At 35.4% G+C, this 55,010-nt stretch carries 50 protein-coding genes and 1 rRNA gene; 40 read left to right on the top strand and 11 right to left on the bottom strand.

Going from position 1 to position 55,010, the window contains the following annotated elements; all coding sequences use genetic code 11:
• The 3 genes from A9G35_RS03650 to syd form a co-directional block, all read right to left on the bottom strand.
• On the bottom strand, positions 1-504 hold a 504-nt coding region (locus tag A9G35_RS03650; protein ID WP_255305938.1), incomplete at its 3' end, for a lyase family protein.
• Between the two features lie 163 nt (positions 505-667).
• Entirely contained in the window at positions 668-1,843 is a 1,176-nt protein-coding gene (locus tag A9G35_RS03645) for an amino acid aminotransferase (RefSeq protein ID WP_065635719.1), read from the bottom strand.
• Between the two features lie 130 nt (positions 1,844-1,973).
• Entirely contained in the window at positions 1,974-2,507 is a 534-nt protein-coding gene (syd, locus tag A9G35_RS03640) for a SecY-interacting protein (protein WP_065635718.1), read from the bottom strand.
• 688 nt (positions 2,508-3,195) lie between these two features.
• On the opposite strand from syd, the gene A9G35_RS13390 reads away from it, so the two are divergent.
• The 7 genes from A9G35_RS13390 to metA all read left to right on the top strand — a co-directional run bounded on the left by A9G35_RS13390 (position 3,196) and on the right by metA (position 11,396).
• Positions 3,196-3,357 (top strand): hypothetical protein, encoded by a 162-nt coding sequence (locus tag A9G35_RS13390; RefSeq protein ID WP_176701378.1) that lies wholly within the window; start codon positions 3,196-3,198, stop codon positions 3,355-3,357.
• A gap of 530 nt (positions 3,358-3,887) precedes the next feature.
• Positions 3,888-6,578: a ribonuclease E gene (rne, locus tag A9G35_RS03635; RefSeq protein WP_065635717.1), complete on the top strand. Its 2,691-nt coding sequence runs from the start codon at positions 3,888-3,890 to the stop codon at positions 6,576-6,578.
• Positions 6,579-6,755: 177 nt separating this feature from the next.
• On the top strand, positions 6,756-7,592 hold the full coding sequence (locus tag A9G35_RS03630) for an ABC transporter permease subunit (RefSeq protein WP_065635716.1): 837 nt from the start codon (positions 6,756-6,758) through the stop codon (positions 7,590-7,592).
• Positions 7,585-8,445 carry an ABC transporter permease subunit gene (locus tag A9G35_RS03625; protein ID WP_065635715.1) on the top strand — a complete coding sequence of 287 codons (861 nt, stop codon included), beginning with the start codon at positions 7,585-7,587 and terminating at the stop codon, positions 8,443-8,445. Before A9G35_RS03630 ends, A9G35_RS03625 begins: the two co-directional genes overlap by 8 nt.
• Positions 8,446-8,447: 2 nt before the next feature.
• Positions 8,448-9,437: a peptide ABC transporter ATP-binding protein gene (locus tag A9G35_RS03620; RefSeq protein ID WP_065635714.1), complete on the top strand. Its 990-nt coding sequence runs from the start codon at positions 8,448-8,450 to the stop codon at positions 9,435-9,437.
• Positions 9,438-9,459: 22 nt separating this feature from the next.
• A complete protein-coding gene (locus A9G35_RS03615) occupies positions 9,460-10,272 on the top strand; it encodes a peptide ABC transporter ATP-binding protein (protein ID WP_065635713.1) in 813 nt (270 codons plus the stop codon).
• A 191-nt stretch (positions 10,273-10,463) separates the two neighbouring features.
• On the top strand, positions 10,464-11,396 hold the full coding sequence (gene metA / locus A9G35_RS03610; RefSeq protein ID WP_065635712.1) for a homoserine O-acetyltransferase MetA: 933 nt from the start codon (positions 10,464-10,466) through the stop codon (positions 11,394-11,396).
• A 92-nt stretch (positions 11,397-11,488) separates the two neighbouring features.
• Here metA and dtd read toward each other — a convergent pair whose 3' ends face one another.
• The 4 genes from dtd to rpsT form a co-directional block, all read right to left on the bottom strand.
• Positions 11,489-11,923 (bottom strand): D-aminoacyl-tRNA deacylase, encoded by a 435-nt coding sequence (gene dtd, locus A9G35_RS03605; RefSeq protein WP_065635711.1) that lies wholly within the window; start codon positions 11,921-11,923, stop codon positions 11,489-11,491.
• A gap of 7 nt (positions 11,924-11,930) precedes the next feature.
• Positions 11,931-12,773, bottom strand: a complete 843-nt coding sequence (locus tag A9G35_RS03600) for a virulence factor BrkB family protein (RefSeq protein WP_065635720.1) — start codon at positions 12,771-12,773, stop codon at positions 11,931-11,933.
• 10 nt (positions 12,774-12,783) lie between these two features.
• A complete protein-coding gene (locus A9G35_RS03595) occupies positions 12,784-13,410 on the bottom strand; it encodes an SPOR domain-containing protein (protein WP_065635710.1) in 627 nt (208 codons plus the stop codon).
• Positions 13,411-13,540: 130 nt separating this feature from the next.
• Positions 13,541-13,804, bottom strand: a complete 264-nt coding sequence (gene rpsT / locus A9G35_RS03590; protein WP_065635709.1) for a 30S ribosomal protein S20 — start codon at positions 13,802-13,804, stop codon at positions 13,541-13,543.
• Between the two features lie 225 nt (positions 13,805-14,029).
• On the opposite strand from rpsT, the gene pgk reads away from it, so the two are divergent.
• The 31 genes from pgk (at position 14,030) to A9G35_RS03435 (ending at position 50,313) form a co-directional block, all read left to right on the top strand.
• Complete coding sequence (gene pgk / locus A9G35_RS03585; RefSeq protein WP_065635708.1) at positions 14,030-15,193, top strand: phosphoglycerate kinase; 1,164 nt, start codon at positions 14,030-14,032, stop codon at positions 15,191-15,193.
• A gap of 73 nt (positions 15,194-15,266) precedes the next feature.
• A complete protein-coding gene (fbaA, locus tag A9G35_RS03580) occupies positions 15,267-16,346 on the top strand; it encodes a class II fructose-bisphosphate aldolase (RefSeq protein ID WP_065635707.1) in 1,080 nt (359 codons plus the stop codon).
• A gap of 186 nt (positions 16,347-16,532) precedes the next feature.
• Positions 16,533-16,961, top strand: coding sequence for a 50S ribosomal protein L11 (rplK, locus tag A9G35_RS03575; RefSeq protein WP_034884321.1), 429 nt, complete (start codon positions 16,533-16,535; stop codon positions 16,959-16,961).
• Between the two features lie 3 nt (positions 16,962-16,964).
• Positions 16,965-17,666, top strand: a complete 702-nt coding sequence (gene rplA, locus A9G35_RS03570; RefSeq protein ID WP_065635706.1) for a 50S ribosomal protein L1 — start codon at positions 16,965-16,967, stop codon at positions 17,664-17,666.
• Positions 17,667-17,897: 231 nt separating this feature from the next.
• Positions 17,898-18,395, top strand: coding sequence for a 50S ribosomal protein L10 (gene rplJ / locus A9G35_RS03565; protein ID WP_065635705.1), 498 nt, complete (start codon positions 17,898-17,900; stop codon positions 18,393-18,395).
• Positions 18,396-18,453: 58 nt separating this feature from the next.
• On the top strand, positions 18,454-18,822 hold the full coding sequence (gene rplL / locus A9G35_RS03560; protein ID WP_065635704.1) for a 50S ribosomal protein L7/L12: 369 nt from the start codon (positions 18,454-18,456) through the stop codon (positions 18,820-18,822).
• 247 nt (positions 18,823-19,069) lie between these two features.
• Positions 19,070-23,098: a DNA-directed RNA polymerase subunit beta gene (gene rpoB, locus A9G35_RS03555; RefSeq protein WP_065635703.1), complete on the top strand. Its 4,029-nt coding sequence runs from the start codon at positions 19,070-19,072 to the stop codon at positions 23,096-23,098.
• A 90-nt stretch (positions 23,099-23,188) separates the two neighbouring features.
• Positions 23,189-27,406 (top strand): DNA-directed RNA polymerase subunit beta', encoded by a 4,218-nt coding sequence (gene rpoC / locus A9G35_RS03550; protein WP_065635702.1) that lies wholly within the window; start codon positions 23,189-23,191, stop codon positions 27,404-27,406.
• A gap of 799 nt (positions 27,407-28,205) precedes the next feature.
• Positions 28,206-28,796, top strand: coding sequence for a LemA family protein (locus A9G35_RS03545; RefSeq protein WP_442903166.1), 591 nt, complete (start codon positions 28,206-28,208; stop codon positions 28,794-28,796).
• Positions 28,797-28,837: 41 nt separating this feature from the next.
• Positions 28,838-29,674, top strand: a complete 837-nt coding sequence (locus A9G35_RS03540; RefSeq protein ID WP_065635700.1) for a TPM domain-containing protein — start codon at positions 28,838-28,840, stop codon at positions 29,672-29,674.
• Positions 29,675-29,780: 106 nt separating this feature from the next.
• Complete coding sequence (locus tag A9G35_RS03535) at positions 29,781-30,692, top strand: TPM domain-containing protein (protein ID WP_065635699.1); 912 nt, start codon at positions 29,781-29,783, stop codon at positions 30,690-30,692.
• Between the two features lie 407 nt (positions 30,693-31,099).
• The gene (locus A9G35_RS03530; RefSeq protein WP_081300104.1) at positions 31,100-31,408 is read left to right on the top strand and encodes a PRD domain-containing protein; all 309 of its coding nucleotides are present in this window, start codon (positions 31,100-31,102) and stop codon (positions 31,406-31,408) included.
• Positions 31,409-31,454: 46 nt separating this feature from the next.
• Entirely contained in the window at positions 31,455-31,823 is a 369-nt protein-coding gene (locus A9G35_RS03525; protein WP_065635697.1) for an SFCGS family glycine-rich protein, read from the top strand.
• A 13-nt stretch (positions 31,824-31,836) separates the two neighbouring features.
• Positions 31,837-32,133, top strand: coding sequence for a DUF4312 family protein (locus A9G35_RS03520; protein ID WP_065635696.1), 297 nt, complete (start codon positions 31,837-31,839; stop codon positions 32,131-32,133).
• Between the two features lie 20 nt (positions 32,134-32,153).
• Positions 32,154-32,906, top strand: a complete 753-nt coding sequence (locus tag A9G35_RS03515; RefSeq protein ID WP_065635695.1) for a DUF4311 domain-containing protein — start codon at positions 32,154-32,156, stop codon at positions 32,904-32,906.
• A gap of 29 nt (positions 32,907-32,935) precedes the next feature.
• Complete coding sequence (locus A9G35_RS03510) at positions 32,936-33,574, top strand: DUF4310 family protein (protein WP_065561395.1); 639 nt, start codon at positions 32,936-32,938, stop codon at positions 33,572-33,574.
• Positions 33,575-33,632: 58 nt separating this feature from the next.
• On the top strand, positions 33,633-34,787 hold the full coding sequence (locus tag A9G35_RS03505; protein WP_065635694.1) for an amidohydrolase/deacetylase family metallohydrolase: 1,155 nt from the start codon (positions 33,633-33,635) through the stop codon (positions 34,785-34,787).
• Positions 34,765-35,904: a DgaE family pyridoxal phosphate-dependent ammonia lyase gene (locus A9G35_RS03500; RefSeq protein ID WP_065635693.1), complete on the top strand. Its 1,140-nt coding sequence runs from the start codon at positions 34,765-34,767 to the stop codon at positions 35,902-35,904. Before A9G35_RS03505 ends, A9G35_RS03500 begins: the two co-directional genes overlap by 23 nt.
• The gene (dagF, locus tag A9G35_RS03495) at positions 35,904-36,644 is read left to right on the top strand and encodes a 2-dehydro-3-deoxy-phosphogluconate aldolase (RefSeq protein WP_034910444.1); all 741 of its coding nucleotides are present in this window, start codon (positions 35,904-35,906) and stop codon (positions 36,642-36,644) included. Before A9G35_RS03500 ends, dagF begins: the two co-directional genes overlap by 1 nt.
• A complete protein-coding gene (locus A9G35_RS03490; RefSeq protein WP_141673757.1) occupies positions 36,645-38,567 on the top strand; it encodes a BglG family transcription antiterminator in 1,923 nt (640 codons plus the stop codon).
• 241 nt (positions 38,568-38,808) lie between these two features.
• A complete protein-coding gene (gene yceD / locus A9G35_RS03485) occupies positions 38,809-39,318 on the top strand; it encodes a 23S rRNA accumulation protein YceD (RefSeq protein ID WP_065561382.1) in 510 nt (169 codons plus the stop codon).
• Positions 39,319-39,322: 4 nt separating this feature from the next.
• Positions 39,323-39,490: a 50S ribosomal protein L32 gene (gene rpmF, locus A9G35_RS03480; protein WP_065635691.1), complete on the top strand. Its 168-nt coding sequence runs from the start codon at positions 39,323-39,325 to the stop codon at positions 39,488-39,490.
• A 33-nt stretch (positions 39,491-39,523) separates the two neighbouring features.
• Complete coding sequence (gene plsX / locus A9G35_RS03475) at positions 39,524-40,570, top strand: phosphate acyltransferase PlsX (RefSeq protein ID WP_081298000.1); 1,047 nt, start codon at positions 39,524-39,526, stop codon at positions 40,568-40,570.
• Between the two features lie 4 nt (positions 40,571-40,574).
• Positions 40,575-41,528, top strand: coding sequence for a beta-ketoacyl-ACP synthase III (locus tag A9G35_RS03470; protein WP_065635690.1), 954 nt, complete (start codon positions 40,575-40,577; stop codon positions 41,526-41,528).
• Positions 41,529-41,563: 35 nt separating this feature from the next.
• The gene (fabD, locus tag A9G35_RS03465) at positions 41,564-42,499 is read left to right on the top strand and encodes an ACP S-malonyltransferase (RefSeq protein WP_065635689.1); all 936 of its coding nucleotides are present in this window, start codon (positions 41,564-41,566) and stop codon (positions 42,497-42,499) included.
• 19 nt (positions 42,500-42,518) lie between these two features.
• Positions 42,519-43,253, top strand: coding sequence for a 3-oxoacyl-ACP reductase FabG (gene fabG, locus A9G35_RS03460; protein ID WP_065635688.1), 735 nt, complete (start codon positions 42,519-42,521; stop codon positions 43,251-43,253).
• 150 nt (positions 43,254-43,403) lie between these two features.
• Positions 43,404-43,637: an acyl carrier protein gene (gene acpP, locus A9G35_RS03455; RefSeq protein ID WP_034910452.1), complete on the top strand. Its 234-nt coding sequence runs from the start codon at positions 43,404-43,406 to the stop codon at positions 43,635-43,637.
• Between the two features lie 164 nt (positions 43,638-43,801).
• Positions 43,802-45,046 carry a beta-ketoacyl-ACP synthase II gene (gene fabF / locus A9G35_RS03450; protein WP_065635687.1) on the top strand — a complete coding sequence of 415 codons (1,245 nt, stop codon included), beginning with the start codon at positions 43,802-43,804 and terminating at the stop codon, positions 45,044-45,046.
• Positions 45,047-45,242: 196 nt separating this feature from the next.
• Entirely contained in the window at positions 45,243-48,722 is a 3,480-nt protein-coding gene (dnaE, locus tag A9G35_RS03445) for a DNA polymerase III subunit alpha (protein WP_065635686.1), read from the top strand.
• A 248-nt stretch (positions 48,723-48,970) separates the two neighbouring features.
• Entirely contained in the window at positions 48,971-49,930 is a 960-nt protein-coding gene (gene accA, locus A9G35_RS03440; RefSeq protein ID WP_034910462.1) for an acetyl-CoA carboxylase carboxyl transferase subunit alpha, read from the top strand.
• 14 nt (positions 49,931-49,944) lie between these two features.
• A complete protein-coding gene (locus A9G35_RS03435; RefSeq protein ID WP_065561389.1) occupies positions 49,945-50,313 on the top strand; it encodes a diacylglycerol kinase in 369 nt (122 codons plus the stop codon).
• A 59-nt stretch (positions 50,314-50,372) separates the two neighbouring features.
• Here the strand turns inward: A9G35_RS03435 and A9G35_RS03430 are convergent, their stop codons facing one another.
• The 4 genes from A9G35_RS03430 to metK are packed head-to-tail and all read right to left on the bottom strand — an operon-like array spanning position 50,373 to position 53,479.
• The gene (locus tag A9G35_RS03430; protein ID WP_065635685.1) at positions 50,373-51,215 is read right to left on the bottom strand and encodes a 23S rRNA (adenine(2030)-N(6))-methyltransferase RlmJ; all 843 of its coding nucleotides are present in this window, start codon (positions 51,213-51,215) and stop codon (positions 50,373-50,375) included.
• Entirely contained in the window at positions 51,209-51,826 is a 618-nt protein-coding gene (locus A9G35_RS03425; RefSeq protein ID WP_065635684.1) for a hypothetical protein, read from the bottom strand. Before A9G35_RS03425 ends, A9G35_RS03430 begins: the two co-directional genes overlap by 7 nt.
• 14 nt (positions 51,827-51,840) lie before the next feature.
• Complete coding sequence (locus tag A9G35_RS03420; RefSeq protein WP_065635683.1) at positions 51,841-52,344, bottom strand: SprT family zinc-dependent metalloprotease; 504 nt, start codon at positions 52,342-52,344, stop codon at positions 51,841-51,843.
• On the bottom strand, positions 52,328-53,479 hold the full coding sequence (gene metK, locus A9G35_RS03415; protein ID WP_065635682.1) for a methionine adenosyltransferase: 1,152 nt from the start codon (positions 53,477-53,479) through the stop codon (positions 52,328-52,330). Before metK ends, A9G35_RS03420 begins: the two co-directional genes overlap by 17 nt.
• A 220-nt stretch (positions 53,480-53,699) precedes the next feature.
• Here metK and murI point away from each other — a divergent pair, with 220 nt between their 5' ends.
• Together murI and A9G35_RS03405 are read left to right on the top strand one after the other, a co-directional pair.
• Complete coding sequence (murI, locus tag A9G35_RS03410; RefSeq protein WP_065635681.1) at positions 53,700-54,518, top strand: glutamate racemase; 819 nt, start codon at positions 53,700-53,702, stop codon at positions 54,516-54,518.
• 387 nt (positions 54,519-54,905) lie between these two features.
• Positions 54,906-55,010 (top strand): 16S ribosomal RNA (locus A9G35_RS03405); the annotation flags it as partial.

Genomic DNA, 55,010 nt, shown 5'->3' with positions numbered 1-55,010 from the left:
AGCCAGTTTAAAACCAAAGGTTGTCGGTAGTGCTTGCATGCCGTGAGTTCGCCCGGCCATAGGTAAGTATTGGTATTGTTTGGCTAATTTTTTTAATTCACATGCCACCAATTTGGTGTCACGTTCAATAATGGCAAATGATTGCTTAAGTTGTAAAACGGTTGCAGTATCGACAATATCTTGAGTGGTTGCACCATAATGAATAAATTGACCGGCTTCACCCACTTGCTTTTGTAAAGCATTAATTGTTGACATTAACGAATGCCGTGCAACGGCTGCTTCTTGGGCAATTTTCTCTAAAGATAACTTAGTCGCATTAGCTTTTTTGACTATCGTATTAGCCACTTGGGTCGGAATGACTCCAAATTCACCTTCGGCTTTGGCTAATGCAACTTCAACAGCAACTTGTTGCTCAAGTCGATTCTGTTCTGACCATATTGACCGCATTTCAGGAGTGCTAAAGTTATTTCCTAAAACTAAAAAATCCAAAACATGTGATGCCACAAAACAATCCTTAATCAATTTTTATTTATTGATTAATTATTGATAATAATTGTGTTATCGTCTAATAATCAGTTTTCCTATTGATATAACTAAATGGCATAAAAAAACCAATAAGCCTGTGGTTTATTGGTTAGTTTAGGATGATTAATTTGATATTTATTTTTTATAGTACTTTAACAATTGATTCGCAAAGTCTAGACATATTATCTAATGTCATACCAGCAACATTAATCCGTCCTGAGTTAACAATATAGATACCATAGTCGTTGCGTAATTTGAGTACTTGTTCTTCATTTAGACCACTAAATGAAAACATGCCATTTTGTTTAACAATAAAGCTAAAATCTTGACTAGCCCCTTTATCTTGTAAGGTTTTAACAAATAGTTGGCGCATACGGTGAATGCGTTGGCGCATATTGGTTAATTCATTAATCCATTCTTCTTTTAGTTCTTCATTATTTAAAATGTGAGAGACGATTTTAGCACCATGGGCAGGAGGATTAGAATAGTTAGCCCGAATAATCGTTTTTACTTGGCTAAAGGCTCGATCGGCAATTTCACTATTGGCAGCAATTAAAGTAAACGCGCCAACACGTTCGTTATAAAGACCAAAGTTTTTGGAATAGGAACTGGCAATGAGTAATTCAGGTTGATTTTGAGCAAAGAGTCTTAAGCCGTAGACGTCTTCTTCTATACCTTGTCCAAAACCTTGATAAGCAAGGTCAAATAATGGTAGCCAACCATTTTTTAAGGCTAGATCCGAGATAGCTTGCCACTGCTCAGGTGTTAGATCAATACCTGTTGGGTTGTGACAACAGCCGTGGAATAGCACTGCCTCACCTGTAGTAACAAGGCTTAAATCGTTCATCATGGCATCAAAATTAAGGCTGTGAGTTTCAGGGTTGTAATATTGATATTCACGAACTTCAAGCCCTGCTGTTTGAAATACACTGCGGTGATTTGGCCAAGAAGGGTTGCTTATCCAAACACGTTTTACCTTTGTTTTGCGAGCTAAAAAGTCTGCCATTATGCGTAAAGCACCTGTTCCACCTGGCGCTTGAGCTGTTCTTTCTCGCTCATTTTCGTGACCCAAAAGTAGCTGTTGGGTTGCTATATTAAATGCAATGTCACCATCAATTGGTAAGTAACTTTTTGATATTTCATTAGTTAATAAAAAGTGTTCGGCTTTTTTTACACTTTCTAAAATAGGTGTTTTGGTCGTTTCATCTTTATACACGCCCACGCTAAGATTGATTTTATTGGCGCGTTCGTCGTTGTTGTAAAGATCGGCTAGTCCTAAAATGGGATCGGCTGGAGCTGCTGTTAAATATTCAAACATAATTCACCTATCTGATCTAATGACTTTTAGCGCATTATATACACATTATTTTGTAAGTTACAATTTTGATAATGACAATCTATTAAAAAAATTTTAAATAAATTATCCTTATTTTTTAGCATGCTATTTTTTAACAATTTGCAACAAGTTGCTGTAAAAATTGTGGTAAATCATCTGCTAATACTGTTAACTCTCCAGTAATAAGATCTTCTTTTACCACTTCACCTGTTAGGTTATTTAAGCTAATGATTTCGGTACTTTCATCAGTCGAGGCAATAAATACCGTTGGTGTAAGCCGTAACTTTTTTTGTTGTGATAGATGAGCAATTAAATTTTGTTCTAAATTTGAAAAATCATCATCATTCCAAGGCTGAATTAAAACTAAATTAATGTTGTTAAACTTAGCTGTCATATTGCCTGCATATTGTGTGCCATAAAAAACATGGCTACTAGGGTGTAGCGTAATGCCAACAAGTTGTTCAACGATAGTTAAGGATCTTGGTGGCGTTAATAAAAAAGGTTGCCAATATACAGTTAATTGTTCCGTTTTTAGAATGCAAGGTGAAGGTATAGCGTGTAGTTCTTCACTTTGTGGTGCATCGTCAAATTGCTCGATCCAACGCGAAGTAAAATCAATTAGGGCAGTTTTATCTTGGATATCCATAAGGTGATTTTGTCTCTTATTGCTTTTATTAATAGTTATTATACTAATTAAGATAAAAGGTGCACCAGTTTATTAACACCTTATTTTTAATTAAAAATGTAGGAACTCTTCGTGCTATTTACAGTAATTTGAAAACTACTGTAATAAATATCCATAAAAAAAACAAAATTAACGCCTTATCGCAGACAAGCGATAGAGTGCTGATAGCATAAAGAAAAGTAACTGTTACTTATTTGGCTCAGTGCATTATGGTTGCCAGACCATTTATAACGTGCTAAAAAAAGCCGACGGAAGTTTTTTGTCCCTTTAAGTAGTAAAAATGAACGTTATAAAACCATTCGTTAGGGTGTTAACTATCTGATTAAAATATAAAATCTAATTGAAGACAAATTAAAAGGGCAAGCTAAAGGCGATAACAAAACTTATCCAAGCAAAATACTACGGGTTGATAGCAAAGATTTACTTTTACTGAAAAATCAAACGAAGCGGCAAACTAGAGAATATCCACCTTTTTTATCTATTTGATTTTTATGATTTTATACATAAACGTAGTACACTCCTGAAACTTTTTAACAAAATTTATACTGTATTGATTTATTTAGATAAACTGTGTGATAACCGGCATATCAAGCAAAAATCACCTTCCCAGAAATTAATGGAAAAGCCGAAAGCGTGATACGAACTTTAAATGGAGTTGCGGCATAACCAACCAATATTTAACGATTCAAAAGAGAGAAAACAAAAGCTCAACGTTTTGATTAATTTTTATCATACGGTTAAACCACATAAAGCGATTTTAGGAAAAACGCCTTATGAGTTTTTAGAGAGCCATTTTAATCGTGCAGTATAAACAATAAGAAGTAACTCGTTAGCCGGATGTAAAATAGTGCGCTTAATTTACTTGCTATCCTTTGCTGAAACGTTAATAATAAGCAGTGATTTTTTATCCTTGTAATGCAGCAATGGCGTTAGACATTACAATTTATCAGAAAATAAAATAGCGTAAGTAGAGTCATTATCATTAAATAATATGTTTATTTTAAACAATTATATGAAGTTTTAGTTTGTCAACTAAAGTAGATAAGTGAACTGAAGTTTACAAATTAATTATAACAATAATATGAATTAATTATATAATTAATGGTGGTTCAAAAATTGTACAAAGGTTTTGAGTATCATGATGATCTAAAACTTTGTATAGATATTGTATAAACAATACTGGATTCACATAAAATAATAACAAAAATAACATAAATAAAATAATGAATGCTGTATTGAGCTTAATTAAGTTTCGTTATTTATCATTGTTAAAATATTCATTTATTATTAATAATAAGATTCTGCCTATAGTTAATTAAGATTAATGAAGAGTGTAGAATAATGAAAAGAATGCTAATCAATGCAACCCAGCAAGAAGAACTGCGTGTTGCGCTTGTTGATGGCCAACGCTTGTATGATTTAGATATTGAAAGCCTTGGGCATGAGCAAAAAAAAGCCAATATTTATAAAGGTAAAATTACTAAAATCAATCCAAGCCTAGAGGCTGCTTTTGTTTCTTATGGTGGCGAGCGTGATGGATTTTTGCCGTTAAAAGAGATTGCGGAAAGTTATTTCCCATCTAATATTTCAGGCCGTCGTAGTATTAAGCATCTACAAGAAGGCCAAGAAGTTCTTGTTCAAATTGAAAAAGAAATCCGCGGGAAAAAGGGCGCAGCTTTAACCACCTATATTAGTTTAGCAGGTAGTTACTTGGTGTTGATGCCTAATGACCCTCGCGCTGGCGGCGTTTCGCGCCGTATAGAAGGTGAGGAGAGAGTCGATCTTAAACGAATTATTGATACGATTGAAAAACCCAAAGGTATGGGCGTTATAGCTCGAACCGCTGGTGTTGGTAAAAGCCAAGAAGAGTTGCAACAAGATTTAGATGCATTAGTTAATTATTGGACAGCAATTTTAAACGAAGCTAAAAAACATCCTGCTCCAAGTTTAATTCATAAAGAAAGCGATATTATTACCCGTGCGTTCCGTGATTATTTGCGTGATGATGTGGGTGATATTTTAATTGATAATCCTAAAGTACTTGAAATTGCTAAAAAGCGTTTAGCTGATTTAGGACGTATTGAGTATGTTAGTCGCCTTAAACTTTATGAGAGCGATGTGCCTTTATTTAACCATTTCCAAATTGAAGGACAGATTGAATCGGCATTCCAACGAGAAGTCCGTTTACCATCTGGTGGTTCAATTGTTATTGATACAACTGAAGCACTTACAGCAATTGATATCAACTCGGCTAAGTCAATTCGTGGTAGTGATATTGAAGAGACAGCCTTTAATACCAATCTTGAAGCTGCTGAAGAAATTGCACGTCAATTACGTTTGCGTGACTTAGGTGGATTGATTGTTATTGATTTTATTGATATGACACCTGTTCGTAATCAGCGCGAAGTTGAAAATCGTTTAAAAGAAGCAATGAAAACCGATCGTGCACGTATTCAAACTACGCGTATCTCACGTTTTGGTCTGCTTGAAATGTCACGCCAACGTTTAAGTCCTTCATTACGCGAAGCGACGCATCATATTTGTCCTCGCTGTCAAGGTACAGGTACTGTTCGTGATAATAATTCATTATCTCTTTCTATTCTTCGATTAATTCAAGAAGAAGCGATGAAAGATAATACTGTGCAAATTGATGTTATCGTTCCAGTACCTATTGCGAGCTATTTACTCAACGAAAAACGTCGTGCGATTACCAATATTGAACGGATGCATCCAGATGTAAAAATTGTGATTGCTAGTGATGAAAAAATGGAAACGCCGCTCTATAAAGTCATTCGTAAACGTGCAGGTGAAGAGACTGATGTGTTGAGTTATAATCTTCCAAAACTGATTCGTGAACTTGAAGAAGAGGAAGAAGAACAAACTGTTGAAGTGATTGTTGAACAAGCGGCATTGTCTGGCCCTAAAGTCGAAGTATCGGTTGCTACAAAAGAAAAAACAGATTCAAAAAACAAAAAGTCAGAAGGTTTTTTTGGTGGGTTATTAGGCAAATTACGTAAATTATTTGTCACAGAAAAAGCAGAACCTGAACCAGAAGTTAAACCAAAACCAACTAAAAGACGAGATCATCAACGTTCAAATAATCGACGTCAGCGCAATAACCGAAACAATAGTGCCACTAACAACACTAATGTTGTTACAACAACGGGTAATATTGATGAAGCTAAAGAGCAAAGTAGAAATAATAATCGCAGAACTAAACAAAATAGTGTTTCAAATACTAATTCGTCAAGTTCAGCAAATAACCTAAAATCAGATAAAGTTGTTGAAGAAATAGTACAACAAAAGCAACGAGAAATTAAACCAAGGCGCCAACAACGCACATTAGCTAAAAGTGTCCGTGTAAAAAATACTGATACAACAGTGCAAGCTCAAGAAGAAAGAGTAATTATTCCTTCTTTATTGGTACCAATTATTGTTTCTAAACACACTCAAGACAATATTTTATCTGAAGCTCAACCAAAACGTCAGCGTCGAACATCAAGACATTTACGAATGAATGGCCAGCGTAATAAACGCCGTGTTCGTAGTGTAGAGCTAAAACAGTCGCCAATGCCATTAGAGTTTGCTGCAGCATCATTAGAATTAGCATTAGGTCGCGTTGTTGTTGATTACAGTCAAGTAACAAACGGTGCTCCAAATATTGTGACACCTGTTATTCCTTCACTTTTACTTCCTGTTATTGTCAAAAATGAAGAGGACGTAAATGGCCACAGCGCTGATATTGTCATAGTTGATGAGGTGTTTAATAATTCTACAAATGCTCAAGAAGATCTTAAAAATGGCGAAAAAAATAGCAACGAGGTAAATTTAGGAGTTAATGATTTTAAATCAATAGGTTATTCTTCATCAGCAATGGCTAAGGCTCCCGCACCAGAATATGTGACTTCTGATATTGGGGTAAAACCACGAGAGGAATCAGATTATTGTTTTGAAGGTAAAGGTAATGCTGGTGGTTTAAGTGCGCAAGATCATGCATATGCCGCAGCAAGTAAACCGGTGATACCGGATTAATCAATAGATAAATCAAAACACGGTGATATTTTTATGTTGCCGTGTTTTGTTTATTTATCATATCAATAAAGATAAACAATGATTATCTATATTTTCAAGAAAGTAGTTACGTTTTTATTTATTATCTGCGTACTAGCTCAGATTAGCTTCTGTTTAGTTTATTTTACCCCTCATTCAATGTCTAACTTTCACAATTTAAATTTTATTGATGCCTATAATGCTTTTTTTAAGCAGTTACTACAAGGTCAATTTAGATTATTAACAGGGGAAACAGTCCCGTTTTTTCATACATTATTAGCGACATTTGAACTGTGCATTCTTGCTTTATTAGTTGCATTATTTATTGGGTTACCTTTAGGTGTGTTTCTTGGTTTAAGCAATATTAATTGGTTAAATAGTACGATTCGCTTAGGGGCTTTATTATTATATTCTTGTCCTATCGTTATGCTTGTTATTATCGTGATGTATTGGTTATCACCAACTTGGTCATTATCAATGAATTTCAATATATCACCATCAGTGGCAGGAACTTCGTTATTGGAACTTTTTGTTTCATCAAAAACAGTTAAATGGCACCTGTTATTTGAACAGCTTCATTATTTGCTTTTACCAATCATTATTTTAGCTATTCAACCAAGTATTATGACTATTCAACTCGTTAGCGAGAGTGTAAAAAGGACATCAAGGCAAAATTTCATAAAAATGGCGATAATTCGTGAGCGATCACCCTTTAGAATCTTACGTCGGCATTTATTACCAAACTCCATTCCTGCAATTATTCCACAGCTGACGTATAATACAACAACGTTGTTATTTTCAACGATGGTTATTGAAATTTTGTTTAATCGAGTAGGACTTGGGCAATGGGTGATGATTGCTTATCATCATCATAATTATTTTATTATTTCTATTGCTATTTTAGCCTGTGGTACTGTCATTAGCTTATTGACATTATTAGGGGAAATTTCGGCTGTAGCTATTTATCCTTTGCGTCATAAGGAACATTATGTCTAGGCGAGCAAGGTTATTTAAAAGTATCAATTTATGCTTTAACCGATTGCATAGTAATTTTTACTTAATTATTGGTTTTTATGGCATATTGGCAATTACTTTTGTGGCATTATCAACTAGATGGTTTTTTCAGGCTCATTTACAGCCTAGTTATCCAGCTTTATTGCCTCCAGCTTGGTGGCCTAATGGTGATATCAATCATATATTAGGGACAAATGCTAAAGGGCAAGATATTTTTGGTTATTTACTCATTGGTTACCGTTCAACTATATCAATGACCTTAAAAACGGTGTTTTATGTCGTTGTTATTGGCGGGTTAATTAATTATTTAATGTTTTTTGTTTCGTTGATACGGCCTTTTGTATTATTTATTTTTAAATTTTGTATGGTTGTGCCACCACTACTTGGTGTGATTGTAATTAGCTTATTGTTAGGAGATGATATTACTAATATGTTGTTGGTAATTGGATTATCTTATACACCGCGATTTATTTACAACATCCATCAAAACATTATCAATGAGTGGAATAAAACTTATATTACAGCTTATAGGCTTGATGGTTTATCATCATTTTCAATTTTAAATCATTATATTTTACCTAATATTTTGCCTGTTTATTTAAGCGAAATTGTTTCATTATTTGGTTCAATTATTTTATCTATTACCACGATAACTTTTTTAGGTTTTGCTAATGATGCTTCTCGACCTGATTTAGGTATGATGATGTTTCAAATGAAAGATATTATTGCAACTAATTACTTAGCCTTTTTATCTCCTGGAATTGCGGTGTCTGCTACAATTATTTTTGTTTATTTGTTCAATTTTGGATTGTATGGCCGTCGAGCAGGAACTTAATTATGGCACTATTAGATATTCGAAATTTAACCATTGAGTTTATTACGCCAGATGGTCTTTTGAGGGCGATTGACCGTGTTAATTTGAAATTGTCTGAAGGCGAAATTCGAGGCTTGGTTGGTGAATCAGGATCAGGAAAAAGTCTTATTGCTAAAGCTATTTTAGGCGTCACTAATCATAACTGGAAAATTTCAGCTGATCGGTTTTATTTTGATAATATTGATTTATTAAAGTTAACACCTAAACAGCGTCGAAAAGTTATTAGTGATAATATTTCGATGATATTTCAAGAGCCACAATCTTGCTTAGATCCTTCAATGAAAATTGGCCAACAACTGATTGAGGCGATACCGAGCCGAACTTTTAAAGGGCATTGGTGGCAAAGGTTTTTTTGGCGTAAAAATCGTGCTATTGAACTGTTACATCGTGTTGGTATTAAACATCATAAGGAAATATTAAAATCTTACCCATTTGAATTAACAGAAGGTGAGTGTCAAAAAGTGATGATTGCAATTGCTCTGGCTAATCAACCAAAGCTGCTTATTGCTGATGAGCCGACAAATGCGATGGAAGCAACAACTGAAGCACAAATTTTTAGATTGTTGGCTAGCATGAATCAAAATATGGTTACGACTATTTTGCTGATTAGCCATGATCTGCAGATGGTGACAAGGTGGACTGATCGTATTAACGTGCTGTATTGTGGGCAAACAGTTGAAGTTGCTGATAGTGAAGAGCTAATTAAATCACCTTATCATCCTTATACTCAAGCTTTAATTTATGCAATTCCAGATTTTGGTAAAGCGATGCCACATAAAAGTCCGTTAAATACTTTACCAGGAGTGATTCCGTCTCTTGAACATTTACCTATTGGATGTCGATTAGGGCCAAGATGTCCTTATGCGCAAAAAAGATGTATTCAAGCGCCTGAGTTAATACCAATAAAAGATCACTTTGTAGCCTGTCATTTTCCATTAAATACTGATGAGTAACCATAAATAATAGGAATACCCAATGAATCCAATATTAAAAGTGCGTAACTTATCTAAACAATTTAAAATTCCTAAAGGGCTTTTTGGTCATTTACGAATTAATGCGGTTAATCCTATCTCTTTTTCATTAAATGAGGGGAAAACACTAGCTATTATTGGACAAAATGGTTCAGGAAAATCGACTTTAGCTAAAATGTTAGTAGGTATGATAAAACCTAATGGCGGTGATATTTGGATTGATGGTAATAAAGTTGAGTATGGTGATTATAGTCATCGTTGCCAGTTAATTCGTATGATATTTCAGCATGTAGAAAGTTCGTTTGATCCAAGACTGCGTATTGGACAATTATTAGAAATTCCATTAAAACGCCATACTCATTATAACGTTAATGAACGTGAAAAGTTAATTAGTCATGTATTAAAGCAAGTTGGATTATTGCCCGAACATGCCTCTTATTATCCTTCTGTGATGGCAGCAGGACAAAAACAACGTGTAGCATTGGCAAGAGCGCTGATTTTGAAACCTAAAGTGATCATTTTAGATGAGGCTTTAGCGGCATTAGATATTTCAATGCGCTCACAAATTGTGAATTTGATGTTGTCATTACAAGCTGAACAAAATATTTCTTATGTTTATGTCACTCAAGATATTGGAATGATGAAACATATTAGTGATGAAATTTTAGTTATGCACAATGGTGATCTTGTTGAATATGGTAATACAGCTGAAGTATTGGCTTCGCCGTTAAGTGATATTACTCAAAAATTGATAAATAGTTACTTTGGCGAGGCATTGACGGCCGATTCGTGGCGCACTGATACTAGAGCTTTTTAAGCACTTTTTGTTTCGATAATCATCAATAATATATTTAGATATTGTTATGATTTTATTTTAAATATCATATCTATTATTACTCAAAAAAAATCTCGACAAATGATTTAAAACAAATTATATTTAGCTATATAGATTTCTAGACGTCTATTTTAGGTGTTTAAAATAACTGACTATGTTTAGGAGCTTTTGTTATGCCTATTTGTATTCCTGATTCATTACCTGCTGTTAATGTGTTGCGTAATGAAAATGTTTTTGTTATGACTTCGTCTCGTGCAAATACTCAAGAAATTCGTCCACTTAAGCTTCTTTTTCTAAACTTAATGCCTAAAAAAATAGAGACAGAAAATCAGTTTTTGCGGTTACTTTCTAACTCATCTTTACAAATTAATATTCAGTTATTACGCATTGATCAACGTGAATCAAAAAATACTCCCACCGAGCATTTAAATAGTTTTTATTGTGATTTTGATGATATTCGAGAACAAAATTTTGATGGGTTGATAATAACTGGTGCTCCTTTAGGTAAAGTTGCTTTTTCTGATGTGGTTTATTGGCCAAAATTATTTGAGATTATTTCTTGGGCTAAAGAACATGTTACATCGACAATGTTTGTTTGTTGGGCTGTTCAAGCGGCTTTAAATGTATTGTATGATTTGCCTAAATTTACACGAGCACATAAGCTGTCGGGTGTTTATCAACATCAAATTGTTCAACCTAATGCGATTTTAACTCGTGGTTTTGATGATAGTTTTTTAGCACCTCATTCACGATATGCTGACTTTCCTATTGATAAAATTGAAAATTATACCGATTTAACTATTTTAGCAAAATCTGATATCACAGGGCCTTACTTAATGGCAACGGCGGATAAACGTATGGCGTTTGTGACAGGGCATCCTGAATACGATTCATTTACATTAGCTAATGAATATTTTCGTGACTTAAAAGCCGGTATTCATCCCGCTCTTCCTGAAAATTATTTTCCTGATAATAATCCTGATTTACAACCAAAAGCAACTTGGCGTAGTCATGCTTATTTATTATTTAGTAATTGGCTTAACTATTATGTTTATCAACTAACACCATTTGATTTGACGACTCGTAATTTAACCATTGATGATTAATAAATTAAGATAATTTGTAAGCTAGGCAGCTATGAGGCTTTAAATATTTCATAAGTTATGACATGTATCTAAATGTGTATTTGGTTGTATGATCAAACTTGTAGCCAAAATGTTATAGGACCGTCATTAATCAATGATACTTGCATGTCGGCTGCAAACTGACCAGTTTGAGTTGTTATTTTTTGTTGGCATTGTTCTACAAAAAACTGATAAAGCCTATTGGCTTCATCAGGCTTAGCGCCTTTAGTAAAGCTTGGGCGCATTCCTTTTTTAGTATCTGCAGCTAGTGTGAATTGAGAAACAACGAGTACTTCTCCATTAGCTTGGCTAACATTTAAATTCATTTTTCCTTCATTATCACTGAAAATACGATAGCCTAAGACCTTTTCGCATAAACGAATTGCTTTTTGTTCATCGTCATCTTGTTCAACACCGAGTAGAATTAGTAACCCTTGATTGATTTGACCAATAATATTATTGTCTACGACAACACTAGCTTTTTTCACTCGTTGGATTAAGGCGATCATAAGTTTATTACTCTGATAAAGGAGGATTATTAATAATGTGCTTTTTTTTTCGGTTATAGTCAGTTAACGTTGCTGCAAATTCAGCTCCGAATAAAACAATGCACCAAGAAAAGTAGATCCAAACTAACATGATAGGAATGGAGGATACCACACCGTAAATAAGTTGATATGTCGGAAACGAAGTCACATACAATGCAAACGTGCGTTTACCTAATTCAAATAATATTGCAGCAACAAATGCACCAATCATCGACTCTTTTAACGGTACTGATTCAGTCGGAATAATGCTATAAAGTAACCAAAATCCAAATATAGAAATAAAAAACGGTAAACTGCTAAGCAAAAAAGTATTTGTTGTTGCTGCTGAAAACCATTTTAGCGAGAATATGTATGAACTTACAGCTACGCTTGCCCCAACTAAAATGGGACCTAAGGTTAATATCGTCCAGTATATGGTTAGGTTGTACATAAAAGAGCGTTTTTTTTGGGTTTTCCAAATATGATTAAGCGTAGTGTTAATTGAGTTGATAAGTAATAGTGAGGTAACGATTAAACCAATTATACCGAAAAGAGTCATTTTTTTAGTATTGGTTATAAATTGTTCTAAATAATTTTGGATTGTATCACTGGCTGTAGGGACAAGATTATTATAAATTATTTGTTTCAATGAATGGCTAACTTCTTCAAACATAGGAAAAGCAGATAATAAGGAAAAAATAACAGTAATAAGAGGTACTAAAGCCAGTATTGTTGTATAAGCAAGCCCTGCAGCAGATGTTGTTAAGCGATCGTGGTTTATACGATCGCATAACATTTTCATAAAGATTTGTATTTGCTTAACTGATTTCATTGTCTTGTGTTTAGTTAGAAATAACACAGCTATTAATCCCATTACTATTTAATAAGTTTAATACCTTATTTGCTTCTTCTTTGCTTTCGTATGGTCCTACTGTAACCTTATATAGTTGTCCTGATGACATAATATTGCTGCGAACCCCCGTCATTGCAAGCTTAGCTTTTAGTGTATCAGCATTAGATTTATCTTTGAATGCACCACACTGCAATAGCCATTTATTTGAAACGGTTGTTGGTTGTGAAGCTGGATTTGTTATCTGATTTTGTGTTGTTGTGCTACCTTGAGAAGGTGGCATAGTCGTATAAGTGTTATTTGCAAAGCTATCTAAAATTCGTTGTCTTTCATTAGCAATTGAGTTTGATGTTACACCATAATTTGCATTAGGTGTTTCTAATTCTTTAAGATATGTCCAACGTTCTTGAGGTTGCTCAGGAAGAGTTATAGCAGGCGGTTGAGTTTTTGCTTTTGGCGTTTCAATAACTTTCTTGGGGGTATTATTTGAAATAAAGTAGAGAATAGCAGAAAATAGTATAACTATAATGATAGCCAAAAACATCATTAAATTAGGCTTGTTTCGTGACTTATTTTTTTTTGATTGGCTCTTTCTTCTAACATAATCACGCTGAACCACAATAGACTCTCTTCTATTTTTATTAAAATTACATAAATAATAATGTAGTATACAAATAAAAAAAGTGGTTTACACCACTTTTTGTTATTTCTTTTTAACTATGATAGTTAACAGATAATAAATAAAACCATTAACTTAATGCTTTGATTTGCTTAATTAAATTAGCTTTATGACGAGCAGCTTTATTTTTGTGGATTAACCCACGAGCCGCTTGACGGTCAACAACTGCTTGCATATCTTTGAATGCTACTTCAGCTGTTTGTTTATCACCAGCTGCAACAGCGGCGTAAACTTTTTTAATATAAGTGCGCATCATTGAACGGTTGCTAGCATTATGTTTACGGCGTTTTTCAGATTGAATCGCACGTTTTTTAGCTGATTTGATATTAGCCAAAGTCAACTCCCAAATTTAGATAAAAATTACATATTAATTAAGGTGGCAAAATATGCCTGATTTTCTTTCTATTGTCAATGCCGTTGTATAAAAAAATATAATTGGTCATTTTTAGCTGATAATAAATGTTTATCATTCAACCAATAATGTCTATAACCTAAAAAGAAATTTTATGTTAGAATAAAAAAAGTTTTAATTTATTTATATTTTATAAGAGGAAGTATCATGTCTATTATTAGAATGCAAGATCTTGATCTAAAAGGAAAACGTTTATTTATTCGTTCAGATCTTAATGTGCCTGTAAAAAATGGTAAGGTTACTTCAGATGCGCGTATTAAAGCATCACTACCTACTATTGAAGAGGCCATCAAGAAAGGTGCAAAAGTAATGGTTACCTCGCATATTGGTCGCCCAACAGAAGGTGAATATAATCCAGAGTTTTCATTGCAACCAGTTGTTGATTACTTAAAAGAACATGTATCATTTCCTGTTCGTTTAGTAAAAGATTACCTTAATGGTGTAGATGTTAAAGAAGGCGAATTAGTTGTTCTTGAAAATGTCCGCTTTAACGTTGGTGAAGGTAAAGATGATGAAACTTTATCTAAAAAATATGCAGCGCTTTGTGATATCTATGTGATGGATGCGTTTGGTACTGCTCACCGAGCTCAAGCTTCAACACATGGTGCAGGTAAATTTGCGCCAGTGGCTTGTGCTGGCCCATTATTAGCCGCTGAACTTGATGCGTTAGGTAAGGCTTTAGATAATCCTGCCCGCCCGATGGTTGCAATTGTTGCTGGTTCAAAAGTATCAACTAAATTAACTGTACTTGATTCGCTTTCAAAAATTGCAGATCAAATTATTGTCGGTGGTGGTATTGCCAACACATTTATTGCAGCAGAAGGCTACAACGTAGGTAAATCACTTTACGAAGCTGATTTAATCCCTGAAGCTAAAAAGTTGATGGCTAACTGTGAAATCCCAGTTCCAACTGATGTACGTGTTGCAACAGAATTTAGTGAAACAGCAACAGCGACTGAAAAATCAGTTAAAGATGTTAAAGAAAATGAACAAATTCTTGATTTAGGTGATAAATCAGCCGAAGTATTAGCAAATATTATCAAAAATGCTAAAACCATTTTATGGAATGGTCCGGTAGGTGTTTTTGAATTCCCTAATTTCCGTCGTGGTACTGAAATTGTAGCGAAAGCAATTGCAGATAGCGAAGGTTTTTCAATTGCTGGTGGTGGAGATACATTAGCTGCAATCGATCTATTTGGTATTGAAGATAAAATCTCTTATATTTCAACTGGTGGCGGTGCTTTCCTTGAGTTTGTTGAAGGTAAGAAACTACCAGCTGTTGCGATGTTAGAAGATCGAGCAAAAGCGTAATATTTAAATTCAGTAAAAGGATGAACCAATTGCTCATCCTTTAGTTTTTATAAATAAATTTATAGGTAAAAAAATGTCTACTAAGATTTCTGATGTTGTTAAACCTGGTGTAGTAACTGGTGATGATGTTCAAAAAGTATTTCAAATCGCTCGTGAAAATAATTTTGCAATACCTGCGGTTAACTGTGTTGATACAAATACAATTAATGCTGTTATTGAAACAGCTGCAAAAGTAGGATCTCCTGTAATTGTTCAATTTTCTAATGGTGGTGCTCAATTTATTGCTGGTAAAGGCTTAAAATTAGAAGGGCAAGAATGTGCTATTTTAGGTGCAATTTCTGGCGCAAAACATGTTCACCTTATGGCTGAAAAATATGGCGTTCCAGTTATTGTTCATACTGATCACTGTGCTAAAAAATTACTTCCATGGGTTGATGGGTTATTGGATGCAGGTGAAACTCATTTTGCTAAAACAGGTAAACCATTATTTTCATCTCATATGATTGATCTTTCAGAAGAGTCACTAAAAGATAATATTGATATTTGTTGTCAATATCTTGCTCGTATGTCGGCAATGAAAATGACATTAGAATTAGAGTTAGGTTGTACTGGTGGTGAAGAAGATGGTGTTGATAACAGCCATATGGACAGCTCAGCACTTTACACTCAACCAGAAGATGTGGCATATGCTTATGAACGTTTAAGCGCTATTAGTCCTCGTTTCACTATCGCTGCATCATTCGGTAATGTACATGGTGTTTATAAACCAGGTAATGTTAAGCTAACACCAAAAATTTTAGATAATTCACAAAAATATGTATCTGAAAAATTTAGTTTACCAGCTAAATCATTGAATTTTGTATTCCATGGTGGTTCAGGCTCAACGCCAGAAGAAATCGCTGAAGCAGTAAGTTATGGTGTAATCAAAATGAATATTGACACTGATACCCAATGGGCTAACTGGTCAGGTATTTTGGAATACTACAAAGCAAACGAAGCATATCTACAAGGTCAATTAGGTAACCCTGAAGGTGCGGATGCGCCAAATAAAAAATACTATGATCCTCGAGTATGGTTACGTAAAGGACAAGATTCTTTAATTGAGCGTTTAGAGCTAGCATTTAAAGAACTTAATGCAGTCAATGTTCTGTAATTTATTTTAGTTATTTAAACTCAAGCAGAGCTATTGCTCTGCTTTTGATTTATCCTATTTCAAATAAATCTTGCATTTTTAATTGGATTATAGGATAATTCCGCCCTCATTTAACTTAGGGGAGCTGTCTATTTATTAATATCTATTATTAATAGAGGCGTTCGCACCCGAGCAAAGGAAACTAAAATGGCAAAAAAAGTACAAGCCTACATCAAGTTGCAAGTTGCAGCTGGTGCAGCAAATCCGAGTCCACCAGTTGGTCCAGCACTTGGTCAACATGGTGTGAATATCATGGAATTCTGTAAAGCATTTAATGCTAAAACAGAAAGCATGGAAAAAGGATTACCAATTCCTGTTGTAATTACAGTTTATTCTGATCGTTCATTTACATTTGTAACTAAAACACCTCCAGCAGCTGTTTTGTTAAAGAAAGCGGCTAAAATCAAGTCTGGTTCTGGTGAGCCTAATAAGAAAAAAGTAGGTAAAGTAACGAGTGCTCAAATTCGCGAAATCGCTGAATTAAAAGCTGCAGATATGAATGGTGCTACCATTGAAACGATGATGCGTTCTATTGAAGGAACAGCTCGTTCAATGGGCTTGGAAGTGGAGGGTTAATTCATGGCTAAATTATCTAAAAAAGCTAAACTTATCCGCGAAAAAGTAAATGCAACTAAACAATATGAAATCAACGAAGCGATAGCTTTATTAAAAGAATTAGCTACGGCTAAATTTACTGAAAGCGTCGATGTTGCGGTTAATTTAGGTATTGATTCACGCAAATCAGACCAAAATGTTCGTGGTGCAATTGTACTTCCACATGGTACAGGTCGTAGCGTACGCGTAGCTGTATTTACTCAAGGTGCAAATGCAGAAGCTGCTAAAGAAGCTGGTGCAGAATTAGTGGGGATGGATGATCTTGCAGATCAAATCAAAAAAGGCGAAATGGATTTTGATGTCGTTATTGCATCACCTGACGCTATGCGTGTTGTTGGTCAATTAGGTCAAATCTTAGGGCCTCGTGGTTTAATGCCAAACCCTAAAGTTGGCACAGTAACTCCTAATGTTGCTGAAGCTGTAAAAAATGCTAAGGCTGGTCAAATTCGTTACCGTAATGATAAAAATGGTATTATCCACACTACTATCGGTAAAGCTGATTTTGATGCAGATAAGCTTAAAGAAAATTTAGAAGCGTTACTTGTTGCATTGAAACGTGCAAAACCAGCCTCTTCTAAAGGCGTATTTATTAAGAAAGTTAGCCTTTCTACTACAATGGGTGCTGGTGTTGCTATTGATCAAGCAACATTAAATGCAACTGTTTAATTATTATTTATAATTAAATAGAGAAATCGGTTGGTGTCTGGCCTTAACCAGACCCCGTCCAAGACCGTAGGTGTGGTTGAAGTTTGACTGCTTAATTTTCCTACGTAGACGGTGACAGAGCCTGATAAGATATAATAGAAGGTTTCTGCTCATCGTGGTTGTGCTAGTTACGTTTGTAGCTAGTTAAAATAGGTCTAGGCTTTTGCCTAGTATAATCCAGGAGCAATACCAATGGCACTAAATCTTCAAAATAAACAAGAAATTGTTGCTGAAGTTAATGAAATCGCCAAAGGTGCGCTATCTGCAGTTGTCGCTGATTCTCGTGGCGTAACTGTAGAAAAAATGACTGCATTACGTAAATCTGCTCGTGAAGCGGGTGTTTATATGCGTGTTGTTCGTAATACGCTATTACGCCGTGTTGTTGAGGGCACTCAATACGAGTGTTTAAAAGATACGTTTGTTGGTCCAACTCTAATTGCATTTTCAAATGAGCACCCAGGTGCTGCAGCGCGTCTTTTTAAAGCGTTTGCTAAAGAAAATGATAAATTTGAGATTAAAGCCGCAGCCTTTGAAGGTGAGTTAATTACTGCAGCGAACATTGATCGCTTAGCAACATTACCTACATATGAAGAAGCATTAGCTCGCTTGATGTCAACCATGAAAGAAGCCGCAGCTGGCAAATTGGTTCGTACTCTTGCAGCGGTTCGCGATCAAAAAGAAGCTGCTTAATTGGCAGTTTGATTGTGAATTTTATTAATTAAAAAATGTAAATTTGGGAAACTATATTATGTCTATCACTAAAGAACAAATTTTAGATGCAGTTGCTGAAATGTCTGTTATGGACGTTGTTGAACTAGTATCAATGATGGAAGAAAAATTTGGTGTTTCTGCAGCAGCAGCTGTTGCAGTTGCAGCAGCAGGTCCAGCTGAAGCAGCTGAAGAAAAATCTGAATTCGACGTAATCTTAAAAGATGTTGGTGCTAACAAAGTAGCTGTAATCAAAGCAGTTCGTGGTGCAACTGGTCTTGGTCTTAAAGAAGCGAAAGATCTTGTTGAATCAGCTCCAGCAACAGTTAAAGAAGGCGTTAGCAAAGCTGATGCTGAAGAACTTAAAAAAGCGCTTGAAGAATCAGGTGCAGTTGTTGAACTTAAATAAGTTTATCGACAACACAACAATTGGCTGGTGGTTTTATACCTCCAGCCTTTTTGCGCTGTAATAAGTTAAAGAATTTTATTTTAAGATTATCAATAAAAAGTAATAAAGAAATAGTATATTTATTAAGCCTAATCAATTGATATTTATAGATATTTTCGATAAGGTGTCAGGTGTTATCAGTTATCGATAGTATCCCTGATGAATATTTAATCATGCTAAAATAGCAGATAAGCAAGTTGAGGAACTAATGGTTTACTCTTATACCGAGAAAAAACGAATTCGTAAGAATTTTGGTAAGCGTCCACAAGTCTTGGATATACCGTATCTTCTTTCTATTCAACTTGATTCGTTCCAGAAATTTATTGAGCAAGATCCAGAAGGTCAATATGGCTTAGAAGCCGCTTTTCGTTCAATATTTCCGATAAAAAGTTATAGTGGTAACGCTGAGTTACAATACGTGAGCTTTAAAATGGGCGAACCTGTGTTTGATGTTAAAGAATGTCAAATTAGAGGGATCACTTACTCAGCACCATTGCGCGTAAAATTACGTTTAGTTATTTATGATAAAGATGCACCAGAAGGAACAGTAAAAGATATTAAAGAACAAGACGTCTACATGGGCGAAATTCCTTTAATGACAGATAATGGTACATTTGTGATCAATGGTACTGAGCGCGTTATTGTTTCACAATTACATCGTAGTCCAGGTGTGTTCTTTGATAGTGATAAAGGTAAAACGCACTCTTCTGGGAAAGTTTTATATAATGCTCGGATTATTCCTTATCGTGGCTCTTGGCTTGATTTTGAATTTGATCCTAAAGATAATCTTTTTGCTCGAATTGACCGCCGTCGTAAGCTTCCAGCAACAATTATTTTGCGTGCTTTAGGTTATGAAACTGAAGAAATTTTAGATATCTTCTTTGAAAAAACCAATTTTGAAATTGGCAAATCTAAATTGAAGATGGACCTTGTTCCTGAACGTTTGCGTGGTGATACAGCGTTATTTGATATTGAATCAAAAGGCAAAATATATGCTGAAAAAGGTCGTCGTATTACTGCACGTCATATTCGTGAATTAGAAAAAGATAAAGTTAGCAAAATTGATGTTCCAGTTGAATATATTATCAATAAAGTTCTTGCTAAAAATTATATTAATGAAGAAACTGGTGAAGTGATCGCATTTGCTAATACACCAATTTCATTAGAACTATTAGTTGAATTATCTAATGCTGGATATAAAAAAATAGAAACATTATTCACTAATGATTTAGATCATGGTGCATTTATTTCTGAAACATTAAATGTCGATTCAACACGCGATCGATTAGGTGCGTTAGTTGAAATTTATCGTATGATGCGTCCTGGTGAACCACCAACAAAAGAAGCTGCTGAAGCATTATTTGATAACTTATTCTTCTCTGATGAACGTTATGATTTATCAGCAGTTGGTAGAATGAAATTCAATCGTTCTTTAGGACGAGACGATATTGAAGGCGAAAGCGTCTTAACGAAAGATGATATCGTTGACGTGATGAAGAAATTAATTGCTATTCGTAATGGTCACGGTGAAGTCGACGATATTGATCACTTAGGTAATCGCCGTATCCGTAGCGTTGGTGAAATGGCAGAAAACCAATTCCGTATTGGTTTAGTTCGTGTTGAACGCGCTGTGAAAGAACGCCTTTCTTTAGGTGATCTTGATTCACTCATGCCACAAGATATGATTAATGCAAAACCAATTTCAGCAGCGATTCGTGAATTCTTTGGTTCAAGTCAGCTATCTCAGTTTATGGATCAAAATAATCCACTATCTGAAATTACGCATAAACGTCGTATTTCTGCATTAGGTCCAGGCGGTTTAACTCGTGAACGAGCAGGATTTGAAGTTCGTGACGTACATCCAACCCATTATGGTCGTGTATGTCCAATTGAAACACCTGAAGGTCCAAACATTGGTTTGATAAACTCATTAGCTGTTTATGCCCGTACTAATGAATATGGCTTCTTAGAAACACCATATCGCCGAGTTATTGATGGTGTTGTTACTGATGAAATTAATTACTTATCTGCGATCGATGAAAGTGAATTTGTCATTGCACAGGCTAACTCAAATCTTGATGAAAATGGTCGTTTTAAAGAAGATCTAGTAACTTGTCGTTTAAGTGGTGAGTCTGGTTTATATAGTCCTGAGCAAATCCATTATATGGACGTATCAACGCAACAAATTGTATCTGTTGGTGCTTCATTAATTCCATTCTTAGAACATGATGATGCGAACCGTGCCTTAATGGGTGCGAACATGCAACGTCAAGCAGTGCCAACGTTGAAAGCTGAAAAGCCATTTGTTGGTACAGGTATGGAACGAGCGGTAGCTGTTGACTCGGGTGTTACTGCTGTTGCACGTCGTGGTGGTACAGTACAATATGTTGATGCATCACGTATCGTGGTTAATGTTAATGCTGATGAAATATATGCAGGTGAAACAGGCATAGATATTTATAACTTAACTAAATATACTCGCTCTAACCAAAATACATGTATCAATCAGATTCCATGTGTAGAATTAGGCGAAAAAGTTGAGCGTGGTGATGTGCTTGCTGATGGCCCATCTACCGACTTAGGCGAATTAGCATTAGGCCAAAATATGCGCGTGGCATTTATGCCATGGAATGGTTATAACTTTGAGGATTCTATTTTAGTTTCCGAAAAAGTGGTACAAGATGACCGTTTCACCTCGATTCATATTCAAGAACTATCTTGTATTTCTCGAGATACTAAATTAGGTGCAGAAGAAATTACTGCCGATATTCCAAATGTAGGTGAAGCAGCACTGTCTAAGCTTGATGAATCAGGTATTGTCTATATTGGTGCTGAAGTTCAAGGCGGTGATATTCTTGTTGGTAAAGTAACACCTAAAGGTGAAACTCAACTAACACCAGAAGAAAAATTACTTCGTGCTATTTTTGGTGAAAAAGCATCTGATGTTAAAGATACTTCATTGCGTGTACCAAATGGGGTTTCAGGCACGGTTATTGATGTTCAGGTCTTTACTCGCGATGGTGTACAAAAAGATAAACGTGCACTAGAAATCGAAGAGATGCAACTTAAACAAGCGCGAAAAGACTTAACAGAAGAACTAAAAATCTTAGAAGCTGCTTTATTTGCTCGTATCCGTGATGTATTAATTTCAGGTGGAATTAAAGCAGATAAATTAGATGCATTACCTCGTGAAAAATGGTTAACAATCGGTATCGCGAATGAAGATAAACAAGCTCAATTAGAACAGCTTGCTGAACAATATGACGAGATCAAAGATGAGTTTAACAAAAAACTAGAAGCTAAACGCATGAAGATCACTCAAGGTGATGATTTACAACCTGGGGTGCTCAAAATTGTGAAAGTTTACTTAGCGGTTAAACGTCAGATTCAGCCAGGTGATAAGATGGCGGGTCGTCATGGTAACAAAGGGGTTATCTCTAAAATCAACCCAATTGAAGATATGCCATATGATGATAAAGGACGTCCAGTTGATATCGTATTGAATCCACTTGGTGTTCCGTCTCGTATGAATATCGGTCAGATCTTAGAAACTCATTTGGGTATGGCTGCTAAAGGTATTGGTCAGAAGATCGATGCTATGCTAAAAGAACAGCAGGAATTAGCTAAATTACGTGAATTTATTCAAAAAGCGTATGATCTTGGTTTAGGTGCTGCGCAAAAAGTTAATGTTGCAGAATTTACTGATCAAGAAGTGATGACTTTAGCACAAAATTTACGTAATGGTATGCCATTAGCAACACCTGTATTTGATGGTGCTAAAGAGCGAGAAATTAAGGCATTACTTGAGCTGGGTGACCTACCAACTTCTGGCCAAATTACTTTGTACGATGGTCGTACAGGTGAAAAATTTGAACGTCCAGTTACTGTAGGTTATATGTATATGCTCAAATTGAATCACTTAGTTGATGACAAAATGCATGCTCGTTCTACTGGTTCATACAGTCTGGTTACTCAACAACCATTGGGTGGTAAAGCTCAATTTGGTGGTCAACGTTTCGGTGAGATGGAAGTGTGGGCACTTGAAGCTTATGGTGCCGCTTATACCTTACAAGAAATGTTAACGGTTAAATCAGATGATGTGAATGGGCGTACTAAAATGTATAAAAATATTGTAGATGGTGATCATCGTATGGAACCTGCGATTCCTGAATCCTTTAATGTACTATTAAAAGAGATTCGTTCGCTAGGTATAAATATAGAGTTAGATGAAGAGTAATTTTTGCTAACTTAAATGATTTCTATTTATAGGGATAACTTATTAGTAATAATAAGTTATCTAATTGGTTTAACTCCATAGGAGTCAATTGTGAAAGACTTATTAAAGTTTCTAAAAGCACAAACAAAAACTGAAGACTTTGATGCTATCAAGATAGGCCTTGCTTCTCCTGATATGATTCGCTCATGGTCTTTTGGTGAAGTCAAAAAACCTGAAACAATCAATTATCGTACGTTCAAACCTGAACGTGATGGATTGTTTTGTGCACGTATTTTTGGACCAGTAAAAGATTATGAATGTTTATGTGGAAAATATAAACGTCTAAAACACCGTGGTGTTATTTGTGAAAAATGTGGAGTTGAAGTAACTCAAGCTAAAGTACGCCGTGAACGTATGGGGCACATCGAACTTGCATCACCAACAGCACATATTTGGTTTTTAAAATCATTACCATCTCGTATTGGTTTATTACTCGATATGCCACTTCGTGATATTGAGCGTGTTCTTTATTTTGAATCATTTATGGTTCTTGATGGGGGAATGACAAATCTTGAACGTGGTCAGATCTTAACTGAAGAACAATATTTAGATGCATTAGAAGAATTTGGTGATGAATTTGATGCTCGCATGGGCGCAGAAGCTATTCAAGAACTACTAAGAAATATTGATGTTCAAGCGGAATGTGAAGCTTTACGTGATGAATTAGCAACGACTAATTCAGAAACTAAACGCAAAAAAATAACTAAACGTATTAAAATTATTGAAGCATTTATTCAGTCTGAAAATAAACCTGAATGGATGATTTTAAATGTATTACCGGTTCTGCCACCAGATTTACGTCCATTAGTTCCACTTGATGGAGGGCGTTTTGCAACGTCAGATCTTAATGATCTTTATCGTCGAGTGATTAACCGTAATAACCGTTTAAAACGTTTATTAGACTTAGCAGCACCAGATATTATTGTACGTAATGAAAAACGTATGTTGCAAGAATCTGTCGATGCATTACTTGATAATGGTCGTCGAGGACGAGCTATTACTGGTTCAAACAAACGTCCATTAAAATCACTTGCCGATATGATTAAAGGTAAGCAAGGTCGTTTCCGTCAAAACTTGTTAGGTAAACGTGTTGATTATTCTGGTCGTTCTGTTATTACCGTAGGTCCATACTTGCATTTGCATCAGTGTGGTTTACCTAAGAAAATGGCATTAGAATTATTCAAACCATTTATTTATGGCAAATTAGAGCGCCGAGGCTTCGCTACTACAATTAAAGCAGCGAAAAAAATGGTTGAGCGCGAGGACGCAGTTGTTTGGGATATCTTAGATGAAGTTATTCGTGAACACCCAGTATTACTAAACCGTGCTCCAACATTACATAGATTAGGTATTCAAGCATTTGAACCGATTCTAATTGAAGGTAAAGCAATTCAATTGCACCCATTAGTTTGTGCGGCCTTTAACGCCGACTTCGATGGTGACCAAATGGCGGTTCACGTTCCATTAACGCTAGAAGCTCAATTAGAAGCGCGTGCGTTGATGATGTCGACTAATAATATTCTTTCACCTGCGAGTGGTGAGCCTATCATCGTTCCTTCACAGGACGTGGTGTTAGGTCTTTACTATATGACTCGTGATAAAATCAATGCGAAAGGTGAAGGCATGGTATTAACAGGCCCTAAAGAAGCAGAAAAACTGTATCGTTTAGGTCTAGTTGAATTACATGCTAAAGTTAAAGTTCGTATTACCGAAAGTCAATGTAATAGCGTTGGTGAATGGGAAGAAACCACTTCACTTATTGATACAACAGTTGGTCGTGCAATTTTATGGTTAATCATGCCTAAAGGTATGAACTTCTCAGTTATCAATCAACCACTGGGTAAAAAAGCGATCTCTAAGATTTTAAATATCTGCTATCGCCAATTAGGTATGAAAGAAACGGTAATTCTAGCAGACCAAATTATGTATACTGGATTTGCATATGCTGCACGTTCAGGTGTATCGGTTGGTATTGATGATATGGAAATTCCGGCGAAGAAAATACAAATCATCAATGAAGCTGAAATTGAAGTTGCTGAAATACAAGAGCAGTTCCAATCAGGTTTAGTGACAGCTGGTGAACGTTATAACAAAGTTATCGATATCTGGGCGGCAGCCAATGAACGTGTTGCTAAAGCGATGATGGATAACTTATCAACAGAAAAAGTTACCAACCGTGACGGTGAAGAAGAAGTACAATCTTCTTTCAACAGCATTTACATGATGGCTGATTCAGGTGCTCGTGGTTCGGCTGCTCAGATTCGTCAGTTAGCAGGTATGCGTGGTTTGATGGCAAAACCAGATGGTTCGATTATCGAAACACCAATTACGGCAAACTTCCGTGAAGGACTAAACGTACTACAGTACTTTATCTCTACTCATGGTGCGCGTAAAGGTCTTGCTGATACGGCTTTAAAAACAGCAAACTCAGGTTACTTAACCCGACGTCTAGTTGATGTTGCGCAAGATCTAGTGGTTATTGAAGATGACTGTGGCACCCTAGAAGGTGTTGTTATGACACCAGTTATTGAAGGTGGTGATGTTAAAGAACCACTTCGTGAGCGTGTGTTAGGTCGAGTAACGGCTGAAGACGTATTAAAACCAGGCAGTGCGGATATCTTAATCCCACGCAACACGCTACTTGACGAGAGTAAATGTGACTTACTTGAAGCGGAATCAGTCGATAGTGTTAAAGTTCGTTCGGTTGTGTCGTGTGATACTGATTTTGGTGTTTGTGCAAAATGTTATGGTCGTGATCTTGCCCGTGGTCACTTGGTTAATAAAGGTGAAGCAATCGGTGTTATTGCGGCTCAATCAATCGGTGAGCCAGGTACACAGTTAACCATGCGTACGTTCCATATCGGTGGTGCGGCATCGCGAGCTGCAGCCGAGTCTAGCGTTCAAGTTAAAAACAAAGGTAGCATTAAATTAACTAATGCTAAATTTGTGACTAACCCAGATAAAAAATTGGTTATCACCTCTCGTAATGCTGAGTTAACGATTATTGATGAACTTGGTCGAATGAAAGAAACCTATAAAGTTCCTTATGGTTCGATTTTAAGTAAAGGTGATGGCGTAGCAGTTGACGCTGGTGAAACAATTGCTAACTGGGATCCGCATACTATGCCAGTTATCTCAGAAGCAAAAGGTTTTGTCCGTTTTGTTGATATGGTTGATGGGCAAACTATTACTCGCCAAACTGACGAATTAACTGGCTTATCATCTATCGTGATTTTAGATGTGGCTGAACGTACTGGTGTAGGTAAAGATTTACGCCCTGCAATCAAACTTGTTGATGCTAAAGGGAACGATATTTTCCTTACTGGTACAGAAATGCTTGCACAATACTTCTTACCTGGTAAAGCATTAGTACAGTTAGAAGATGGTGCTGAAATCAATATCGGTGATACACTTGCTCGTATTCCACAAGCATCTGTTGGTACCAAAGATATTACCGGTGGTTTACCACGTGTTGCTGACTTATTTGAAGCACGCAAACCGAAAGAATCGGCTATCTTGGCTGAAATTGACGGTATTATTTCATTTGGTAAAGAGACTAAAGGTAAACGTCGCTTAATTATTACTCCATTAGATGGCAGTGAACCATATGAAGAGATGATTCCAAAATGGCGTCAACTTAACGTATTTGAAGGTGAACAAGTTGGTCGTGGTGATGTAATTTCTGACGGACCTGAATCAGCACATGACATTTTACGTCTACGTGGTGTTAATGCGGTAACACGTTATATTGTTAACGAAGTTCAAGAAGTTTATCGTCTACAAGGTGTAAAAATCAATGATAAACACATTGAAGTTATCGTTCGTCAAATGTTACGCAAAGCAACAGTTATTCATCCTGGTGGTTCTCGTCTACTTGAAGGTGAACAGCTTGAAGTTTCACGCTTGAAGATTATCAACCGTGAACTTGAAGCACAAGGTAAAGAGCCAATTGTTTACTTACACGACTTACTTGGTATTACCAAAGCCTCGTTAACGACTGAATCGTTTATTTCAGCGGCTTCGTTCCAAGAAACAACTCGCGTCTTAACTGAAGCAGCGGTAGCTGGTAAAAATGATGAATTACGTGGTCTAAAAGAAAACGTGATTGTTGGTCGTTTAATTCCGGCGGGTACGGGTTATGCTTACCATAAAGAGCGTTTACGTAAACGTGCAATGCCAGCAACTGATGACATTCAAACAACAATTTCAGCAGAAGAAGCAACAGCTAACTTAGCTGAGTTACTCAATTCAGCTGAAGAGAATCAATAACCTGTTAGGTTTAATTAACAAATAGCACGCATGGCGTGCTATTTTTTTATATGATGTTTAATAAACTATAGGGATTATTTACTTTGTTTACAGCTATTTAATTAACTTAAAAAACTATCTTAATAAATATTATCTATCGACACCAAACATTTATCTGGAACATTCATTTATAATACTCAAATCATCATAACGCATTATATAATAAGACTTTTATTGAATATAAAACACCGAAACTGACAGTGTGATTTTACGTGAGTTTTGTTTTTCCTATAAAGTAATTACACAACTGTTCACTTTTTAGGTGATATTTTTTGTAAAAAATATTCAGGATTCTATACCGTCTAAAAATTAAAAAAGTCCCAAGAAAGAGCCAATTTTAATTGTTCTGTAACATAATTTTCATATTTAAAATATATAAAACAAAAAGTTAAATAATTTGGACAGATTTTTTAAGGTTTTTTGAAGATTATTTTAATGATGAGACGTAAACAACTCGCATTTTTCTTCAATTTAGCTATTTTATAATTCAGTTAGCCCAACCACGTTTTGTGAGCAATAATAAAACAGATATGGTGATAAGAAAAGCGTTTAAAACCTAATAGTAAGAATCGAATTTTATATATAAGTGATTGATTTTATTTAAAACAAGTATAAAATAAAGCATTTAAATAAAATTAGTGGCTTTTTAATGAAATATAGCAAAGCATAAGTGTGTAAAGGTTTTTATATCCCTTGGCAGGGACATCATTTTTTTGAAATATTCATAAAATAAACAATAATATGAGGCGTACTGATGAAAATCAAATCGTTATTAATCATTGTAGTGTTAGTTGTTATTGGGGCATTTATCTATTTTACAAGTTATAATGGCATCCAAACGAAGGACGAAAACGTGGCTGCAGCGTGGTCTGAAGTACTCAATCAATATAAACGTCGGGCTGATTTAGTTCCTAATTTAGTTAATACCGTAAAAGGTTATGCCATACACGAAAAAAACGTTTTAACCCAAGTAACTGAAGCTAGAGCAAAAGTCGGATCGATTCAGATTAATGCTGATCAGCTAACCGACACAGCTTTATTCTCAAAATTCCAACAAGCACAATCAGAATTGAGTTCAGCATTAAGTCGCTTAATTGCAGTCAGTGAAAGCTATCCAGACCTAAAAGCTAACACCCTGTATCAAGATTTAATGAGTCAGCTTGAAGGTACTGAAAATCGTATCACTGTTGCGCACGGGCGATATATCGAAGCAGTGCAAACATTTAATATCTATATCCGTAAGTTACCGACTAAATGGGTTGCTGATAGCTTAGGAAAACAACCAAAACAACAATTTACGGTTGATGATGAAAAGCAAATGTCTAATCCACCCGCAGTAGATTTTGGTTAATTATTATCGTGAAAAGATATTTTCTATGTAGTGTATTATTCTTGATCAGTTGGTTCAGTTATGGGCTAACTGACATCCCCCAATTTTCTCATCGTGTCATTGACACGACCAAAACCTTAACTGAATCACAAAAAAACGCATTAGAAGCAAGCTTAATTGACTTTGAAAAACCAAGATCAGATGGAGCACAAATAGCTGTTTTAATGATAGCAAAACTTGACAACGAAACAGTGGAACACTACGCAAATAGAGTGTTTAACCAATGGGGAATTGGAAAAAAAGGGCAGGATAATGGCATCTTATTATTGATTGTAAAAGACGATAAACAGATGCGTATTGAGGTGGGGTATGGGCTTGAAGGCCTTGTTACCGATTTAGTAGCGAGTCGTATTATTCGCGAACAATTAGCCCCACAATTTAAGCAAGGAAACTTTAACAATGGGATTAGTAACGCAATAGCTGCTTTAGCTGTCGCATTGACGACATCTCACCAAACAACCGAATCATTGCAATCGTTATCCCAAACGCAAATCTATAATAAGCAACAAGCCGATCTTGGGCAAATACCAACTAATCAAGATTTTTTTCCATATTTTTTTCTATTGATCATACTATCACCGCTTATTAGCATCGCTATTTCATGGTTTACCGCTAAACGTTTTGCTAAACGGGTTTTGGGTTCTGATTCGTTAAATAGTGTTTTTAGCTTACTTATTTATTATTTACTTACTAAAGATAGACGTTTTGAAACGAATAAATCTAGCCGATGGAATAATGATTATAATGACCGAGATCGTTCATCCAATAATGATTCAGACCGTTTTCGTGGTGGTGGGGGGGGCCGCAGTGGCGGCGGTGGCGCTTCCGGCAGTTGGTAAATTAATTAACAAAAATTAAATGCAATATAGACAATAAATAGTTATTTATTGTTAATTGAAAAGGCAAAATTTTATTCACAATTGTTAATCATAGGTATGAAATCTAATGAAAAGATATTTTCTAGTTAGCTTATTGTTAATGTTCAGTTGGTTCAGTTATGGGCTGACTGACATCCCCCAATTTTCTCATCGAGTCATTGACACGACCAAAACCTTAACTGAATCACAAAAAAACGCATTAGAAGCAAGCTTAATTGACTTTGAAAAACCAAGATCAGATGGAGCACAAATAGCCGTTTTAATGCTCTCTAAACTCGATAATGAAACCGTAGAGCAATACGCAGATAGAGTCTTTACTCAATGGAAAATCGGTCGAAAAGGACAAGACAATGGTATTTTATTACTTATTGTTAAAGATGATAAACGCATGCGCATTGAGGTTGGTTATGGGCTTGAAGGAACTATTACCGACCTAGTTGCCAGTAAAATTATTCGTGAACAATTAGCCCCACAATTTCGACAAAATAACTATTATCAGGGTATTGATAATGCCTTATCTGTGCTGAAACAAAAAATTGATAATCCTGCCCTGAAATGTGAAGATAATGAACAAGGCCTTAACCTTAACCTGTTATTTTCAGAAGATTTTACTTCTATGTTGAGTAAGTATGCGCTGGTGTCATTTCTTATTTGTTTTATACTTGCCAAATTATTGTATCGTAAAGATAAAAGCAAACAATGTTTACGTACAGGTTTATTTAACGCATTATCTGTTACTGGATTCACCCTTTGGCATGTGCAATATATATTTGAGATAGCATTTTTGATGTATGTTATAATGTTTGTCGTATTTACTTTGAGTACCATGGTTAGCGGCTTTTTAACTCCCGGAGCTGGCGGAAGAGGAGGAAATAATCGCGGAGGAAGTGGCGGTTTTGGTGGTTCTAGTAGTGGCGGCGGCTTTAGCGGCGGCGGTGGAGGCCGCAGTGGTGGCGGTGGTGCCTCAGGTAGCTGGTAATATAATTAATCCCACCAAAAACATTAAATATCAATGGTTAAAAATCAGTCAGAAAGAGCATTGGTTTTATTGGATTTTTTTTTGATTGATTTTTAGGCGTTTTGATAGAAGTGTAAATGGATTTTTCTTGTCTATCTTAGATTGAGCGTTTTTAATGGAAAAATAAATTTAACTTATTTTATGATCTAACTCACAAAATTGAACATAAATTCAATTTGTAAATTATCAATTTAAGAATAATAACATCTGACTATTACTGTATTTAGCTCATCTTATAACAAATTTCCTGTTACTGCAGGAAAAAGTCTCTATCCACATTAAGTTTTATTTGCATTAGGCTTAAATCATCTAATCCCCCTTAGCAAAATAAGAGATCTGTATTAGTTATGACCCAAATACAATTTTGTATGATCGAAGATAGCCTTGATCCTGAACGTGTTACCGAACAAACCATTGACATTATTAATGGTTGGTTAGTTCAGCACCAAATTACCCAAAATGATATGCAAAAAGCAATGTTACTATCACATGTAAAAGCGATGGTAACACGTGCTAAAACCTTAGAAAAATTACCAGAAGTTGATCCAACTTTATTTGAGGAGCTGTCAGAAGAGTCCTTAGATCTAGCACGGAAAACAGTAAGCTTATTTAATAGTTTACCAATGGAAGAAGCATATTTATTGGCAGTTCATTATGAAGTTGCTAAAGCAAATTAAAAGATTACTAGACAAGTAAAAAACAATAATTAATAGGAGAAATATTATGACAGAAATAGTCATTGTTATCGGCGATAGAATGGGAAAAGGGCAAAAAATTGCGGAGGGAATTAATTCAGTAGAAGGTTGTCGTGCAATTGTCATTCCAGGTATGGCTGCAGATATGAAATTAGGTGATGTAATGGATAAAGAAAATGCCGATTTGGGCCTTTCATTTTGTGGTAGTGGCGGAGCTGGGGCTATTACTGCACAAAATAAATATGGCTATTCACAACGCCATGGTATGCGATCAATTGAAGAAGGTGAAACAGCTATCAATGACGGCTGTAAAGTTCTTGGTTTTGGTTTTATGGACACGGAAGAATTAGGACAACGTGTAGCAAAAGCATTTCTTAAAAAATATCCACGTTCATAAACGGTAAATAAGAATGAAAAAAGCAGAACAGATACTTGTTAGAGTAAAAGGTCATGGTGATTCTAAGCAGCGAGCTTTTGCTATAGCTTTAAGTCAGGTTCAGAAAGAAGTACTCAAAAACATTAATAATATTATGTTGCGAATAGAACCAATTGATATTCAAGTTGTATCAGCAATAGAAAAGATAACAACAGAACGTTTTTTGTTTATCTTTTTGCCAAGGAAAAAGACATTTTATGAAATCACGCTTGATGTATCTGTTAACGTAATTTTTATTGATTTAAATGATATTAAATTTACTTCAAAATAACATAACGTAAAAGGGAAGTTATGGAAATTTTAATTATTGCATTCAAGTCTATTATTATCGGCGGACTTTGTGGTTTTGGGGTCGGTGCGGGAGCTGCTCGAATGTTTCATGCACCAACTTATCAAGGGATGGGAGCGTTTCGGACATTAGGTGAACTTAATTCTTGTGAAGGTGATCCTGCAGCGCATTTTTCATTTGGTTTAGGGTTCTTTTTTAATGCATGGGCTTCATCGGTTGCAGCTGGTTCTTTTACTCAAGACGTTGATCATCGCATCATCCCTAACTGGGGTGGAGCTTTATTGATGATAAAAAATCGTAATCTTGCAGAAACCTTACATGATCCTAAAAAAATGGCTTTTGCTTGTACATTTATTGGGATGATTGTGGTGTTATTTTTAAATACAACCACCTCAGTTATTCCTGATTCGCTAAAAATTACTGCAACGAAGGTTCTTGTTCCTGCCGCTAACTTGTTAGTTGCAACTGTTATGCCCGTTATTTTCTGGTTAGCAGCACTGGATGCTGGGCGTCGTAGTGGATTTTGGGGAACGTTATTTGGTGGACTTGCACAGTTAATTATGGGCAATGCAGTACCTGGGTTGGTGTTAGGTATATTGATTGGCAAAGGTGTAGATGATAGTGGCTGGAACCGTGTGATGAAAATCATGTTAGTTGCTGTCATTATTTTATTTGTTATGAGTGGATATTTCCGTGGTTTTGATTTGAAGATGATTAACTCGTTTAGAGATGGTTTATCTTATTGGTTTAAATAATATAGGGACACATTATGAATACACAAACAATGATCAATAAAAGTTTTTGGTATGCCGATTGGTCTTTCCCTATCATTTGTGGGCTATTATCTGCCGGTATTTTTGCTGGAACGCATACATTCTATGTGTACGGTATTGGTGCATTTAATGAAATTGCATTTGTTGCTATGCTTAAATCCGGAATGACCACTGGCGATTATGGCGCTGTCGCGGCTTTTGGTGCTAGTTTTTTATTTGCTCGTGTTATTGAAGGTTCATTGGTCGGCATTTTAGATATCGGAGGTGCATTGCAAACAGGTATTGGGCTTGGTGTACCTGCGTTACTGCTAGCTGGCGGCTATACTTTACCTGTTGAAAATTTTTTTGTAGCGTTAGCAACCGGATTGATATTAGGTGCGCTTATAGGCTTAATTATTATTCTTATCCGTAAATTCACCGTCAATAGTAGTGGTGGTTCAACTTTTGGTGCTGATGTCATGATGGGGGCAGGTAATGCATCAGGACGATTTCTTGGTCCTATGATTATTTTATCTGCGATGGTTGCTTCAATTCCTATTGGTACCGGTTCATTGTTGGGGGCGCTACTTTTTTATGTATGGAAAAAACCAATCACAGGTGGAGCTATTTTAGGTGCTATGATTTTTGGTGGTATATTCCCAATTTTATAATATTAGTTATTCCCCTCTGTAATTTATTAAATTGCAAAGAGGGGATTCGGAATAGAATATGTATGATTTAATTATAAAAAATGCCAAACAAATTGATGAATCAGTAACAGATATTGCTATTCATCATGGAAAGATCGTTGCGATTGCTAGTTCTATTATAGACCAATCTGAGCGTGTCTTAGATCTACAAAATAAGCACTATGTCAGTGCTGGATGGATTGATTCACACACCCATTGTTTTGCTCGTTCACCTATTTATCATGATGATCCTGATTTGATAGGCGTTAAAGCTGGTGTCACCGCTGTTGTTGATGCTGGTAGCATTGGAGCTGTCGATGCAGATGAGTTTTATCAATTAGCTCAGCAAGCAAGTACACATGTTTACTCTTTTTTAAATATTTCTAAAATTGGGTTATTAAGGCAAAGTGAACTCGCCGATATACAAGATATTGATGTGCCCTTATTTGATGAGGCATTAGCTAAGTATCCCGATTTTATTATTGGGATCAAAGTGCGAATGAGCCGTAGTGTAGTAGGTAAAAATGGCATTTTCCCCTTAGTTAAAGCTAAAGAAATGCAAAAAAAAAGTGGTTTACCTTTAATGATCCATGTTGGTAATAATCCTCCAGAACTTGATGAAATTGCTGATTTGTTAACAAAAGGTGACATTATTACACATTGTTTTAATGGTAAACCAAATCAAATCTTTGATAAACAAAATAAACTGCGTGGTTCAATTAAACGAGCAATTGAACGTGGTGTGATATTGGATGTCGGTCATGGTGGTGAAAGTTTTAGTTTTTCAGTAGCAGAACGTGCTAAATGCTTAGATATTTATCCTAATACTATTAGCTCTGATATTTATTCTAAAAATCGTTTACAGGGACCAGTTTTTAGCTTGGCTAATGTGATGACAAAGTTTATCTGTCTTGGTTATAGTCGAAAAAGAATCATTGATAGTGTGACGAAAAATGTGGCACAAGTTTTGCAGCTTAAAAATAAAGGTGTTTTATCGGTTGGTTATGATGCAGATTTGACTATTTTTGATATTAGACAGCAAACAGTTTCATTATTAGATTCAGAAGGTGAAGTTAGACAAAGTGATGAGCAATTTGTTCCTCTAGCCTCTATTGTTGCTGATGAGAAAAACCATTTGATACGAATTGAAATAACAGAAGAAGGTAGTAAAAATGAGCTCAGAATCTCAAACTGAAAAAGATGTTTACAGTAAATATAACCTAAAAAAGGTAATTAATGCATCAGGACGAATGACAATTTTAGGTGTTTCAACGCCAAGGCCTGAAGTGGTCGATACTGTATCTCATGGGCTAAATGAATATTTCGAAATTAAAGATTTGGTTGATAAAACCGGTCAATATATTGCTAAATTGCTTAATGTTGAAAATGCGGTGGTAGTATCATGTGCTTCTGCTGGTATTGCCCAAGCTGTTGCTGGATTAATTATCAAAGATGATCGCGATTTATTATTTAATTTGCATTCATCTGACAAATATGTCCCCCGTGAAATCATTGTTCCTAAAGGTCATAATGTTAATTTTGGTGCACCAATTGGCACAATGGTTTCTTTAGGTGGTGGGGTTATTGTTGAAGCTGGTTATGCCAACGAGTGTAAGCCTGAACATATTGAATCACTAATTAATCCAGATACTGTCGCAATTTTATATATTAAGTCACATCATTGTGTCCAAAAAAGCATGTTGTCGGTTGCACAAACTGTAGCAATTGCAAAAAAACATAATATCTCATTGATTGTTGATGCAGCGGCGGAAGAAGATTTACAAACTTATTATCAGCAAGGCGCAGATTTGGTCGTTTATAGTGGTGCTAAAGCAATTGAAGGGCCAACTAGTGGTTTGGTTATTGGTCGTCATCAGGCGGTGGAATGGTTAAAACTACAATCACAAGGTATTGGCCGACCAATGAAAGTAGGAAAAGAAGGTATTTTAGGATTAACAAAAGCTATTGAACTTTATATTACTGATAAAAAGACTGAAACAGGACAGCAAATGGTGACTAAAATGACACCATTTATTGAAAGCCTAAATACACTTGATGGAGTATCTGCCAGAGTCGTTTGGGATGGTGCAGGACGTGATATTGCGCGTGCAGAAATAACGTTTGATGCAAGTGTAATAGGTAAATCTGCAATTGAGATAGTTGACCTGATGAAAAAAGGCGAAATTGCAGTGTATTTCAGAGAATATAAAGCCAATGAAGGTAAAGTTGATGCCGATGTGCGTAGTGTAACATCAGCCCAACTCGATATTATTTACAACAAAATCAAAAATATTATTCAAGGAGCAAAATAATGCAACTGACTCCAAATTATTATAACGATCGTGTTTGTTTAAATGTTTTAGCAAATTCAATCGATAATGCAAAAGAGATTTATGAAGCGGCACAAAATCATGTAGTTGTTGGTATCTTATCTAAAAACTATTCAGATAATGATTCGGCGATTGCGGATATGCAAAAATACGCAGCAGCTATCGATAATGCCATTTCTGTGGGGCTTGGTGCAGGTGATCCAAATCAGTCAATTATGGTGTCTGAAATTTCAGCGGTACTTCAACCACAGCATATTAACCAAGTTTTCACTGGTGTTGCAACTAGCAGAGCATTATTAGGGCAAAAACAAACTGTTATTAATGGTTTAGTTTCGCCGACAGGTAAAGTTGGTTTAGTTAATATTGCAACTGGACCTTTAAGCTCAAATTCCCCAGCAGGAGTTATTCCAGTGGAAACGGCTATCGCTTTATTGAAAGATATGGGCGGCAGTTCAATAAAATATTTTCCCATGGGTGGACTAAAACATAAAGATGAATTTGAGTATGTGGCTAAGTGTTGCGCTGAGTACGATTTCTATCTTGAACCGACAGGTGGAATTGATCTAGATAATTATGAAGCAATTTTAAAAATTGCCTTAGATGCAGGTGTAAAAAAAATTATTCCACACATCTATAGTTCTATTATTGATAAAGCGACAGGAGCAACGCGAACCAATGATGTCAAACAACTTTTAGCTATCACACAAAAACTAGTAGGATAAATGATGTCATCTAAAGTGCTTTTCTCTTATCAGCGATTAGCGTATTTATTTGATACTATAAAAAAGGAGACACTACCTCAGCAAGAGTTAGCTAATCGCTTTTCAGTATCTACTCGCACAATTCGTACTGATATTTCAGCACTTAACGATGTTCTACGTAGTTATGGTGCTCAGGTTGATTATACTAAAAATGTAGGATATCAACTTGTAGTAACCGATCCTGTCAGTTATGCTCAATTGCCTATCACTCAAGCAATTGAGCAAGTTCCAAGAACTAGTAAAGAAAGGATTTCGGCTTTATTGATTGCTTTTTTAACACAGTCTAATTCTGTGAAATTGGATGACATCGCTGATGAGTGGTTTTTAAGTCGCAGTACTTTACAAAATGATGTTATCGAGGTTAAACAATATTTAGATAAGTACAATTTATCTCTTGAAAATCGCCCTTATTATGGGATGTACTTAGTTGGCGAGGAGTCATCAATTCGAGCGTGTTTAACTGATATATTGTGGCAACGTCATATGGCAGAAGATACTATAAACGTAAACAGACTTCGTCAGACAATATTAAATGATATTGATTTAGATTATCTTGAAAAGATTTTACAAAACCAACTTGAAAGTTTTGAACTAAAGTTAAATGCTGAAGGACTGGGATATTTGCTTTACAGTTGCGCAGTATCTATCACTCGTATTACTCAAGGTTATGAGTTGCTTGAATATCAAGTTGATCAAATTAATACAACAGTTATTAGTGCTGCACGTGAAATTTCAGAAGAGTTTTCATATTTTTTAGGCAGTGTACTTTGTGATGCGGAATTTAATTACCTGTGTGTACAAATTATTTCTCGGACAATAACAGAATCCCCAAATCAAGCAAAAAGTTTGGCGTTAGTTGAGCATATATTATCTTATATTAATGATACATATCACTATAATTTATGGGATGATACTAAATTACGCCAAGATATGCTGATTCATACGTCATCAATGTTATCTAGGATAAAATATCAAATTAGAACAACCAATCCTCTATTGCATGAAATTAAACAATATTACCCATTTGCTTATGATATTACGCTTTCTGCATTAACTAATACAGAAAAGTATACAGAATTTAAAATGACAGAGGATGAAATCAGTTATTTAGCCATACATATTGGTGTAGCATTGGAGCGAAATTATAGTGCAGGGCATGAAAGATTTGCACAAATTCTATTAGTTAGTGAGCTCAGTAACTCAACTTTGCGTATGGTTGAATCAAAAATTAAAAGAGATTTTCCGCATATCCAAATTAATCGTACACTTTCCTATCGAGAGTATGAGCAATTAACACAGATAGAAGAGGATTTTGTTGTATCAACTGTTCGTTTAACTGAAAAAGACAAACAAATTGTCAAAATAGCACCATTTCCGACAGCTTATCAGCTTGAACAATTAGGGCGATTGGCAATGGTTGATCGAAAAATGCCTTATATTATTGAACGTTTTTTTGATGAAAAGTTTTTTATTATTATTGATAAACCATTGACACAAAAAGAGATTTTTAAAAGTATTTGTGTAAGGCTTGAACAATCAGGATATGTTGGTAGTGATTTTTATCCATCAGTTGTTGAGCGTGAAAAAATAGTCTCTACATTATTAGGTGAAAATATTGCTATTCCTCATTCAGTTGGATTGTTGGCAAGAAAAACTGTAGTTACGACTATTTTAGCACCACAAGGTATTGTTTGGGATAAAAATGAAGTTGCACATGTTATTTTTTTATTAGCAATTAGCAAAGATGAATATGAAGATGCTATGCGAATATATAATTTGTTTGTAAACTTTGTCAAAGAAAAGTCTACCAAACGTTTATTAGATAGCAGAACTTTTGATGATTTTCGAGCGATTATGAAAGATAGTTTGTGCCGATTATCATAATAAATGAAAAGACCAAAATAACTACTTTTATACTGAAATATGGGTGTTTCCTGAAAGAACTTTACAAGAAAAAAATTATCATTAACAAAATGAATATTAAAGTAATAATCAACAACTAAAACAAATTATATTGTGTGATCCCATTGACGAAACCTTGATTTAAAGGTAATATGCGCGCCTTATGGCATTGTGTAGTTTTTAACTACACCAAAAAATTTTTTTAAGGTAGTATGCATATCTTATGCAAAATAAATTACCATTTACTATTGACCCGATTAAATCGGCACAAAAACGACTTGATTATATTGGATATTATCCACTTCAAGCGGTAAATAGGGTTGATAGCCCAAAAAGTGATATTGAATGTAGTTTGTCTTTTTATTATGATGAACAAAAACTCTGCATTATCAATATTGATGCAAAATTAACGTTAGAACAAACTTGTCAACGTTGTTTTAAACCTTTTGTCACTGAAGTTCATGTGACGAATAAATTTAGTCCTGTTAAGAGCGATGCTCAAGCAGAGACGCTACCGGAACATTATGAACCCGTTTTGATGAACGAGTTTGGTGAAGTAGATATATTAGCGTTACTTGAGGACGAAATTATTCTCTCGTTACCAATTGCGCCGGTACATGATAGTAAACACTGCGAAGTGTCAGAGGCAGATATGGTATTTGGTGAAATTCCTACTGAGAATGAAAAAACAAATCCATTTGCAATTTTAGTTAGTTTAAAGAATAAGGGGTAAATCCATGGCTGTTCAACAGAATCGTAAAACTCGTGCAAAACGTGGTATGCGTCGTTCTCATGATGCATTAACTGTTGCTAATATCTCAGTTGATGAATCAGGTAAAACACATTTGCGTCATCACATAACCGCTGATGGTTATTATCGTGGTCGTAAAGTGATTTCTAAATAATTATTTAGTAATTAGAAATCCTCAGGTGACATTTTGGATAATCTAACCATTGCGTTAGATGCTATGAGCGGGGACTTCGGTCCTCGTATTGTTGTTCCTGCTGCAATACAAGCACTAAATAATTATCCAACTCTTTCAATTTTTCTGGTAGGGTGTCTAACAGAAATCAATCTTTTTTTGCCTAAAGAAAAAGCAAAGTTAATTACTCAATACCAACAAGAAGGTCGATTAATGTTGATAGAATCGACATCAGTAATAGCTAATGATATGAAACCTTCTTATGCAATTCGTCATAGTCAAGGATCTTCTATGAGAATTGCGCTTGAACTAGTTAAAGATAATAAAGCTCAAGCATGTGTAAGTGCTGGTAATACTGGTGCGTTAATGGGGCTGTCAAAACTACTTTTGCATTCATTGACGGGTATAGATCGTCCTGCACTCGTTGCTATAGTTCCAGCATTAAACAATCAAAATACAGTAGTATTGGATTTAGGAGCTAATGCTGAATGTGATAGTGATATGTTAGTTCAGTTTGCGATAATGGGTGAAATTTTAGCTAAAACAGTGCTTAATATTGAATATCCTCGTGTTGCATTACTTAATATTGGTGAAGAAGACATTAAAGGTTTGGATAAAATTCGTGCGGCTTCTGCTATTTTGAAATCAAATAACAAAATTAATTATATCGGTTATTTAGAAGGTAACGAACTTTTAACGGGTAAAACCGATGTACTTGTTTGTGATGGTTTTGTGGGTAATGTAACGTTAAAAACAGTAGAAGGTTTAATAAAAATTTTTATGTCTTCTTTTAAATTATCGTTAGGTCATCATTCACTATTATTGAAATTATTGAGTAAATGGCTACAAAGGAAAATTGCAAAAAATTTTGGTTATTTAGATCCCGGACGATATAATGGTGCTTGCTTGCTTGGACTTCGAAGTATTGTGATTAAAAGTCACGGTAGTGCCAATCAAAAATCATTTTATGCAGCAATAGAACAAGCTATTTTGGCTATACAAACAAATATACCTGAGAAGATTGCAACGAGCCTTTCTTCCGCACTACCCAAGAGCGAATAATTAGATGTATACAAAGATATTAGGAACTGGGAGTTATCTTCCAAAACAGATAAGAACTAATGCAGATCTTGAAAAAATGGTTGATACCAGTGATGAATGGATCACAACGCGTACTGGTATTAAAGAAAGACGTATCGCAGCGCCAGATGAAACTGTAACAAGTATGGCTTATGAAGCTGCTATAAATGCAATTGAAATGGCCAATATCGATAAAGAAGAAATCGGTATGATTATTGTTGCAACAGCAACTTCGGTCAATGCATTTCCAAGTTCAGCAACAGAATTACAAGCTAAATTAGGTATTGGTGATGTCGTTGCTTTTGACGTGTCAGCTGCTTGTTCTGGGTTTATTTATGCGCTTGATATTGCTGACAAATATGTTAAAAGTGGTGCAATTAAAAATGCTTTAGTTGTTGGTTCTGACATGTTAACCCGTGGTGTTGATCCAAATGATCGAGGCACCATTATCATTTTTGGGGATGGTGCAGGAGCGGTTGTTGTCGGCGCATCAGAAGAACCAGGTATTATTGCTTCGCATCTTCATGCTGATGGTCGTTATGGTGATCTATTAAAATATCCATATGTTGATCGCCGTAATATGAATGATCCTGTTTATATGACAATGCATGGCAATGAAGTGTTTAAAGTGGCAGTTAAAGAACTGTCAAATTTGGTTGACGAGCTTTTAACTGAGAACACGCTCAATAAAGCAGATTTAGATTGGTTAGTTCCGCATCAAGCTAATTTAAGAATTATTTCTGCAACCGCAAAACGCCTAGATATGGATATGAATAAAGTTATTGTCACATTAGATAAACAGGGCAACACTTCGGCTGCTTCTGTGCCTTGTGCTTTAGATACTGGTGTAAGAGATGGACGAATTCAAAGAGGTCACCTAATTTTATTAGAAGCCTTTGGTGGAGGATTTGTTTGGGGATCTGCACTAGTTAGATTTTAGTTTATGAAGTATTTTTTATGATCAAGGATTAAAGAATGACCAAATTTGCAATGGTATTTCCAGGACAAGGCTCTCAAGCTGTCGGTATGTTAAAAGATCTTGCTGATAATTTTCCGATTGTCAAATCAACTTTTGATGAAGCTTCTGAAGTGTTAGGTTATGATTTGTGGGATTTAGTACAAAAAGGTCCTGTTGAAGAACTAAATAAAACATGGCAAACACAACCAGCGCTACTTGCTTCATCTGTTGCAATATTTAGAGTGTGGCAAAGTGTTAATGGTACTCAACCTGATTTTATGGCTGGTCATAGTTTAGGTGAATATTCTGCTTTAGTTTGTGCAGGCGTGATTGAGTTTAAAGATGCGATTAAATTAGTCGAATTACGCGGAAAATTAATGCAAGAAGCCGTGCCAAGCGGCACAGGTGCAATGTATGCTATTATTGGATTAGATAACGAATCAATTAGCAAAGCATGTGAGCAAGCGGCTCAAGGGCAGATTGTTGCGCCAGTGAATTTTAATTCGCCTGGTCAAGTAGTTATTGCTGGTAATAAAGAAGCTGTTGAACGTGCAGGCTCACTATGTAAAGATGCGGGTGCTAAGCGTGCATTACCGCTTGCTGTTAGCGTGCCATCACATTGTGCATTAATGAAGCCAGCAGCTGACAAATTAGCGACTACATTAAACGATATTGAATTTAACACACCAAAGTTTGCTGTTATTAATAATGTCGATGTTAAAGTTGAAACATCTGCAGAAAAAATCAAAACTGCATTAATTGCTCAGCTTTATAGCCCTGTACGTTGGACTGAAACTGTTGAATATATGGCAAAACAAGATGTAAAAATTTTAGTTGAAATGGGTCCTGGGAAAGTATTAACGGGATTAACTAAACGTATTGTTGATACACTTTCTGGTCTTGTGGTTAATGATAAAGTATCATTAGAAACGGCATTAGAAAACACAAAGTAAAATGGTAAAAGAGGTGGTTATGAACCTATCAGGAAAAATTGCTTTAGTTACGGGAGCAAGTCGTGGAATTGGTAAAGCAATTGCAGAAAAGTTAGTTGCTTGTGGCGCAACTGTTATTGGTACGGCAACAACAGAAAAAGGTGCTGAAGCTATTAGCCATTACTTAGGATCAAATGGTAAAGGTCTTGCTTTAAATGTGACAGATGAAACATCAATTGAGTCGGTTATTAGTGCAATTAAGACTGAATTTGGTGATATTGATATTTTGGTTAATAACGCAGGTATTACTCGTGATAATTTATTAATGCGAATGAAAGAAGACGAATGGCAAGATATTTTGAATACAAATCTAACATCTGTTTTTCGCTTATCTAAAGCATTATTGCGCACAATGATGAAAAAACGTTATGGCAGAATTGTGACTATTGGTTCAGTAGTAGGTACAGTGGGAAATGCAGGTCAAGCTAATTATGCAGCAGCTAAAGCTGGATTAATTGGATTTAGTAAATCATTAGCACGTGAAGTTGCGTCAAGAGGCATTACGGTTAATGTTGTTGCGCCAGGTTTTATTGCTACCGATATGACTGATGCCCTGACTGATGAACAAAAAGCACTGACTCTATCTCAAGTTCCTGCTGGTCGTTTAGGTGAACCCGCAGAAATTGCTAATGCTGTAGCATTTTTGGTTTCAGATGAGGCATCTTACATTACAGGCGAAACTTTACATGTCAATGGTGGCATGTATATGGTGTAATTGGCCAGAATAGTGTAAAATGAGCCAATATTTTGATGTTTTGAGTAAAAACTAAGCAATTGGGTTGAAAAATGATTGGCATCTTTTTCAACATTTTATAAACTTACATTCACCGCCACTTTCGGCGATTTTTATAGGAAAAAAAAGAGTATGAGCACTATTGAAGAGCGAGTTAAGAAAATTATTGTTGAGCAACTTGGTGTAAAAGAAGAAGAAGTTAAAAATGAATCTTCTTTCATTGAAGATCTTGGCGCTGACTCTCTTGATACAGTTGAATTAGTTATGGCTTTAGAAGAAGAATTTGATACTGAAATTCCTGATGAAGAAGCTGAAAAAATTACAACTGTTCAATCAGCAATAGATTATATCACTGCAAATCAATAATAAGGTTAGTAGAGTTTTTATGATAGGCGGTCAAATGATCGCCTAGTTTGTATTTGTGTTTTTAATTTATAAATAAAAATTAGTTTGAGCACAAATTATGATAAAGCTCTAAATTACAATTTCATTGATTCAAATTTCATTCCAATCCTTTCCTGGAGGACAATGTGTCTAAACGCAGAGTTGTTGTTACTGGAATGGGCATGATATCTCCTGTAGGTAATACAGTTGAATCCACTTGGCAGGCTTTATTAGCTGGGCAAAGTGGTGTTGAACTCATAGAACATTTTGATACAGCCCCTTTCGCAACGCGCTTCGCAGCAATGGTTAAAAACTTTAATGGCGAAGATTATAATATTTCACGCAAAGATGCACGTAAAATGGATTATTTTATCCAATATGGCATTGCTGCAGGTATGCAGGCAATGCAAGATGCAGGCATTGAGATTACCGAAGAAAACGCAGAACGAATTGGTTGTGCTATAGGTTCTGGCATTGGTGGACTTGGCTTAATAGAAGAAAACCACAGTGCATTAATCAATGGTGGGCCTCGTAAAATCAGTCCATTTTTTGTGCCATCAACAATTGTTAATATGATTGCTGGTCACTTATCTATTATTTATGGATTAAAAGGGCCAAGTATTACTATTGCAACAGCATGTTCTTCTGGTGTGCATAATATTGGGCACGCTGCACGCATGATTGCTTATGGTGATGCTGATGCGATGTTAGCTGGTGGCGGCGAGAAAGCGAGTACTCCATTGGGTATCGGTGGTTTTGGTGCAGCTCGTGCTTTATCAACTAACAACGACAATCCTAAAGCAGCAAGCCGACCTTGGGATAAAGATCGTGATGGTTTTGTGTTGGGTGATGGTGCAGGAATCATGTTCTTAGAAGAATATGAACACGCCAAAAAACGTGGAGCTAAGATTTACGCTGAACTAGTTGGGTTTGGTATGAGTGGTGATGCTTATCATATGACTTCGCCTCCAGCCGATGGTAGTGGTGCTGCCTTAGCAATGAAATGTGCGCTGCGCGATGCAGGTATTACTCCAGAACAAGTTGGTTATATTAATGCTCATGGTACATCGACCCCTGCTGGTGATAAAGCTGAAACTCAAGCGGTAAAAAGTATTTTTAAAGAAAATGCTAGTAAAGTAATGGTAAGTTCAACCAAATCTATGATAGGGCATTTATTAGGTGCTGCTGGTGCGGTTGAATCAATTTTTACTGTCCTAGCATTGCGTGATCAAGCTGTTCCGCCGACAATTAATCTTAATAACCCTGATGAAGGGTGTGATCTTGATTATGTCCCTCATACAGCGCGTCAGGTTAAAAATTTAGAATATGCACTTTGTAACTCATTTGGTTTCGGTGGAACTAATGGTTCGGTGTTATTTAAGAAAATCTAATTTTTCGTTATCCGTCGATAATATCTTATCGGCGGAATATCTTTAATATAGCCGTTTTTGTTTATCAATATTATAACAGAACTTGCCTTTTCTTCTTTTTTTCAATTAGAGTTTGTAATTAAAGAGAATAAGAATATTTCTAGTGCTTGTGTTATAATCTGACTTAATTTTTTAAGCATAATCGTTTTTGGTAATTATGGCGGAACCTAAATTTATTCATCTTCATTTGCATAGTGATTTCTCAATGGTTGATGGAATTGCTAAAGTTGGCACATTAGTAAATGAAGTGAGCAAGTTACAGATGCCAGCTTTTGCAATCACCGATTTTACTAATCTTTGTGGACTGGTTAAGTTTTACAGTTCAGCAATGTCAAAAGGCATTAAACCAATTATTGGTGCAGATTTAGCCATTAAAAGCCCACAATTACCCGATGAGACTTATCGGATAACGTTATTAGCGGCAACTAATGAAGGATATCAAAATCTCACGTTATTAATTTCTCAAGCTTATCAGCGAGGTTATATTGGTGATATACCAGTTGTTGATTTGGAATGGTTGGTTATGTATCGCGCAGGGTTAATTTTATTAGCTGGGCGAGAAAGTGATATTGGTATCGGTATTGTTCGTAATAATCAAATAATGATTGATAATGCAATTAATTTTTATCTTGAAAATTTTAATGAGCATTTTTATTTTGAATTAGTACGCACTAAACGTGCTAATGAAGAGTTATTCATTCATGGTGCTATAAAGCTGGCTGAACAATATTTATTACCTGTTGTTGCAACTAATGACGTTCGGTTTTTAAAGTCTTCTGATTTTGAAGCTCACGAGATTCGAGTTGCGATTCATGATGGGAATACTCTTGACGACCCTTCCCGACCTAAAAATCATTCAGCCGAACAATATTTGCGTTCTGAGCAGGAAATGTGTCAGTTATTTTCTGATATTCCTGAGGCACTTGAAAACAGTGTTGAAATAGCAAAACGCTGTAATGTATCTATTCGGCTAGGTGAGTATTTCTTACCTAAATTTCCGACTGGGGATATGACTACTGAAGACTTTTTAGTTTATAAGTCGCGTCAAGGGTTAGAAGAAAGGTTAGAGTTTTTATTTCCAGATCCTGAAATTAGAAAACAAAGAAGGCCAGAATATGATGAGCGTTTAGAAACGGAATTAACTGTTATTAATCAAATGGGCTTTCCAGGTTACTTTCTAATTGTAATGGAGTTTATTCAATGGTCAAAAGATAATGATATTCCTGTCGGACCAGGGCGTGGTTCAGGGGCTGGTTCTCTCGTTGCATATGCATTAAAAATTACCGATTTAGATCCATTAGCATTTGATCTACTTTTTGAACGTTTTTTAAATCCTGAACGTGTTTCAATGCCCGATTTTGACGTCGATTTTTGTATGGAGAAACGCGATCTGGTTATCGAGCATGTTGCTGATATGTATGGAAGAGATGCTGTATCTCAAATTATTACTTTCGGAACTATGGCTGCCAAAGCGGTAATTCGCGATGTTGGTAGAGTCCTTGGGCATCCTTATGGATTTGTTGATCGTATTGCGAAATTAATACCATTAGATCCTGGAATGACTTTAGCTAAAGCTTTTGAAGTTGAGCCTCAACTTCAGGAGTTATACGATAATAATGAAGAAATTAAATCATTAATTGATATAGCACGTCAATTAGAAGGCGTAACTAGAAATGCAGGTAAGCATGCTGGGGGGGTTGTCATTTCCCCAACTAAGATTACAGATTTTTCGCCAATTTATTGCGATCCAGAAGGAAATCACCCAGTAACCCAGTTTGATAAAAATGATGTTGAATATGCAGGTCTTGTTAAATTTGACTTTTTAGGACTAAGAACATTAACCATTATTGATTGGGCAATCAAAATGATTAATGAACGTCAGTTAAGAGATGGTAATAAACCAGTCGATATTACTCGAATTCCTCTTGATGATCAGCCGTCATTTGATTTGTTATTGAAAGCTGAAACAACAGCTGTGTTCCAGCTTGAATCTCGAGGTATGAAAGACTTAATAAGGCGATTAAAACCTGACTGTTTTGAGGATATGATCGCTTTAGTTGCTTTATTTAGACCAGGTCCGTTACAATCAGGCATGGTAGACAACTTTATTGACCGTAAACATGGCAGAGAAGAAGTATCCTATCCTGATATAAAATATCAACATGAATCATTAAAACCTATCTTAGAACCAACATACGGTATTATTTTGTACCAAGAACAAGTTATGCAAATTGCTCAGACTTTGTCCGGTTATACCTTAGGTGGTGCGGATTTATTACGTCGAGCTATGGGGAAGAAAAAACCTGAGGAAATGGCAAAGCAACGCTCTGTCTTTAAAGAAGGTGCCGAAAAGCAAGGTATCGATGGTGAGCTTTCCATGCGCATTTTTGATTTAGTGGAAAAATTTGCCGGTTATGGTTTTAATAAATCCCATTCAGCAGCTTATGCGCTTGTTTCTTATCAAACATTATGGTTAAAAACTCACTATCCAGCAGAATTTATGGCTGCAGTTATGACTGCAGATATGGATAATACTGATAAAATTGTCGGTTTAGTTGATGAATGCTTACGGATGGGATTAAAGGTTAACCCTCCAGATATTAATAGTGGCCTTTATCACTTTCATGTGAATGATAAAGGTGAGATTGTTTACGGGATTGGAGCTATAAAGGGTGTCGGTGAAGGGCCTATTGAGGCAATTGTTGAAGCACGTAATAGTGGTGGATATTTTAAAAATATATTCGAACTTTGTGCTCGAACAGATATGAAAAAGATCAACCGCCGTGTACTTGAAAAACTTACTATGGCAGGGGCATTTGATAAATTAGGCCCTCACAGAGCAGCTATTTTGCATAGTATTAATGATGCAATGCAGGCAGCGGATCAATATGCAAAAGCTCAAGATATTGGTCAAGAAGATATGTTTGGAGTCTTAGCGGAAGAACCTGAACAAGTTGAGCATGCTTATGCTGCGGTACCTGAATTACCCGATCAAGTTTTGCTTGATGGCGAGCGTGAAGCTTTAGGGCTTTATTTAACAGGGCATCCTGTAACGCAATATTTAAAAGAATTAAATCGTTATACTGGTGGATTGCGAATTAGTGAAGCATCTCCGACAGGCTGGGGAAAAACGGTCACTTTTGCTGGTATTGTTACTGATGCTAGGACCAGAATTACTAAAAAAGGTAAAAAAATTGGCTTGTTTACTTTGGATGATCGTTCAGGCCGTATTGATGGTATGCTTTTTGCAGAATCTTTGGAAAATTTTGGACATTTACTCGTAAAAGATAAGATCTTAATTGTTACAGGCCAAGTTAGTAATGATGATTTTAATGGTGGTTTTAAAATGTCAGTGCGGGATATTGTTGATCTAAAAGATGCCCGTGCTAAATATGTAAAAGGGCTGTCCATTACATTAACTGAAAGCGAAGCAAATCAAGCGATATTGCAGCGTTTACAACAACTTTTAGAACCTTATCGTCATGGTAGTGTGCCTGTCAACTTATATTATCACCGAGATGATTCGGTTGTTAGAATTCAATTCGGCACGACATGGAGAGTTATTCCAGAGGACTCTCTGATTGTTGAATTAAAGACACTTATTGGCATTGATCGTATTGAATTTGAGTTTGAATAAGAAAATAAACTTATTAATAGTATTCTGATTGATTAATTGAATTTATTAAATAAATGATGTTACTTTAATTATATGTAAGTGGTATAACATTTGGAATAGTTGAAGTCTAATAATATAAATTTAAGTGACTTTAATGAGTATTACATAGTAGAATTGGCTTAATTTTATTTTAAGAATTAGCCAGTATACTGTATTAGATGTGTATTTTATTAAAATACCAAATAAATTAAGAGGCAATTACAAGCGTTATGAACAATTTTTTGGAATTTGAAAAGCCGATAGCGGAATTAGAAGCAAAAATTAATTCCTTAAAGAATATTGATTCGCAACAAGTTGAATTAGATATTAATTTAGATAAAGAGATTAAGCAATTACATAAAAAAAGCCGTGAATTAACAAAAAAAATATTTGCTAATTTAACTCCTTGGGAAATTGCGCAACTAGCAAGACATCCAAATCGTCCTTATACATTGGATTATCTGAAAGAAATTTTTACTGATTTTGATGAATTAGCTGGTGATAGGGCTTATGCTGACGACAAAGCAATTGTTGGTGGAATAGCTCGTATTGATGGAAGATCTGTGGTGGTTATTGGGCATCAAAAAGGTCGAGAAACAAAACAGAAAATTTACCGAAATTTTGGTATGCCTGCTCCAGAAGGGTATCGAAAAGCTTTACGATTAATGCAATTAGCGGAGCGTTTTAAATTACCAATTATTACTTTTATTGACACTCCAGGCGCTTATCCTGGTATTGGTGCTGAAGAAAGGGGGCAAGCAGAAGCTATTGCTCGTAATTTAAGAGAAATGTCACGTCTTAAAGTACCTACTATTTGTACAGTAATTGGAGAGGGAGGCTCTGGGGGCGCTCTTGCTATTGGGGTTGCCGATAAAGTTAATATGCTTCAATATAGTACTTACTCTGTTATATCGCCAGAAGGTTGTGCTTCGATTTTATGGAAAAGTGCTGATAAAGCACCAGTTGCAGCTGAAGCTATGAATATGACTGCAGATAAATTACTAAAATTGAATCTTATTGATTCGATTATACCTGAGCCACTGGGCGGTGCCCACCGTGATTATGCTGTTGTATCTAATTCACTCAAAACACAGTTACTTAGTGATCTTGATGAACTTGAAAGTATGGATTTATCTGTATTACTAGAAAGAAGATATCAACGCTTGATGAACTATGGCTACGTAAGGTAATTTGGAATATTGTAATGAAAAAATCGACAGGTTTACTACGTATCCTTAAGGCAGCAAAATATTCTTTAAAAGGTTTGAAATCAGCTATCAAACATGAAGCCGCATTTCGCCAAGAGTTAATTCTATTAATTGTGGCTTATATTATTGTAATGCTAGTCGATTTTTCTATTTATGAACGTATTTTATTACTTGGTTCAATTGGAGTTGTGATGATTACTGAGTTAATAAATAGTGCAATAGAGTGTGTAGTTGATCGGATTGGTTCTGAAAGGCATGATTTATCTGGCCGAGCAAAGGATTATGGCTCGGCTGCTGTATTTTTGTCGTTATTATTGACTATTATCTTGTGGATTTATCTATTTTCTTGTCACTTTTCATCATAATCTTTTATTTAAACGTAGGTTTTCCGGAAAGTTTTGACAATAGTTTAATTACCCAAAATCTATTCGGTAACTAGTTCTCTAATGATGAAATTTCCTGTTTGTTCAACGTCTAAAGTTGTTTTTAGCCATGGTAAAATTGTACGCATTTGTTCGTGTAATTTCCATGGAGGATTAATTACTATCATTCCTGATGCTGTCATGCCTTTTTGGTTATTATCAGGCTTTATTGCCAGCTCAAATTGTGAAATTCGTTTTATGCCTAAATTAATAATATTATCAATCATTTTTTGAGTTTGTGTACGAGATACCACAGGATACCAAATTAAGTAAACACCTGTTGCAAAACGTTTATATGCTTCAAATAATGCTGCAGGGATTTTTTTATAATCGTCTTTAATTTCATAAGAAGGATCAATCAATATTATTCCACGACGAGATAGTGGAGGTAACTTTGATTTTAATTGGGAAAATCCATCTTCACGTAAAACTTTTGTTCGTTTATCTTTACTAAATTCTTGTTTTAATAAAGGGTAATCAGTTGGGTGTAACTCTGTAAGGTTGAGCTTGTCTTGTTCACGTAATAATTGCTTCGCAATTAATGGTGAACCAGGATAATATTTTATTTCCTCAAAAGGATTATAGCGTCTTAGTACCGATATATATGTATTAAGCAATTCAGGAATATTAGATTGTTGCCATAGTAAATTAATTCCTGATAAATATTCACCAGTTTTTTCTGCATGCTCACTTCTTAATAGATATCGTCCAGCCCCCGAGTGTGTATCTAAATATAAAAAAGGTTTTTCTTTTTCTTTTAATGATTCAATACATAACGTTAAAACAATATGTTTTAATACATCTGCATGATTTCCCGCATGATAACTGTGGCGGTAGCTTAGCATAGGGAATCTACTCTATTTTGTTCATTTTTTTGCATATAAAAGGTTATTAAGGATAAACAAAGAAGACAAGGAATTTCCATTAATTCTTCAATGAGATCTTTTCGCTCTTTTGTGATAACTAGAAATTCATGTCCAATACGGCGATGTTCTGCAATATCAGCTATACCTAAGAATAAAAAAGCAAAGAATATATGCCAAAATGGTATTTTTTCGTATTTGTAGCGACGAGCAATTTCTCGGCGAATGGTGGGTAAAAATATACTTAGTATTGGGATCGCTATTAATATACTAGCAATGATTTTATAATAGAAACGTGGTACCTCAGGGAAAAAGTCTCTTCCCCAACTAATTCCTCGACCAAAAAGCATAAACCACCAGAAAATTGTCCAAATCCAAAATCTATAAAGCTCAGAATGTTCAGATACTTGTTTTGCATAATAATAGGTATAACAGCACATAAATAATAAGAAGAGTGATTGAATATGTTCAATCACTACAACCGTCATTCCATTGTATAAAGGTATAAACCAATTTCCCGTAATATAAAGGATAATGCCAAGAGTGATAATTAATAACGAACTTTTGTAAAAATGAAAATCTAACTTACACATGCAATATCTCAGTATTAAATAGCACTTTTAAGTTTGAGTATAGTACCGCATTTACGACATAAATAGCTAGTTTTATTATTTTGAATTTTGTTGTGTCTTATCGGAGTTAAGTGATGTTGTTGACAACTACAGTAGTATAAGTAAGTATTGCGTTGAATGGAAAAACGATGAGTTGTTGCAGGGATTTCTTCTAATATTTCTGACATAATATATTGCCATTCTTTACCATGTGGTTTTACTTTACCAAACTCTTTAAAGACAATGAGATGAGCTAATTCGTGAGGCACAACTTCCTCAATAAATTGACTGCCATTATCTAGCAACATAATCGAATTAAGTTGAATTTCCCAACGTGTTAAAAAGGCACTACCAGCAATACTTCCTTTGGGTTTATAAATGATCTTAGGCTCTTTATATTGGGAATGTAGACGTTGATTGGCTTGCATTAAGTGAGTTCTTAAACAATCCATAGTTTGATTATGTAAATAAATTGGTATGTGCTTATAATCCTGCTGCATCACGTAGTAGTACCGCTTTATCAGTTTTTTCCCAAGGAAATATATCTCGACCAAAATGACCGTAACTTGCAGTTTTTTGATAGATCGGTTGAATTAGATCAAGCATTTGAATCAATCCATAAGGTCTTAAATCAAAGAATTCTTTAATAAGCGATACAATTTTATCGTGATGGATTTTTTCTGTGCCGAAAGTGTTGACATAGATTGATGTAGGATTGGCAATACCAATTGCATAAGATATTTGTAATTCACATCTGTCTGCAAGTCCTGCAGCAACAATATTTTTTGCAACATAGCGTGCGGCATAAGCTGCTGAGCGGTCAACTTTTGAAGGATCTTTTCCAGAAAAGGCCCCTCCACCATGATGAGCAGCTCCACCATACGTATCGACAATGATTTTGCGTCCAGTTAGTCCACAGTCTCCCATAGGGCCACCAATAACAAAACGTCCAGTTGGATTAATAAAGTATTTTGTTCTAGATGTTAACCACTTGGCTGGTAATATTGGCTTAATAATTTCTTCCATGACGGCTTCATGTAATGCTTTTTGCTCAATACCTTCAGAATGCTGAGTTGATAAAACGATTGTATCAACTCCTTTTATCTGACCGTCTTGGTAAATTAATGTGACTTGGCTTTTTGCATCAGGTCTTAACCAAGGAAGTGTACCATTTTTTCTAACTTCTGCTTGGCGGCGCATTAAGTCATGAGCATAGCTTATAGCAGCAGGCATTAAATTTGGCATTTCATTAGTAGCATAACCAAACATAATACCTTGGTCACCAGCACCTTGATCTAGAGGGTTGTTTTTATCAACTCCTTGATTGATATCAGGAGATTGTTTGCCAATGGCATTGAGCACCGCACATGAATTTGCATCAAATCCCATTTCTGAACTGGTATATCCAATGTCATTAATTGTTTTTCGAGTTAATTCTTCAATGTCTACCCAAGCTGAAGTAGTGATTTCACCACCAACTAAGGCCATACCTGTTTTTACATATGTTTCGCAAGCAACACGCGCTTTTGGATCTTGTTTTAAAATTGCATCAAGTACAGCATCAGATATCTGATCGGCAATTTTATCTGGATGACCTTCTGAAACAGATTCTGAAGTAAATAGAAATTCTGACATAAAATACCTTCTTAATTTAATTCCTGCATAATGCTTAAAATATAATATTTAGCCTTAGTATATATATACATTTATTTTAGCAGTTTTACCGTCTAGACGTCTAGTCCATAATTTATAGAACTAAATACAGCATTAACTTGGGTAAAATACTTGCATTAATTTTTAATCAATTTACGATATGGTGCGTTTCTAATTTATTATTTAATGTCTTATAGCTAAAATGAATATCGTAAAACAATCGCCTTCAGTGTTAATATTTGATTCAGGTATTGGTGGTTTATCTGTTTATAATGAAATTTACAATAAACTACCTAATGCACACTATATCTATGTATTCGATAATGAGATGTTCCCTTATGGTGATAAATCATCAGAGTTTTTAATTAATAGAGTGAACTCTGTCATTGAGGCCGTTACTAAATTTTATCCAATTGATTTAGCAGTTATTGCTTGTAATACAGCTAGTACTATTTGTTTACCTAGTTTGCGCGCTAAATTTTCTTTCCCTATTATTGGTGTTGTACCAGCGATTAAACCAGCTAGCTTACTTACTAAAAATAAATGTATAGGATTATTAGCAACAAAGGCAACAGTTGAAAGAACTTATATAACCGATTTAATACAGCAATTTGCTTCGCATTGTACTGTTAAAATGTTAGGTTTATCGGAATTAGCACTTATAGCCGAAAATAAATTACAAGGCATTAATGTAGATATGAAACAGTTAAAAGAACTAATGCAACCTTGGCTTGGGTTACAAACAATCCCTGATACAATAATACTAGGTTGTACGCATTATCCTTTTATTAAGACAGAATTACAGACGCTTTTTCCTCAGGCGAGCCTAATAGATTCAGGTTATGCGATTGCGACAAGAGTCTGTAATTTACTAAATGATAAATATAATCTGGATCAAATAATTTCTTCTGCGTCCGAAAATATTGTATTAAGCACAGTTTATACTCAGCCTGTAGAAAATTTGATTAAAAAATTATCTGATTACAATCTTAATAAATATCAAAACATTAAAGTTCAGTAAGATTAAAACTTGCGCGACCAGATGGCTATTTTATCTTTTTTGCTTGCTAAAAAAAAAGAAGCCCCTATAATGCGCATCCACTGACACGCAGTCAGCGACAAGCAGACGGAAAGTTAGTGATTAAGTGAGATCAAAAATTTTAAAAAAGATCTTGACGAATAAAAAAGGTTAGCGTAGTATATGCAACCCTTGAGACAGCGAAGTAAAACAACGAAATGTTGGGTTAAATAGAAGCTGTCAGCTCTTTAAAAAGAAGAAACAGACAATCTGTGTGGGCACTTGCGAGACGAAAGATTAAAGTCTACGGACTAAAAAAATTAAGTCTTGATAAGTGACACTGAAGATTCATTTGAATATGTCAGAGACAGTTATCGAGCATCAAACTTTAAATTGAAGAGTTTGATCATGGCTCAGATTGAACGCTGGCGGCAGGCTTAACACATGCAAGTCGAACGGTAACATGAGTGCTTGCACTTGATGACGAGTGGCGGA

Source organism: Gilliamella sp. Choc5-1 (assembly GCF_001690595.1).
Lineage (GTDB): Bacteria > Pseudomonadota > Gammaproteobacteria > Enterobacterales > Orbaceae > Gilliamella > Gilliamella apicola_M.
Note: the sequence above shows the minus strand (reverse complement) of the source record. Positions and strands in the feature narration are given on the sequence as shown.

Bases quoted from the DNA above. Each gene is read 5' to 3' on its own strand.
- metA (WP_065635712.1), top strand. From the start codon at position 10,464: ATGCCTATTTGTATTCCTGATTCATTACCTGCTGTTAATGTGTTGCGT.
- A9G35_RS03535 (WP_065635699.1), top strand. From the start codon at position 29,781: ATGAAAAGATATTTTCTAGTTAGCTTATTGTTAATGTTCAGTTGGTTC.
- A9G35_RS03645 (WP_065635719.1), bottom strand. From the start codon at position 1,843: ATGTTTGAATATTTAACAGCAGCTCCAGCCGATCCCATTTTAGGACTA.
- A9G35_RS03435 (WP_065561389.1), top strand. From the start codon at position 49,945: ATGAAAAAATCGACAGGTTTACTACGTATCCTTAAGGCAGCAAAATAT.
- dnaE (WP_065635686.1), top strand. From the start codon at position 45,243: ATGGCGGAACCTAAATTTATTCATCTTCATTTGCATAGTGATTTCTCA.
- rpmF (WP_065635691.1), top strand. From the start codon at position 39,323: ATGGCTGTTCAACAGAATCGTAAAACTCGTGCAAAACGTGGTATGCGT.
- yceD (WP_065561382.1), top strand. From the start codon at position 38,809: ATGCAAAATAAATTACCATTTACTATTGACCCGATTAAATCGGCACAA.
- A9G35_RS03625 (WP_065635715.1), top strand. From the start codon at position 7,585: ATGTCTAGGCGAGCAAGGTTATTTAAAAGTATCAATTTATGCTTTAAC.
- A9G35_RS13390 (WP_176701378.1), top strand. From the start codon at position 3,196: ATGGAGTTGCGGCATAACCAACCAATATTTAACGATTCAAAAGAGAGA.
- A9G35_RS03525 (WP_065635697.1), top strand. From the start codon at position 31,455: ATGACAGAAATAGTCATTGTTATCGGCGATAGAATGGGAAAAGGGCAA.
- fabG (WP_065635688.1), top strand. From the start codon at position 42,519: ATGAACCTATCAGGAAAAATTGCTTTAGTTACGGGAGCAAGTCGTGGA.
- dagF (WP_034910444.1), top strand. From the start codon at position 35,904: ATGCAACTGACTCCAAATTATTATAACGATCGTGTTTGTTTAAATGTT.
- A9G35_RS03510 (WP_065561395.1), top strand. From the start codon at position 32,936: ATGATCAATAAAAGTTTTTGGTATGCCGATTGGTCTTTCCCTATCATT.
- A9G35_RS03490 (WP_141673757.1), top strand. From the start codon at position 36,645: ATGATGTCATCTAAAGTGCTTTTCTCTTATCAGCGATTAGCGTATTTA.
- pgk (WP_065635708.1), top strand. From the start codon at position 14,030: ATGTCTATTATTAGAATGCAAGATCTTGATCTAAAAGGAAAACGTTTA.
- rne (WP_065635717.1), top strand. From the start codon at position 3,888: ATGAAAAGAATGCTAATCAATGCAACCCAGCAAGAAGAACTGCGTGTT.
- rpoB (WP_065635703.1), top strand. From the start codon at position 19,070: ATGGTTTACTCTTATACCGAGAAAAAACGAATTCGTAAGAATTTTGGT.
- A9G35_RS03430 (WP_065635685.1), bottom strand. From the start codon at position 51,215: ATGCTAAGCTACCGCCACAGTTATCATGCGGGAAATCATGCAGATGTA.
- A9G35_RS03620 (WP_065635714.1), top strand. From the start codon at position 8,448: ATGGCACTATTAGATATTCGAAATTTAACCATTGAGTTTATTACGCCA.
- A9G35_RS03530 (WP_081300104.1), top strand. From the start codon at position 31,100: ATGATCGAAGATAGCCTTGATCCTGAACGTGTTACCGAACAAACCATT.
- A9G35_RS03505 (WP_065635694.1), top strand. From the start codon at position 33,633: ATGTATGATTTAATTATAAAAAATGCCAAACAAATTGATGAATCAGTA.
- murI (WP_065635681.1), top strand. From the start codon at position 53,700: ATGAATATCGTAAAACAATCGCCTTCAGTGTTAATATTTGATTCAGGT.
- A9G35_RS03420 (WP_065635683.1), bottom strand. From the start codon at position 52,344: ATGCAGCAGGATTATAAGCACATACCAATTTATTTACATAATCAAACT.
- A9G35_RS03630 (WP_065635716.1), top strand. From the start codon at position 6,756: ATGTCTAACTTTCACAATTTAAATTTTATTGATGCCTATAATGCTTTT.
- metK (WP_065635682.1), bottom strand. From the start codon at position 53,479: ATGTCAGAATTTCTATTTACTTCAGAATCTGTTTCAGAAGGTCATCCA.
- A9G35_RS03615 (WP_065635713.1), top strand. From the start codon at position 9,460: ATGAATCCAATATTAAAAGTGCGTAACTTATCTAAACAATTTAAAATT.
- dtd (WP_065635711.1), bottom strand. From the start codon at position 11,923: ATGATCGCCTTAATCCAACGAGTGAAAAAAGCTAGTGTTGTCGTAGAC.
- rplL (WP_065635704.1), top strand. From the start codon at position 18,454: ATGTCTATCACTAAAGAACAAATTTTAGATGCAGTTGCTGAAATGTCT.
- rplA (WP_065635706.1), top strand. From the start codon at position 16,965: ATGGCTAAATTATCTAAAAAAGCTAAACTTATCCGCGAAAAAGTAAAT.
- rplJ (WP_065635705.1), top strand. From the start codon at position 17,898: ATGGCACTAAATCTTCAAAATAAACAAGAAATTGTTGCTGAAGTTAAT.
- acpP (WP_034910452.1), top strand. From the start codon at position 43,404: ATGAGCACTATTGAAGAGCGAGTTAAGAAAATTATTGTTGAGCAACTT.
- accA (WP_034910462.1), top strand. From the start codon at position 48,971: ATGAACAATTTTTTGGAATTTGAAAAGCCGATAGCGGAATTAGAAGCA.
- A9G35_RS03500 (WP_065635693.1), top strand. From the start codon at position 34,765: ATGAGCTCAGAATCTCAAACTGAAAAAGATGTTTACAGTAAATATAAC.
- A9G35_RS03470 (WP_065635690.1), top strand. From the start codon at position 40,575: ATGTATACAAAGATATTAGGAACTGGGAGTTATCTTCCAAAACAGATA.
- fbaA (WP_065635707.1), top strand. From the start codon at position 15,267: ATGTCTACTAAGATTTCTGATGTTGTTAAACCTGGTGTAGTAACTGGT.
- syd (WP_065635718.1), bottom strand. From the start codon at position 2,507: ATGGATATCCAAGATAAAACTGCCCTAATTGATTTTACTTCGCGTTGG.
- fabD (WP_065635689.1), top strand. From the start codon at position 41,564: ATGACCAAATTTGCAATGGTATTTCCAGGACAAGGCTCTCAAGCTGTC.
- rplK (WP_034884321.1), top strand. From the start codon at position 16,533: ATGGCAAAAAAAGTACAAGCCTACATCAAGTTGCAAGTTGCAGCTGGT.
- A9G35_RS03515 (WP_065635695.1), top strand. From the start codon at position 32,154: ATGGAAATTTTAATTATTGCATTCAAGTCTATTATTATCGGCGGACTT.
- A9G35_RS03520 (WP_065635696.1), top strand. From the start codon at position 31,837: ATGAAAAAAGCAGAACAGATACTTGTTAGAGTAAAAGGTCATGGTGAT.
- A9G35_RS03600 (WP_065635720.1), bottom strand. From the start codon at position 12,773: ATGAAATCAGTTAAGCAAATACAAATCTTTATGAAAATGTTATGCGAT.
- A9G35_RS03425 (WP_065635684.1), bottom strand. From the start codon at position 51,826: ATGTGTAAGTTAGATTTTCATTTTTACAAAAGTTCGTTATTAATTATC.